37 protein-coding genes and 5 pseudogenes are annotated in these 52918 nt (G+C 58.2%); 26 read left to right on the forward strand and 16 right to left on the reverse strand.

All coding sequences use genetic code 11. From position 1 onward, the window contains the following. Positions 1–188: 188 nt before the first annotated feature. From P9230_RS30755 to P9230_RS30810, 12 genes and pseudogenes are all read right to left on the reverse strand, one after another. Complete coding sequence (locus P9230_RS30755; RefSeq protein ID WP_063169260.1) at positions 189–2060, reverse strand: acyltransferase family protein; 1872 nt, start codon at positions 2058–2060, stop codon at positions 189–191. Between the two features lie 83 nt (positions 2061–2143). After that, the gene (locus tag P9230_RS30760) at positions 2144–2704 is read right to left on the reverse strand and encodes a CpaD family pilus assembly lipoprotein (RefSeq protein ID WP_063169261.1); all 561 of its coding nucleotides are present in this window, start codon (positions 2702–2704) and stop codon (positions 2144–2146) included. 12 nt (positions 2705–2716) lie between these two features. After that, on the reverse strand, positions 2717–4138 hold the full coding sequence (locus tag P9230_RS30765; RefSeq protein WP_063170365.1) for a type II and III secretion system protein family protein: 1422 nt from the start codon (positions 4136–4138) through the stop codon (positions 2717–2719). Between the two features lie 71 nt (positions 4139–4209). Then, a complete protein-coding gene (locus P9230_RS30770; RefSeq protein WP_063169262.1) occupies positions 4210–4896 on the reverse strand; it encodes a response regulator transcription factor in 687 nt (228 codons plus the stop codon). An 805-nt stretch (positions 4897–5701) separates the two neighbouring features. Next, positions 5702–5870, reverse strand: a pseudogene (locus tag P9230_RS30775) (transposase); the annotation flags it as partial. Between the two features lie 714 nt (positions 5871–6584). Beyond that, on the reverse strand, positions 6585–7619 hold the full coding sequence (tdh, locus tag P9230_RS30780) for an L-threonine 3-dehydrogenase (RefSeq protein WP_063169264.1): 1035 nt from the start codon (positions 7617–7619) through the stop codon (positions 6585–6587). 65 nt (positions 7620–7684) lie between these two features. Beyond that, complete coding sequence (locus P9230_RS30785; protein ID WP_063170366.1) at positions 7685–8698, reverse strand: adenosine kinase; 1014 nt, start codon at positions 8696–8698, stop codon at positions 7685–7687. 100 nt (positions 8699–8798) lie between these two features. Further along, a complete protein-coding gene (gene metK / locus P9230_RS30790) occupies positions 8799–9974 on the reverse strand; it encodes a methionine adenosyltransferase (protein ID WP_063169265.1) in 1176 nt (391 codons plus the stop codon). Between the two features lie 57 nt (positions 9975–10031). Further along, the gene (gene glyA / locus P9230_RS30795; protein WP_063169266.1) at positions 10032–11369 is read right to left on the reverse strand and encodes a serine hydroxymethyltransferase; all 1338 of its coding nucleotides are present in this window, start codon (positions 11367–11369) and stop codon (positions 10032–10034) included. A gap of 37 nt (positions 11370–11406) precedes the next feature. Continuing rightward, positions 11407–11751, reverse strand: a complete 345-nt coding sequence (locus tag P9230_RS30800) for a helix-turn-helix domain-containing protein (RefSeq protein WP_082826567.1) — start codon at positions 11749–11751, stop codon at positions 11407–11409. 1056 nt (positions 11752–12807) lie between these two features. Continuing rightward, positions 12808–14742, reverse strand: a complete 1935-nt coding sequence (locus P9230_RS30805; protein ID WP_024505366.1) for an HrpF/NolX family T3SS translocon protein — start codon at positions 14740–14742, stop codon at positions 12808–12810. 301 nt (positions 14743–15043) lie between these two features. Beyond that, entirely contained in the window at positions 15044–15742 is a 699-nt protein-coding gene (locus tag P9230_RS30810; RefSeq protein ID WP_024505367.1) for a secretin N-terminal domain-containing protein, read from the reverse strand. A gap of 187 nt (positions 15743–15929) precedes the next feature. Between P9230_RS30810 and P9230_RS30815 the strand changes: the two genes are divergently transcribed. The 12 genes from P9230_RS30815 to P9230_RS30870 all read left to right on the forward strand — a co-directional run bounded on the left by P9230_RS30815 (position 15930) and on the right by P9230_RS30870 (position 25480). Continuing rightward, positions 15930–16439: a nodulation protein NolB gene (locus P9230_RS30815; RefSeq protein ID WP_024505368.1), complete on the forward strand. Its 510-nt coding sequence runs from the start codon at positions 15930–15932 to the stop codon at positions 16437–16439. A 36-nt stretch (positions 16440–16475) separates the two neighbouring features. After that, entirely contained in the window at positions 16476–17312 is an 837-nt protein-coding gene (sctJ, locus tag P9230_RS30820) for a type III secretion inner membrane ring lipoprotein SctJ (protein WP_272483026.1), read from the forward strand. Continuing rightward, positions 17305–17943 (forward strand): nodulation protein NolU, encoded by a 639-nt coding sequence (locus P9230_RS30825; RefSeq protein ID WP_306462320.1) that lies wholly within the window; start codon positions 17305–17307, stop codon positions 17941–17943. The genes sctJ and P9230_RS30825 overlap by 8 nt, the downstream gene beginning before the upstream one ends. Continuing rightward, positions 17940–18563 carry a type III secretion system stator protein SctL gene (sctL, locus tag P9230_RS30830; protein ID WP_024505371.1) on the forward strand — a complete coding sequence of 208 codons (624 nt, stop codon included), beginning with the start codon at positions 17940–17942 and terminating at the stop codon, positions 18561–18563. Before P9230_RS30825 ends, sctL begins: the two co-directional genes overlap by 4 nt. Then, the gene (gene sctN / locus P9230_RS30835; protein WP_063169268.1) at positions 18560–19918 is read left to right on the forward strand and encodes a type III secretion system ATPase SctN; all 1359 of its coding nucleotides are present in this window, start codon (positions 18560–18562) and stop codon (positions 19916–19918) included. The genes sctL and sctN overlap by 4 nt, the downstream gene beginning before the upstream one ends. Next, a complete protein-coding gene (locus tag P9230_RS30840; protein ID WP_063169269.1) occupies positions 19894–20406 on the forward strand; it encodes a hypothetical protein in 513 nt (170 codons plus the stop codon). Before sctN ends, P9230_RS30840 begins: the two co-directional genes overlap by 25 nt. An 89-nt stretch (positions 20407–20495) precedes the next feature. Next, entirely contained in the window at positions 20496–21524 is a 1029-nt protein-coding gene (gene sctQ, locus P9230_RS30845; RefSeq protein ID WP_095769044.1) for a type III secretion system cytoplasmic ring protein SctQ, read from the forward strand. Next, on the forward strand, positions 21517–22182 hold the full coding sequence (gene sctR, locus P9230_RS30850) for a type III secretion system export apparatus subunit SctR (RefSeq protein ID WP_029354851.1): 666 nt from the start codon (positions 21517–21519) through the stop codon (positions 22180–22182). Before sctQ ends, sctR begins: the two co-directional genes overlap by 8 nt. Positions 22183–22184: 2 nt before the next feature. After that, complete coding sequence (locus P9230_RS30855) at positions 22185–22460, forward strand: EscS/YscS/HrcS family type III secretion system export apparatus protein (RefSeq protein WP_024505375.1); 276 nt, start codon at positions 22185–22187, stop codon at positions 22458–22460. Positions 22461–22468: 8 nt separating this feature from the next. Next, positions 22469–23287: a type III secretion system export apparatus subunit SctT gene (gene sctT / locus P9230_RS30860; RefSeq protein WP_063169270.1), complete on the forward strand. Its 819-nt coding sequence runs from the start codon at positions 22469–22471 to the stop codon at positions 23285–23287. Then, the gene (locus P9230_RS30865) at positions 23284–24321 is read left to right on the forward strand and encodes an EscU/YscU/HrcU family type III secretion system export apparatus switch protein (RefSeq protein WP_024505377.1); all 1038 of its coding nucleotides are present in this window, start codon (positions 23284–23286) and stop codon (positions 24319–24321) included. Before sctT ends, P9230_RS30865 begins: the two co-directional genes overlap by 4 nt. A gap of 355 nt (positions 24322–24676) precedes the next feature. After that, on the forward strand, positions 24677–25480 hold the full coding sequence (locus tag P9230_RS30870) for a hypothetical protein (protein ID WP_024505378.1): 804 nt from the start codon (positions 24677–24679) through the stop codon (positions 25478–25480). 525 nt (positions 25481–26005) lie between these two features. Here P9230_RS30870 and P9230_RS30875 read toward each other — a convergent pair. Further along, a complete protein-coding gene (locus P9230_RS30875; protein ID WP_224570035.1) occupies positions 26006–28120 on the reverse strand; it encodes a hypothetical protein in 2115 nt (704 codons plus the stop codon). A 1348-nt stretch (positions 28121–29468) separates the two neighbouring features. Here P9230_RS30875 and P9230_RS30880 point away from each other — a divergent pair. The 6 genes from P9230_RS30880 (at position 29469) to P9230_RS30905 (ending at position 35377) form a co-directional block, all read left to right on the forward strand. Beyond that, positions 29469–29798 carry a hypothetical protein gene (locus P9230_RS30880; RefSeq protein ID WP_081714433.1) on the forward strand — a complete coding sequence of 110 codons (330 nt, stop codon included), beginning with the start codon at positions 29469–29471 and terminating at the stop codon, positions 29796–29798. A 71-nt stretch (positions 29799–29869) separates the two neighbouring features. After that, entirely contained in the window at positions 29870–30112 is a 243-nt protein-coding gene (locus P9230_RS30885) for a nodulation protein NopA (RefSeq protein ID WP_224570034.1), read from the forward strand. 117 nt (positions 30113–30229) lie between these two features. After that, positions 30230–31120: a hypothetical protein gene (locus P9230_RS30890; RefSeq protein WP_024505382.1), complete on the forward strand. Its 891-nt coding sequence runs from the start codon at positions 30230–30232 to the stop codon at positions 31118–31120. Positions 31121–31352: 232 nt separating this feature from the next. Then, positions 31353–33416 (forward strand): type III secretion system export apparatus subunit SctV, encoded by a 2064-nt coding sequence (sctV, locus tag P9230_RS30895; RefSeq protein ID WP_063169272.1) that lies wholly within the window; start codon positions 31353–31355, stop codon positions 33414–33416. 53 nt (positions 33417–33469) lie between these two features. Beyond that, positions 33470–34012 carry a tetratricopeptide repeat protein gene (locus tag P9230_RS30900; protein ID WP_082826568.1) on the forward strand — a complete coding sequence of 181 codons (543 nt, stop codon included), beginning with the start codon at positions 33470–33472 and terminating at the stop codon, positions 34010–34012. Between the two features lie 894 nt (positions 34013–34906). Then, entirely contained in the window at positions 34907–35377 is a 471-nt protein-coding gene (locus P9230_RS30905) for a MucR family transcriptional regulator (protein WP_024505385.1), read from the forward strand. A gap of 228 nt (positions 35378–35605) precedes the next feature. On the opposite strand, the gene P9230_RS30910 is transcribed toward P9230_RS30905, so the two are convergent. Continuing rightward, positions 35606–35818: a cold-shock protein gene (locus tag P9230_RS30910; RefSeq protein WP_008874821.1), complete on the reverse strand. Its 213-nt coding sequence runs from the start codon at positions 35816–35818 to the stop codon at positions 35606–35608. A 1543-nt stretch (positions 35819–37361) separates the two neighbouring features. Further along, positions 37362–38483, reverse strand: a complete 1122-nt coding sequence (locus P9230_RS30915; RefSeq protein ID WP_063169274.1) for a DUF418 domain-containing protein — start codon at positions 38481–38483, stop codon at positions 37362–37364. A gap of 751 nt (positions 38484–39234) precedes the next feature. Here P9230_RS30915 and P9230_RS30920 point away from each other — a divergent pair. From P9230_RS30920 to P9230_RS30950, 7 genes and pseudogenes are all read left to right on the forward strand, one after another. Beyond that, on the forward strand, positions 39235–39693 hold the full coding sequence (locus P9230_RS30920; RefSeq protein WP_224570033.1) for a response regulator transcription factor: 459 nt from the start codon (positions 39235–39237) through the stop codon (positions 39691–39693). Between the two features lie 244 nt (positions 39694–39937). Then, positions 39938–40370, forward strand: a pseudogene (locus tag P9230_RS30925) (helix-turn-helix domain-containing protein); the annotation flags it as partial. A gap of 619 nt (positions 40371–40989) precedes the next feature. Then, positions 40990–41649, forward strand: coding sequence for a response regulator transcription factor (locus tag P9230_RS30930; RefSeq protein WP_024505389.1), 660 nt, complete (start codon positions 40990–40992; stop codon positions 41647–41649). Next, positions 41646–42974: a HAMP domain-containing sensor histidine kinase gene (locus P9230_RS30935; RefSeq protein WP_063169275.1), complete on the forward strand. Its 1329-nt coding sequence runs from the start codon at positions 41646–41648 to the stop codon at positions 42972–42974. Before P9230_RS30930 ends, P9230_RS30935 begins: the two co-directional genes overlap by 4 nt. A 1950-nt stretch (positions 42975–44924) precedes the next feature. Continuing rightward, positions 44925–46229, forward strand: a pseudogene (locus P9230_RS30940) (pitrilysin family protein); the annotation flags it as partial. 549 nt (positions 46230–46778) lie between these two features. Next, positions 46779–47504, forward strand: a pseudogene (locus P9230_RS32465) (pitrilysin family protein); the annotation flags it as partial. A 415-nt stretch (positions 47505–47919) separates the two neighbouring features. After that, positions 47920–49387 (forward strand): annotated as a pseudogene (locus P9230_RS30950) (NAD-dependent succinate-semialdehyde dehydrogenase). 784 nt (positions 49388–50171) lie between these two features. Here the strand turns inward: P9230_RS30950 and P9230_RS30955 are convergent. Then, entirely contained in the window at positions 50172–50687 is a 516-nt protein-coding gene (locus P9230_RS30955) for a DUF2285 domain-containing protein (RefSeq protein WP_224570032.1), read from the reverse strand. 793 nt (positions 50688–51480) lie between these two features. On the opposite strand from P9230_RS30955, the gene P9230_RS30960 reads away from it, so the two are divergent. Beyond that, positions 51481–51936, forward strand: coding sequence for a transposase (locus tag P9230_RS30960; protein WP_256748481.1), 456 nt, complete (start codon positions 51481–51483; stop codon positions 51934–51936). Positions 51937–52918 lie beyond the last annotated feature (982 nt).

Raw genomic sequence — 52918 nt, forward strand, 5'->3', positions numbered from 1 at the left:
TCCACATGGCAGCCTAAAGTCAAAAACGCCTATCAGTCGCCTCGCCCTGATCGAGGACAACCTGTTGAAGCTCCACACCTAGGTCACTATCGGGGGGCCTTAAACCTGAACAGCTCCATCGTCGCGGCTGCTGCGGAAGCAGGAGCTATCACTGGGACCCGTACTGGTGCTTGTCAGCCGCTGAGCCGCTACTTCGTCTTAGGAAGAGCATTGTCCTTGCCAAAAGCCGGCCAGTATTTCGAGATTGCCAGTGTGGCGCCGGCTGAAGAGAAATGACCATAGTCGAAATATAAAAACTCTCCTCTATCGAAATAGGCGCAGCGTCCTGCGCTGCACAGGAATTTCAGCGGATCGATGAATGTGGCGCCTTTGGTAAATGAGCGCACACGTTCGTTGACGTCGGGGTCCATCGCGATCGGCCAGGACGTATCGTCCAGATTTTGGCGCTTGGCGAAGAACGCAATTTTCCGGACGTCAGTTGGGAACTGCGGAGACTGGCCGATGACAAACACGCGCACGCCCAGGGCACGAAGCGTAGCGATTGTTTGCTGAAGACCGTCGAAACCTCTGACCTCATAGTCACTCCATCTACCGCTGAGGATAACCGTCTTGATGTCCGCTTCCAAGATGACGTCCAAGGCCTTGCGATTGAACCGGACACAATCAAGACGATCGTACGGGTAGTAATAGAGTATCGGCGCGCAGCTGGCGTACGTATATTCAACGATGTTCGCCTGCAATCGATTTATGTTAGCACCCAAGCCGGAAACATAGTGCGCGGCGAAGGAGTCGCCCCACAAAAAAACCGTTGTTGGAAAACCGCTGGTGCGCGTGCAATCCTCCATATTCCAGCTTTCGATCCGGCTGGTGCCCTCGTTGAAACAGATGCCATTCCTCCAGTCCCCGACGGAAATGCGCCGCTGGACATAGTCCGGAAACCGTTGCGGAAAGCCGTTGCCGAGCGCCCCCGCCGCTCCGCCGGCACAAAGGACAACGATCGCGAGCGCTGAAAAGGCGAAGATAGGCCCCGGGGAGGTGAAGGCCCTCTTCTGTCGAAACGGCTGCTCTACAAACTTCCAGGAGAATGCAGCCAATGCGAGGCTTGCCACCAACATCGCACCGGTCATCAACGGATCGAGTTTTTGGAACGAAAGATAGTGCGCGAACGCATTGAGAGGCCAGTGAACAAGATACAACGAATACGAGATGAGCCCAATCCAGACCAGCGGCCTGACTTCGAGCATGCGGGTGGCGACCGTCGAGGGGGTATTTTGGCCAACATAGATCAGAAGGGCCGTTCCGATGCATGGATACAAGGCGTTGTAGCCTGGGAACGGATCACTCGCCGAAATCGCGAAGAACCCGATGGCGAGAAGGCCAAATCCGGCCACCCCCACCGACTCCATCAGGAGTCGGTTGCCCAGCGGCGAGGGGCATTTGAGCATGAGCAGGGCGCCCAACATGAGTTCCCAGATTCGGGTCGGCAGCAGATAGAATCCGGCGGTGGGTGCCAGCGATGTCGCCATCACCGCCACTACGAAGCTGCAGAGAATTATCGGAAGAAGTGTCGTCAGCCAGCGCTTCCCGATGTAGCGATAGATTAGGAACATCAGGATTGGTGCGAAGATGTAGTACTGCTCCGCTACGGAAAGCGGCCAAGTGTGCAACAGTGGTAGAAGCGCGGCATCGATAGAGAAGTAACTTGACGTTTTCCAGAAGAAAACGTTCGACCAGAAGGTCGAGGTAGCTATGATGCTAAGACTGAATCCGCGCAGATCCGGTGGCAGAAGAATGAACAATGCCGCAATGCAGGTGAGAAGCATCACAAAGACGAGCGCCGGCAGAATGCGCCGGGCACGGCGCCAGTAGAAGTTGACGATGGAAAATTGGCCGCGTTCAAGGTCATCCAGGAGGCTTCCGCTGGTTAGGTAGCCGGAGATGACGAAGAAGATATCGACCCCGCTAAAGCCACCCGGGATCGCCGAAATTCCGAAATGAAAGAGTACGACCGGAAGTACAGCAACGGCCCTAAGGCCCTCGATATAGCGCCTATATTGCATCCAGCGGTTCCTTTTATTTTAGATCAGGACGCGATTGGAAGCTTTCAATCTCCGGTAGGAGTGCTGCCGAGATAAGGGCGGTATCAGCCACCTTTATCCGTCCCGAATGTTCTGTAAGTTGCAACTGGTACAGAAGCACGATCGCCATCGCCGGCCTTGACGGCCTGATTGTCGAGCAGATCGCGCGGATCGTTGACCATCACGGCCAGGTTATGTCCTGTCGAACAACCAAGCGGCTGTTTGAAGGATTCTTCATTGGGTAAGGCACCATATGAGGGACAGACCGGCGGACGGGCGTGATAGACAATCGCCTCAATTCGCACTGAGCCGGCGTCGTGTTGATCGCGCAATTGAATGTTGTCTTCTTCGATTGCCAACTGCCTGGCCTGATGGGCTACCCCTGCGCTGAGCTGGGGCGAACCGCTGATGAGGAGGTGGATGGCATCGAACCGGCCGCGACTGGCCTTGTCTAGGAAAACACGCAAACGCTGCCGTTCGGAAGCGCGCAGGCTTTGCAACGTCAGGACGGTGGTCTCCTCTCGGACAAGCATTGGTGCCGATGGTTCGACATCAACTGGCGTAGTGCTTGTGCAGCCACTTACGCTTGGTGCCAGAGCGACAAAGAGGATTATAAAACGCAACATCTTTGGATGACACTATTCGATGATGAAGCCGAGACCGCCCTGGGCGCTTGGCGCGCCCGCACGGATAGCAGCGCGGTCTCGCGGGGGACTTGTCACGGAATTCGTCGGAGCGCCCCCTCCGTTCAAAGCCGGTGCCGCCCGCTCGGTCGGTGCGCTCATCTGGTTTGGGTTGGAGCCTGGTCTTACAATGTAAGGCGTAACTAGAATGACCAGTTCTGACTCCTCTTTTTGAAACGAGGTCGAGCGAAAAAGCGGTCCCAGGATCGCCAGTTCTCCGAGCCAGGGAAAGGCCCTGACATCATTGTTGACGTTCCGCCTGATTAGACCGCCGATTGCGAAGCTCTGGCCGCTGGCGAGTTCGACGACCGTATCGGCTCGGCGCGTGGAAACTGCCGGCACGGAAATTCCGTTGATTTGCACGGCACCTTGCGTCGACAGTTCACTGACTTCGGGCGTTACGTGAATGTTGATTTGATTGTTGCTGAGAACTGTCGGCACAAATTCCAGACTGACGCCGAAGTGACGGAATTCAACCGATACCTGCCTGTTTTCCTGCAGGACAGGAATGGGAAATTCGCCGCCCGCGAGAAAGCTGGCCTTTTCACCCGACATAGCGGTGAGGTTCGGCTCAGCCAGGACGGAAGCTATATGCTCCTTGGCGAGCGCGTCGAGAACCGCGCTGACGTTGACGGCACCGTTGTCGAATCCGATTTCTGCTGTACCGCCACCCTGGGTTGAACCAGACCCAGCGCTTGCAGCGCTTCCGCTTAGAACGCCCACTTTGAAATTGCCGATTTGACCGAAGGCGGACAAGTTGACGCCGAGTGACTTCATGGCGCTGCGTGAGACTTCGGCTACGCGCACGCTGAGGTTAACTTGCAGGGATCCAGCGACCTTGATGTTGTTGACGACTTGCGCTCCGTCGCCCAGATATTGCTCAGTGACTCTTTTTGCGGTGTCGGCGACCTCTGCGTCGGGCGCCGTCCCGCTAAGGATTGCGCCGCGCGGCGTATAGTTGACGCGGATGGGATAGTCGCCGACCTGCTCCCGCAACATGGCGCGTAAATCCCCGATCGGTTGCGTGACAACGATACGCAATTCGGCGAGAGGCTCGCCATTGCCATCCAAGGCGAATAGGCTGGTCCGCCCCGATTTCTTGCCAAAGACGAAGATTGTTTTGCTCGATGGCGCCTGAAAATCCGCGATCGTGGGGTCAGCAACAAAGATGGTCGTGGCTGGCCCGGGCAGATGAACGGTCTCCCCGAGCGAAGAGGAAAGGGTCAGCGTGGCGTTGATGCTATTCGAAGCCGCATGCGGCGGGCCTTTGTCCTGCTTGTTTTGCGCCGCGACACCAAGTGGGAAAGTCACAATAAGCGCGCAGAGGAGATGGCCCAGGTAACGGGGCACTGCAGGTCTTGTAACCTTGTTGGCGATCGCCCGCCAATTGAGCGCAGCGCAAGGATGTTGAAGGATCAGCAAAATAGATCTTCTTTCGATTCGACAAACTATGCGGACGAGGCGTCAGTCAATTCTAGGATGTAACCAATGCCTCGGATGGTCTTGATCCGTGGCGTTGCACCTGATCTGGTCAGATGTCCCCGTAAACGATAAATTCCGACTTCAAGCGCGTTGGCAGACACGTCGTCGTTGAATGAATAGAGGTGATCTTCCAATTGCGCACGGGGCACGATGCGGCCTGCCCGGTTAAGCAGGTGCTCTAGAACACAGAGTTCGCGACGTGCGATCATCATTGGGTGCCCATCAACGAAAACCTGGCGGGCGACCGGATCAAAGTCGAGATTGCCAAATACGAGCCTCAGGTCGGTCATCTGTGTCGCCCGGCGCAGAATGGCTCTCATTCTGGCAATAAGCTCATCGGTAGAGATGGGTTTGAGCAGAAAGTCGTCCGCACCACCGTTGAAGATCGCAATTCGCTTATCGAGATCGTTAAGGCTGCTCATAATGACGGCAGGAACTGAATGCCCGTGGGTCCTCAACTGCCTCAGCCAACCCAAGCCATCGCCATCTGGCAGAGCCAATTCCAGCAGGAGAATTTCATAGCTGGCGCAAGAAAATGCACTCGAAGCCAGTTCCAGAGTACCAACGACATCAACGACGAAGCCGCCATCCCCGAGCGCAAGTCGCATGGCGCGCGCAAGATCCGCATGATGATCCACGAGCAGCGTTCGCATTTCATCTCCTCTCGAAGAGGGACGGCCCATCGAACGCGTCACCGGCGGCCATCTGATCGGAGCACACGGCGCGCAACTCGTCGCAGCTCTCGGAACTGGTCCGAGTCGGAGGGACATGCAAGTCGCTCGGTGGCAATAGGCGCGGGTGAGGACCAACTGACGGGCTCAAATACGCCGGTCGGCGAACCCACGAGGCCAGCAACCCGCGTGCGATTTCTCGTTGCATCATCTCTCCTACGTGCAGCCCCTGCGCTCGCAAGGCAGCGTCGCGGCTCAGAGCCCGATTCCCACAGAGGGTAGGGTTAGCTTTCGAGAAACTGATTGAACAAATCGATTATTTGGATCGAATGCATCCACGGTATGGATGCAGCGCACCATCTTCAACGACTGCGGCGTCCTGATGCACTGTTGTGTCTGTCGTGCTCTGCTTTTTTCGCTGTCCTTCAAGGCTGGCGAGCCTGGTGGAACCTGCGCGTCATTGGCTTGGTAGCTTGAATGCTCAACAACGGAGCGCCCTGCGCAAAGCCGCTCTCATTTCCAAAAAGCCTTGCAATCTGGTTGGAGCACTTCGCGCTCGACACCAAAATAGGCGAGGAAAACTGACGTCTGACAGGGATGTACATGCAACAGCCGATTTGCGGCACCAGCAAACGACCGCGTTCAGGCTGAAGATCGACGACCAACGGCTCCTCGATTTCCGCACTTTTACAAGCTCTTCCTGTGCGGGCGGATGCCGGCAAACAGCAGCACAGGGTCAGCGAAACCGGGAGCGGGCCTGCTTGATCGCCATGATCACATTGCCGCTGTCGCGCGTGCGGAGCGGAATGCAATCGGTCCAGCCGGCGGCAATCCGGTCAGCACCATCGTCTGCACGAAGCTCCCTGACGAAGACGTGCCCGAATGCGCTCAACAAAGCCGGGCGGCGGATCTTTCCAATCGCCGAAGGTGCGGGCTGGCACCGAGCGGCGAACTGCGAACTCATTCCTGCCCGGCGGCGCTGGCCGCCGCGAGCGTCGATGCGGACCCAGCCGCTCCGAATCCTCCCACAACACGATGAGCGCGTCGCGGACATCGCTGCCGTAACAGCGGCTGCGGCTCTTGCCCGCAGACGGCCTCTGCTCACGACGGTTCATAAGACGGATCGCGCGCTTGCGAATAATAGCCGGTTACCGCCTCGAACTCATCCAGAATGCGCCGCTTGTCAACGCCGCAATAAAGCTCCACGATCGCCGCTTCACCGTGTCGCCATGCTGAGCCGCGCCATCCTTCCCCCGAACCGGAATGGCACGACCTGTCCATCCCCTTTGGAACAGGACACTATTGGTAACATTTTGCTTGAGGCAATGCGGCTCGTTGCCTTCCTTTTCGCTGACCGGAAGGGTACCGGAAGTCGTCTATCGCATCTTACCCGCTGAAAGCGGCAACACCTCGACCTCAATCGCAGATCATAGGAAATAGACGATCGCGTCGGGGCCTCAGCATCGGTTCACCGGGTTTCCGTCATCGACTGAAGCGAATTGCCCCATCGACCGTCACCGGGTGGGCCGCGATACGTCGCCGTATATGATTAGCGAGCGCACGTAGCGGAGCCATAGCTCTCCACCCAGCCATGTTCCCCTAGTTGGAAAATGTCCGGCGGACCAGAGGTGCTGTCGTCAGCTTTTCCTGAATAGCGGCCAAGGCAATCCCTACCAGTCCATCACCACCTTGCCGGAACTGCCGCTCTTCATCGCATCGAAACCGATCTGAAAATCGTCGATGCCGATGCGGTGGGTGATCAGGCCGGAGACATCCAGCGGACCCTGCACAAGCGCGATCATCTTGTACCAGGTTTCGAACATCTCGCGGCCGTAGATGCCTTTGAGATGCAGCATCTTGAAGATGACCTTGTTCCAGTCGATCTCGAAGCCGGTCGGCGCGATGCCCAGAATGGCGATCTTGCCGCCATTGTTCATGGTGTCGATCATGTCGCGGAAAGCGGGGGCGGCGCCTGACATTTCGAGGCCGACGTCGAACCCCTCGGTCATGCCGAGCACCGGCATGACGTCGCGCAGCTTCTCCTTCGAGGCGTCGACGACATGCTGGACGCCGAGTTTCTTGGCTAGCGCCAGCCGCACCGGGTTGATGTCAGTGATGACCACTTTGCGCGCGCCGACGCATTGGGCGACGAGCGCGCCCATGATGCCGATCGGCCCGGCGCCAGTCACCAGCACGTCCTCGCCGACCAGATCGAAGGACAATGCGGTGTGGACGGCATTGCCCAAGGGATCGAAGATCGCGGCAATCTCATCGGGCACATCGTCGGGGATCGGCACGACATTGTGCTGCGGGATCGCCAGATACTCGCCGAAGGCGCCTGGACGGTTGACGCCGACGCCGAGCGTGTTGCGGCACAGATGCCCTCGCCCGGCGCGACAGTTGCGGCAATGGCCGCAGACGATGTGGCCTTCGCCCGATACACGCTGGCCGACCTTGTATTCGGTGACCGCTGCGCCGAAATCGGCAACGGTGCCGACGAATTCATGGCCCGTCACCATCGGCACCGGCACCGTCTTCTGCGCCCACTGGTCCCAATTGTAGATGTGCACGTCGGTGCCGCAGATCGCCGTCTTCTTGATCTTGATCAGCACGTCGTTGGGGCCGATTTCCGGCACCGGCACCTCTTCCATCCAGATGCCCGGTTCGGCCTTGGCCTTCACAAGCGCCTTCATCATGTTCGACATCAGGATTTCCCTATTCCGTGATTGCGCTTCTGGCGAGATAGCCTGCACAACGGGAAGGTAGGCCACTAACTCGTTTGAACGTCCGGAATGGTCAGCCCCGCCTGCTCAGCCTCGCGGCGCAAATTCTGACGGGGCCTGGGGCCGATCTGCTGGATCACCAATCCGGCTGCCAGTGAGCCAAGGTCGCCGCAAGTCTGCAGGTCGCGGCCTTGCGTGTAGCCATGCAGGAAGCCGGCGGCATAGAGATCGCCGGCGCCCGTCGTGTCGACCAGTTCCTTGATGGCGGTCGCCTTGATCACCACGGTCTCGTCGCCGCGCACGATCACCGAGCCTTTTTCCGAGCGGGTGACGGCGGCGATCCGGCAATCCTTGCGGATCTGGGCCAGCGCCTCGTCGAACGACGATGTCTGGTAGAGCGACTTGATCTCGTGGCTGTTGGCAAAGACGATGTCGACCGTGCCCGAGCGCACCAGGTCGAGGAATTCGTCGCGGTAGCGGTCGACGCAGAACGAATCCGACAGCGTCATCGACACTTCTCGGCCTGCCGCGTGCGCCAGCTTCGCCGTCTGGCGGATTGCCTCCTTGGCGCGCGGCGGGTCCCACAGATAGCCTTCGAAATAGGTGACCTTGGCGCCGGACGCCTTGTCGGCTTCGACATCCTCAGGGCCAAGCTCGACGCAGGCGCCGAGATAGGTGTTCATCGAGCGCTCGCCGTCGGGCGTGACGAAGATCATCGAGCGCGCCGTCGGCGGCTCACCCTTGAGCGGCGTGGTGCCGAAGGCGACGCCCTGCGCATGGATGTCGTGGGCGTAGATTTCGCCCAGCGCATCGTTGGAGACCTTGCCGAAGAAGGCCGCGCGGCCGCCAAAGCTGGCGACGCCGGCCGCCGTGTTGCCGGCGCTGCCGCCGGACGCTTCGATCGCCGGGCCCATGCGGCTGTAGAGCAGTTCGGCGCGTTGTGTGTCGATGAGGTTCATCGCGCCCTTGATGATGCCGTTGGTCTCGAGGAATTCCTCGTCGCACTGGGCGATGATGTCGACAATGGCATTGCCGATGCAAAGCACGTCATAATCCGGCATCAAAATCTCCGCCAAAACCCGAGCCGGCTTCTTGCCACGCCGGCCGGGCGTGGTCTCGCGAGTTGAAATGGGTTGCCGCATGCGCTTGATCCAGCCGCCCTCACGCAGCTGCCGGTCCGGCTTCACGCAGCAAATCGTCAGCTTTGTCCGTCTTCTCCCAAGTGAACTCAGGCTCTTCACGCCCGAAGTGTCCGTATGTCGCCGTCTTGCGGTATATCGGCCGTAAGAGATCAAGCATCTTGATGATGCCTTTCGGTCGGAGATTGAAAACCTCGAGAACAAGGCGCTCGATCCTTTTTTCCTCGATCCTTGCGGTTCCGAAGGTATTGACCATGACAGAAACCGGACTGGCCACGCCGATCGCGTAGGCAAGCTGAACCTCGCAGACCTCCGCAAGGCCGCTGGCAACGATGTTCTTCGCGACATACCGGGCGGCATAGGCCGCCGAGCGGTCAACCTTGGATGGGTCCTTGCCCGAAAAGGCACCGCCGCCGTGACGCCCGGTCCCACCGTAGGAATCGACGATGATCTTCCGTCCTGTGAGGCCGCAGTCGCCGGCAGGCCCACCGACCACGAACCGCCCTGTTGGGTTGACCAGAAATCTGATCCCCGAAGTATCCAGGTGGGCCGGCAGGACCGGTTTTATGATCTCCTCAATGACGCCTTCGCGGACCGTGGCTTGTGAGACCGCTTCGTCATGCTGCGTTGACAGGACTATGGTATCCAGCGCCACCGGGCGGAGCCCTTCGTAGCGTACCGACACTTGAGATTTCACGTCCGGACGCAGCCAGCCAAGCTGTCCCGCTTTCCGGACCTCGGCCTGTCTTTTCGTCAAATGGTGAGCGAGTTGGATCGGCAGGGGCATCAATGTATCCGTCTCGTTGCATGCGAATCCAAACATGATGCCCTGATCCCCTGCCCCTTGCCCGAGATCCTGCCCTCGTCCTTCATCAACGCCCTGGCTTATGTCGGGCGACTGCTCGGTGAGGGCCAGAACGACGGCGCAACGTCGACCATCAAAGCCAATCGCATCATCGTCGTAGCCAATATCGAGTATCGTATCGCGGGCGACTTGGCTGTAATCGATGTGGGCATGGCTGGTGATCTCGCCAGCCACAACGACCATCCCCGTCTTCACCAACACTTCACAGGCGACGCGCGCCTTCGGATCGGTGCGCAGGACCGCATCGAGAATGGCATCGGAGATGTTGTCTGCCATCTTATCGGGGTGTCCCGCGCCGACGGATTCGGAAGAGAACACGAACTGCCTGGTCATAAAAATGCCCTCGCTTCAAGTGCTGGAGTTAGTGAGGAGTTTCTGGATTGGGGTGGCTTATCGGTCGGGGATGCCGGGAACATCGAACGCAGTGCAGAAGTCGGCAACGTCTCTTCGTACGCTCGCATGAACTTCCTGGTCATCGGGCTGGCGGCAGACCGAGTCGATGAAAGCGGCGATCTGCACCATCTCCGTTTCGCGCATGCCCATGGACGTCACCGCTGGTGTCCCTAAGCGGATGCCGCTTGTCAGCGCCGGATGCCGCCGGTCGCCCGGGACCATATTGAAATTCGCAATGATGCCTGCACGCGATAAGCGCTCCGCATAGGCTTTGCCTGACAGCGACCGGTCCCGAAGATCAAGGATCAGCATGTGATTGTCAGTGCCCCCGGTGACGAGTTCATAACCTCGCTCCAGAAGTGCCTGGGCCAGAGCCTTGGCGTTGTGGACGATCTGCTGACCGTAGACACGAAAGGACGAGTTCGCTGCTTCCTGCAAAGCGACGGCAAGCGCGGCGATAGTATTCATATGCGGTCCGCCTTGCAGAAGAGGGAACACGGCGCGGTCTATACGTTTGGCCAGATTGTGTTTGCTCTTCGGATGATGGAGGGGCTGATAACGGTCTTCATTCCTTGATAAAATGAAGCCACCCCGGGGACCGCGGATCGACTTGTGAGAGGTGCTGGTGACCACATCGCAATGGGACACGGGGTTCGGATGCACTCCTGCGACAACCAGGCCGCAGATGTGGGCGATGTCAGCCACCAGATACGAGTTCACCTCCGAAGCAATTTCGGCCATTGCCGCGTAGTCAAAAATACGCGGATAAGCAGTTCCGCCGACCCAAATTAGCTTCGGGCGTTCCCGCTTGGCGGTCTCGCGCAAGTGGTCATAGTCAATTTGCTGTGTCTTTTCGTGCAGCCTGTACGGGACGCGCTGATAATCGCTGCCGGAAAAATTGACGGACCAACCGTGAGTCAGATGGCCGCCTTCGGGTAAAGGCAAGCCCATGACTTTGTCACGGGGGCTCAAAAGCGCGCGATAGACAGCCTGGTTGGCTGGCGAGCCTGAATAAGGCTGGACGTTGGCATGTTCACTGCCAAATAGCGCTTTCAGGCGCTCGATCGCGAGGGTCTCAAGCTCATCGACGATCTCGTTTCCGGCGTAGTAGCGCGCACCGGGGTATCCCTCGGCATACTTGTTGGTGAAAATCGACCCGGTCGCTTCCAACACCGCCGAGGAGGCAAAGTTCTCGGAGGCGATCAGTTTGAGAGTTGTCCGCTCCTGACGCTCCTGTCTTAGAAGCAGTTCGTGAACGCGGGAGTCGACGGCGGCTAAGTGAGGCCGCCCGTAAGTGTCGGGCTGCGCGATGGCGCCGCCGGCGGAGTTATCCATGGTAGTCGCGCTCCATTTGGACTGATCTATTTCACGATCAAGCAGGCGGTCCCTTCAACCGCGCGTCTTGTATTGCTTCCAGGCGTTGTAGGTCTCTTTTATGATGGCCATCATCGTGGGGCAGGAGATCGACCACCAATTGAGCCAGCTCGCCATCCTTGCCTCCTGCTTGCATATGGTACGAAGACTGCGGACGTTGTTCGTTGCAGCAAAGAAAGTTGGCTCTGACCAGCCGCCGAACGTGGCGTCGAACCTGCTCGCGAGGCAGACCGGTAATATCGGCCAGCTCGCCGACGGTTAGATCCGCATGCGCGCAAAGGCCCAGGATTCGAAGGCGATCAAGATGCGCTGCCGTCCTTAGGCGATTTACCAGTGTCAACATTGGTTAGCATCAACCCGGACGGGATGCAGCAAGCCGCTAGCCCTTCTATCCCCATCAATCCGCATGAGACCTCTCTCGTCATTTGCTGTAAATCCGCTGGTATGGATGCTAATGGAAGATAGATCACAGTCCTTTCTACGACTAAGACGCCAGATATTGGGGCTAATGTACCACCTGACAGGAGACTACACTCACGAACATTATGTGAATTTTTTTTAACGTTGCTGAGAATCAAGGGGGAGGTTTGGCGAATGTCTCGCCGTCGACTGTCGAATCCTGCCCGACGGGATTATAGGGTGCGTAGCCTGCTTGTCCTTTCCACATGACCAGCGACGATGGGGCGAAGGCGGCAGACATAGCTCTGGAGCATGCTGCGGTATCTTTGGCCTGAAGCCGAGGAAGGCGGACCGTGGCTTCCGCGCCGCTGCCGGGAGCCCGCGAACAGGCCAAGTGGATCAGCCGGGTGTTGCCGTCATAGAGCGTGAGACCCAAAGCTGGCCAGCCGCGCCCTGAGGCTGACGCACCGCTCAGCGTCCACCTTGCTCTCGAAGCCCATCGGCATAGCGCCGATAACGACTTGACCGCGTGCGTGTCGACGAGCGATCGGTGAGCGCAAGGATCGAGGGTGCAGTGCAGGATAATGCTGTTTTAAATCAGCGCTGTTTTCAGCCGACTGCCTTGAGCGTGGCACGAGGATATAGGCCCAAGGCAGGAGATCATCGTCTGCTGTTCGGGAGGCCGCCCTGGGCGCGCGACAGCCGTTCCTTCGGCTGCGCCGCTCCGCCACCATCCGCGCCGTGCCTTCCGGAGACCATTCCCGCTACCGGCCGGCGCCCGTGAAAACCTCGACCCGGCGCACCGGCTCGAGATGGCTGGGCTCAGCGTAACTCTGAAGTCGTCATATACCGAAGTCTTCACAGACTTCGGACATCCCCCTCACAGTCCGATCCAGATGGCGTCAGGAACACCGCTTGCGTTGATGCGGATGAACCCCTGCTTGTGCCACAATGACCCTTATGTCAGCGCGCGAGCCAAAGCTTCCGCGCAAGGCGACGGCTAGGATAAGGCAATGCCGACGAAGGGCACATTGCTTGCCACACTCTGGAATGATGGCATGCTCGGAAGGCCTAGGCTTTGCTCAGGGCCGCCTGCAAGGCGCGCTTTGAGGTTATTCACATAGCCTTCTGCGTAGTCCTGCGCCGTCGAGACCGAAAGATCAATGCCTGCCGCCAAGGCCTCTTCCATCAGGTGCTTTACGAGCCCATTTCGAATGGCCAGCTTGACCTCGGGGCCTGCGATAAGGCCGATCGCCTGCGCGGCCATATTGAGGCCAGCTTCCTCCAGCGCTCGCTTCATATCGCCTCCGTTAATGGCCGTACGCAGGAGATTGGCTGCTTGCGACTCAGCCTCGAGAACCATCGAGGCAAGATCGGCTACTTGTCCGAGGCCCGGAATGAAGCTGAGCAGTCCCACCGCCGTTGCCGCCAAGTCGAGCACTTTCGTCTCGATTTTGAGCACGGAGTCGACGACGTGCATGACGGCCCCGCCGTTCTTTTTGGCTGACTTAATGTCAGGCTGGTCCATCAGGCCCATCTTCATGTCCGCGACGGCATTCTGCTCTTCTGCGGTTTGGGCGCCGTGGGTGATTGGCTGCTGAACGTTGCGGTTCGCAGACGACATGTTTGTGCAAAAATGGGCAAAGTCTTTTTTGCTGATATTGCCGGAATCAACCGTATGCCCGCCGCCAAAGTCGAAGAATTTATGATGGGTCTTATAGCCCGTGATCGAATTGTTCAGGAGGCCAAACAAAAGAGGATCTGAAAGGAGCTGAGAGGCTGCTTCCCGCACTTTCGGATCAAGGCTCTTGTCGTCTTTCATTTTCGCCAGTTTGTCGCGAGTCAGAACACCGCTTCCAAAGAACGTGTCCTGATGGTCCTTGATCATCTCGACCGTATTCAGCTCAGTTTGCGTGAGGCTCATCGACGATGAGGCGACTTGCAGGAAATCCTCTTTGTGCATCTTCCCTTTCGAGCCACCGCACAACTGGTTCCAAGCATCGGGGTGATCGAGGAAATATTGCGCCGCCGCAATGACCTGGGGCGGAAATTTGCCGTTTTTCGATTCGCCGCCGACCATTTTCTTGAACTCATCCAGACTCAGGTCCTTGGACAGATTTTCGGAGTACCGGTAAAACTCCCGCAAGGCATCGCTCAAGGTCATGACCGAAGGCTGCAAACCTCCGCTGCCGTCGGATGGTATGTAGTTCTGCTCGTAGCTTCGCGCTTGGGCTTCCTGAAATGCAGCAACTTGTGGGTGGTGGTTTGAAAATCCGGCCAAGTCCTTGGCGTTGATCTTGCCTCCACAGCGGCCGTCGCCCTGCGAGCCAATCGCATAAAAAAGTCCCGAATCCTGCTGCAGTCCCTGGATCGCCGCTTTCAGATCCGGTGGCGTAGAGGGATCATTGGCTTTGTCGGTCAACGACTTCCAAGTAAGCGGGCATTGGTCCTTGTGACGGTTGAGTACCGCAACAATCTGCAACTCAGCCGTGGTCAGCGACCCACCGTTCCACGTGATTCCGGGGCTCGGCCTGGGAGCCGGCTCGATCTTCGGAGTGACGCCGAGCAGATGTTGGGCTTCAGTCGCCTTGGAGCGTTGCGATTGGTCCTCCTTGAGAGCCGCCCTCATATTTGGCGGCAGCAGATCCAGTGGGTGTTGCTCCAAGCCATTCAATGTCAAGACATCCGGTGCCAGATGGCCCAAAGGGTCCTGCCGCAATTTATCCATTGTCGAATCAAGATTCGACGCTGGCAGATCCCCTTGCGCGAAAGAGCCGGGCTTGTCTGCCAGCACACAAGTGGACAGCATCGCTTCGAAGCACGATGCACTTTGCTGATGCTGGGTCGCAAAATGGGAAACTTTCAGGCCCGGCCAACCCCTTGCGGACTGTAGCGAATTTGAGCGGTAGAAAGTTGAAAGATTACTGGCCGACATTATGCATCCTCAGACGTGACGTTGAAATCCCCACAAGAGACCCCGACAGAAGATCCCTTGCGTTTCACAAAATTCGACAATTCCAAGCGTCGGCAGGTCACGAATGCGCCTGCCCTGCCTTCAATTGCTGTGTTCCGGGCCGGCTCCAAGGTTCGGTCCAACACAATGGCCGGAGTCACCGCGAGAGCTGCCGGGACTCATCATGAGCGGATTAGCTTTCGAGAAACTGACGAGTTTGCGAAGAGTTCACAAAGGGGTAGCCGCAGTCATGTTCTTCAGAGCTGCGGGAAATCCTCAATGTTCATTTCTTGCCCAGCTCAGGCTTCCCGCCAACGCTATCCTGTTGTGGGATGTCAGAAGAATAAGAAGCATCCGGTCGTCCGTCGCGAACGACCGTAGTGGAGGAGCCGCGAAACAAGATCAGCACTGATTCCTTTGGCGTTGCCGCTATGTGAGTCTGCGCCTGCGCCTGCGCCACCAAGCCGTTAAAGGTCTGCTCCACGAGTGCGACGAAGCGCGGTGGACCGGAAACGAAGACGAGGCCATTGCCTGGCACGGGTTTGACCACATAGCGCTCGTCGGAGATATCAAGCTTGTCGAGAGCCCCCTTGAACGCATCGAAGCGAATCGACGTCATCAAAAGCATTCGAGTTTGCGATTCTTGTGCAGCAGACACATAGAGCACAAGGCCGTCATAGTACCATTGTAGACCGTAAAGGTTCGTCAAGCGGTCGAGGAACGCGCGCGGTGGCAAATCAGGCATACGTCCGCGAATTCGCCCCTTCACCGCAGGACTGATGTTGACCCTGATATTCAGGTTGTTGCCGAATTCCTGCAACGCTGCAGCGAGCTCCTGATCCAGAACCGTGTATCTATAGGGTGTCGCCGGAAGGGACAGCGGGACTGCATGCGCCGGGTGAATCCCGGTGGACAGAAAAAACCCGGCACAAAGAAGTCTCAAAACATGCAGGGTGACGGGTTGGATAAGCGTTCTCGGCATGTCGCACTGATAAACCAAACGCTGAAATCATCACAAGTGACTAAATTGCCGAAGAGATTTTAGATTGTCGAAATGACGCCGCCGTTAGTCAGCTTGTTGTCAGCTTGCCCCCCTAGGAGTGTTGCGCCGACACCGGGTGATGAATGGGCGGGGCTCGCCCGGTCAGAGAGAGCAACCGAGTCCTTACATGATGATGCCTGTCACGTCGATCTCTGCCACTCTAACGGCTGGCCTCCCCAGGGTCGGATCACCGTCGATTGTCGAGCAGGCCCAGTTTGAGCGCGCCTTAGGGCATGCAGCCGACTCGCTGAAAAACGATGCCGCCGCGGGGCCAGCGAGTGCGGCGCCAGTTGCTGCGGCGATGGATGTTCAGCGCGCGGCTGCGCCGACGAGCGGCATGGGCGATCGCGTGTTGCAGACGATTTCCTCCCTATATCCACACAACACTGTTTCCTTCCCCGCGCTCGACCATGACATAGCCCTTTCGAAGGGCGCTCTACCGGGACCGGCGCAGAAGCTTCCCGTTCCAGGTGAGGCGGGAACCGGAATCTCGGGCATTCCCCAACAAGGGCAAGACTTCGAAACGATGATGGCTGGTCTTCGGGATGTTTACAACGGCGTCACCCAGGTGGCGCTTATCTCCAAAGGCGTCAGCGGCGTCACATCATCCGTGAATAAACTTTTGAAGGAAGGCTGAACCGCGCGCATGATTGGCTTGGCCGAGGGCGAAATCATGCGTGGCCTGTCAGGGTGGCGGTCGGTTAGACTTGTCATGCTGCCAGTTCTCGTCGCCCTCACTGCTTGCAAAGCCGACCTCTACACGCAATTGCAAGAGCGTGAGGCAAATGAAATGCTCGCACTTCTTGAAGACAACGGGGTCGCCGCGATCCGGGTGGTCGCCAAGGATGGAACCAGCACGATCCAGGTTGACGAAAAGCTGCTCGCCTTCTCAATCAACCTTCTGAACGCCAAGGGGCTGCCGCGCCAATCCTTCAAGAACCTCGGTGAGATATTCCAAGGATCAGGCCTGATTGCCTCGCCGACCGAAGAGCGTGCCCGTTACGTGTATGCCCTGAGCGAAGAGTTGTCGCGGACGATCAGCGATATCGATGGCGTTTTTTCTGTACGTGTTCACGTCGTGCTGCCGCATAACGACCTTGTGCGAGCCGGTGCCACGCCATCCTCGGCCTCGGTGTTTATCAGGCACGACGCAAAAACAAATGTCGCGGCTCTGCTGCCAAAGATAAAGATGCTTGTAGCCGACAGCATCGAAGGCCTGTCCTACGATAAGGTGGAAGTGGTTTTGGTGCCGGTAGAACGTTCCGCACACGAGCAACGGCCCGATCCGACTGCTGTTTTGCCACAAGCATCACTACCTCTTCCTGCGCCACTTCTGGCGACCGTAACAGGTTTTGCCGCAGCCGTATTCGCCGTGGCCTGTTATCTCTTGATCGGCGTTGTTACGCGTCGGCGCAAGCAATCAACCGGCGTTTCCAAGGTCGAGGGGCGCCGGGATGCTTCTGCTGTCGAGGCCATTCGCAAAAGAATGCCTGCAATTGGACGTGGGTGACATCTCATTGCCAATGCCTATACAGACCGCCCGACCTGATGGTCCGCACTTTCCGGGCGCGAGCGAGCTTGCGGCTTCGGCCCATCCAACCCGTCTTGCGGCGCGTCTTGATCCAGCGTTATCGGCCGAAACGTTAGTGAAGTTGCAGAAGTGTTCCAGACTGCATCCAAGGCTGGCAGAATTGCTGGGCAACGATGACGTGGATCTGAACCACATCGGCTGCAGGCCGGACCTTCTACGCGGGCATGATCCATATCGAGCGACCCTTCTTGCTGGTAGTATCTGGCATGCCCGTTCGCTGGTCGCGTTTGTCTCTCAGCCTGAGCTTGCCATCCTTGTTAAACGCATCGGCGTGGATGCACACGCATTCGGAATCCGACACCTGCTGCATGCTGTTGACAAAAGACTGATCTCGGACCCAGAAAAACTCGCTCAGCAAATCGAATACGATGGACACGCATGTCTTGGAGCTTGGCTCCAGGACAGTTCAGCGACCGAGCGTAACCGCGTGCTTCTTCGATTGCCCGAGGGGACTGCCGCGGAGACTCCAGCACATGAGCATTGGACCGCCGCCGGCCAATTGCTTTCACTTGTAGTAGCTCATTTTGAGACAGAGACCCCGGTGAAATGACAGTCGAACTTTCCGAGGGGCCAATAGCGCCGCAGATGCGTCCAGTCGGACCACTGATACCCGCGAGCGAGCTCGAAACCTGGCACAGCGCCGCGCAAGCCCTTGCCGCGGCAGAACGGCATCGGCAGCGCGTTCGAAACTGGGCACGCGCGGTTTACCAGCGGGCGTGGGCGCGCGGCCACATGGAGGGCTCGAATGCAGGCACCGAGGAGATGGCAGGGTTGATTGCGGAGACAATCTCCGAAATCGCGCGACGAAAGGCGGCTCTGGAGCAGGAATTGCCGCAGCTCGTGATGGAAATATTGAGCGATCTTATCGGCGCTTTCGATCCGGGCGAGCTATTGGTGAGGGCTGTTCGTCACGCCATAGAGTGTCAATACAGCGGCGCCGACGTTTGCCTTCATGTTTCTCCCATGCAAGTCGACATGCTTGCACGAGAGTTTGCTCGATGCGACGGCCAGGATGGTCGACCAAGGGTGCGGATCGAGCCCGACCCGACATTGTCGCCGCAACGCTGCGTGCTGTGGAGCGAGTACGGCAATGTTGACCTTGGACTTGACGCCCAGATGCGCGCGCTGCGCCTTGGTTTCGGGACGCTCTGTGAGAAAGGCGAGCTATGAGAAAGCCCGTCCCAGAACATAACGCTGACGCCCACACTCGAGCTCTCGTTCCAGCAATCTCGTCTTTGAGGGCTGCGGCCAAGCGAATTGACACGCGTGCGGTGCGCGGTCGGATCACGCGGGCTATCGGCACACTGGTTCATGCCGTCTTGCCAGACACTCGTATTGGGGAACTTTGCCTCCTAGAGGACCCGCGAACCGGGCTGTCGCTCGAGGCCGAGGTGATCGGCCTGTCGGGTGATGGTGTATTGCTGACACCGATCGGGGACTTGGTGGGCCTATCCAGCCGCGCAGAGGTCGTGGCCACTGGCCGAATGCGTGAGGTGCCCGTCGGCGGCGATTTGCTCGGTCGCGTGATCGACAGTCGTTGCCGCCCATTGGACGGCAAAGGCGAAATCAAGACCGTCGAAACTCGGCCCCTGCATGGCAGAGCCCCCAATCCGATGACGAGGCGCATGATTGAGCGGCCATTCCCGCTTGGGGTCCGTGTCCTCGATGGTCTGCTGACGTGCGGCGAGGGCCAGCGGATCGGGATTTATGGCGAGCCAGGTGGTGGCAAGTCGACGCTGTTGTCACAGATCGTAAAGGGTGCCGCCGCTGACGTCGTCATAGTGGCGCTCATAGGCGAACGTGGACGGGAAGTTCGTGAATTCATCGAAAGGAATCTTGGTGAAGAGGGCCTTCTCCGTACGGTCGTCGTGGTTGAAACATCCGACCGCTCGGCGGTAGAGCGTGCGCAATGCGCTCCAATGGCGACTGCGCTCGCGGAATATTTCCGCGATCAAGGCCTACGCGTTGCTCTCATGCTGGATTCGCTGACGCGCTTCTGCCGCGCTATGCGCGAAATAGGCCTTGCTGCGGGTGAGCCGCCGACGCGACGGGGCTTTCCTCCTTCCGTTTTTGGCATGCTGCCAGGCCTGCTCGAGCGCGCCGGCATGGGTGAGCGGGGCTCAATCACGGCCTTCTATACGGTGCTTGTAGAGGGTGATGGCACGGGTGATCCAATCGCCGAGGAATCGCGTGGTATTCTCGATGGCCATGTCATCCTCTCACGCGCTATTGCGGCGCGATCGCATTTCCCCGCTATTGATGTGCTGCAGAGTCGCAGCCGCGTCATGGATGCAGTCGTTTCGGGGACACATCGCAAGGCAGCATCCATTTTCCGCGAGCTCCTGTCGCGCTATGCCGAGACCGAGTTCTTGATCAATGTTGGCGAATACAAGCCAGGTGGAGATCCCCTGACTGACCGGGCTGTCGCGTCAATCGACGAACTGAGGGAGTTTCTGCGCCAGAGCGAAGATGACGCGTCAGATTTCGAGGAGACGGTCGCATGGATGTCGCGTCTGACCGCGTAAACTGGATTCAGTCTTCGAGTATACGGCTTCTGAAGGAAATGCAAGAGCGTCGTGCCCTTGGCGAGCTGTCCAAGAAGGAAGCCCAGCGCGATGTGGCCGCCTCAGCCGTACAAAATGCCTCTAGGGAGCTTGCAATGATACAGCAACATTGTTCAAGAAAAGAAGCAGCGCTCTATCAGCATCTGATGTCACTCGACAACTTGTCTAGCGCAGCGCTCGACCGTCACCGCCTTCACACTGAACAACTTGCCGCTGAGATCAATTCCAGACGGCAGATGCTTGATGATACCCAAATCGCTCAAGAGGAGGCTGAGATGGCGGCGTCCAGGACGAGGGAGCTATGGGTCATATGTTCGGCGGCAAGGGACAAATGGCAACAAATCGAGGACGACGTGCGGCGCGCCGTCGAGACTCATTCGGAGGCCGCAGCCGAGATCGAGGCCGACGATGAGATACTGCTGAAATATGCGAGGGGGTCGCTTGCCTAAATGCCGCGCAACCGGATCCGACGGTCGCAAGAGGTCGTCCGAATGACACGACCGTGCAGTCTTTGATAGGCGCTGCGGTCACACCCGCCATGTTCGAACCAGTTCTGAAACTGTCCCACACGGTTGTCTCGTGGCTCAATGATACAGCAGCGCCGCGCACGCCGTTTCAAAGCCGGATCAACGAGGTGCCGCTATCGGTGCGAACGGCAGGGCTTGTCTGGCAGCAGGAACCTGCTGCCATTCCGATGCTTGACTGCGTCTGGAGAGTGGGAGCCGAAACGGTCATCTTGTCACTGTCGCGCCCGCTCGTAGAGGAGTTCATCACGACAGTGCAGAACGGCTTGGCCTTCCCTTCCGAGCCAACTGCTTCGCTAATTCTCGAACTCGCTCTGGAGCCGCTTGTCACTCGACTGGAGGAGACGACGCGTCTGAACGTGCAACTCGTGCGGGTATGCGAAGCCACGATGCTGGCTCCTCATCTTGAACTCGACATCATTTTCGGCGCGGTCAAGGGCAAGGGCCGTCTATTCCTGTTCACGCCACTTGACGGCTTAGTACCGCCTGCGTTTCGCGCGCTAGGCGAACTGCTTGCCCAGTTGCCGCGGCAGCTGGGCGGGCTGCCTCCAGAGCTCCCGCTCATTGTTGCAGGAGAGGTCGGCACGCTTCGCCTTCCTGCGGCGCTTCTTCGAAGCGCATGTGTCGGTGATGCATTGTTGCCCGATATTGCGCCGTTCGGCCGCGGCCAGATCACCCTAGCTGTCGGCCAGTTGTGCGCCGAGGCGGATCTTGACGGCGATGAATTAATCTTGCGGGGGCCTTTCCGCCCGCGACCGTGTCCTTTGGAGAGTGCGCATATGACACAACCCGGATCGCAACTGGAGCTTACTAAGGATCTCGACGATGTCGAGATCGTGCTTGTCTTTGAATGCGGCCGCTGGCCTATTTCTCTTGGGGAATTAAGAAGTGCCGGCGAAGGGCATATTTTTGAACTTGGATGGCCGATCGACGGCCCGGTCGACATAGTGGCCAATGGTCAGCGTATCGGGCGTGGCGACATTGTCCGCATCGGAGAAGAGCTGGGCATCAGGCTCCGTGGCGGGTTTGCATGCAATGAGTGAAGCTCAGCCGACAATCCTGGCGCTTCTTGCGGTTACCGCCGGACTCGGTCTGCTGGTTTTAGCAGTTGCCACGACAACGGCCTTTGTAAAGGTATCAATTGTTCTTTTCCTCGTCCGCAATGCGCTCGGGACCCAGACCATACCACCCAATGTGGTGCTGTACGCCGCGGCGATGATCCTCACTATGTTCGTTAGTGCGCCCGTTGCTGAGCAGACCTATGACCGCATGTCGGATCCCAAGCTCCACTATCAGACATTCGACGACTGGGTAAGCGCCGCTAAAGCCGGAAGTGAGCCCTTGCGCGAGCATCTCAAGAAATTCACAAATGAAGAGCAGCGGCGATTTTTCCTATCTTCGACAGAAAAGGTCTGGCCAGAGGAAATGCACGCTGCAGCCACGCCTGATGACTTTGCAATACTTGTACCATCTTTCTTGCTATCAGAATTGAAGCGCGGATTTGAGATAGGATTTCTACTTTATCTGCCTTTTATTGTTATAGATCTGATAGTGACAACTATCTTGATGGCAATGGGTATGTCGATGGTCTCACCAACTGTTATATCTGTTCCGTTCAAGATCTTCTTGTTTGTTGCCATTGATGGTTGGTCAAAATTGATGCATGGGCTTGTGCTGAGTTATACGTTACCGGGAGGCTGATCATCACTGAATCCAGCATCATTACTCTTATGAGCCAATCACTGGTGGTTTTCATGATCTGGATTCTACCGCCGCTCATTGCATCAGTGGTTGTCGGCCTCGTCATCGGCATCCTCCAGGCGGCGACGCAGATCCAGGATGAAAGCTTGCCGCTCACCGTGAAGCTTCTGGTCGTTGTCGCGGTGATTGGGCTGTTTGCTCCTGTGCTAAGCGCCCCGCTCATAGAGCTAGCCGATCAGATCTTCACCGAGTTTCCCGCAATGACACTTAGCTACTAGTCCGCCCCATGGACGCGCCATCGGCCGATATTCAAATTCTGATCCAGACGGCTTTCGAACTCGTCGTTGCGGCAGGTCTTGGGGCAGCCCGCGCGATGGGCATCATGCTGATCTTTCCCGTATTCACACGCTCGCAGATCAGTGGGCTGATCCGGGGCTGTTTGGCTGTTGGCTTCGCACTACCATGCCTGGCACACGTCAGCGGCGGATTGCCGGCGCTGGATCCTGATACGCGCCTGATCCAGCTAACCCTGCTCGGATTCAAGGAAGTTTTTGTCGGTGTACTCCTTGGCACTTTTCTTGGCATTCCGCTTTGGGGCCTTCAGGCTGCCGGGGAGCTTATCGACAACCAACGCGGCATCAGCAGCCCGACCGCTTCGGCCGATCCCGCGACGAACAGTCAGGCTTCCGCGATGGGCGTTTTTCTGGGGATCACTGCGATTGCCATATTCGTCGGATCAGGAGGCCTGGAAACTTTGATCAGTGTCCTGTACCGCAGCTACTTGATCTGGCCGGTGTATCAGTTTCACCCGACACTGAGCGGGCCAGGAGCAATGGAGTTGTTGGGGCTTCTCGACAGCATAATGCGCACGGCATTATTGGTTTCGGGGCCTGTCGTGTTCTTCCTGATACTGATTGATATATCGATGATGCTGCTGCGTCGCTTTGCCCCGCAATTTAAGGCGAGCCAACTGTCTCCGGCAATCAAGAACATTGTCTTTCCAGTTCTCATGGTCACCTACGCTGCCTATCTGGTGGAGAGCATGAAACTGGAGGTCACACGTGCCAACGGCGTGCTGGAGTGGTTCGACAAATTGCTGCCATGAGCGACACAAGTGAAGAGAAGACACACGCCGCCAGCCCGAAGAAGTTAAGTGAAGCGCGCAAAAAAGGACAGCTGCCACGTAGCTCCGATTTCGTCCGCGCGGTCGGGACTTGCGCTGGGCTCGGCTACCTTTGGCTAAGAGGCAGCGTGATCGAGGACAAATGCCGGGAAGCGCTCCTATTAGCCACCAAGTTGCAGAGCCTACCTTTCGATACCGCGGTGCCGCAGGCATTGGTTGTGCTCGTCCAACTCACAGTCGCGGCTGTTGGCCCGCTGCTTGGAACCCTTGTCGCCGCGGTGATTTTGGCCAGCCTGCTAGCCAATGGTGGATTTGTCTTCTCTCTGGAGCCGATGAAGCTCAGCTTTAAGAAAATTGACCCCTTTGAAGGGCTGAAGCGCTTGGGGTCTGCTCGTTCCATGGTCGAAGTCTGCAAGACCATGTTCAAGGTATTGGTTCTCAGCGCAACCTTTTCCATTGTCCTTCTCGGGATGTGGAAGACAATGGTCCCTCTGCCGATCTGCGGCATGGGCTGTGTTGGCCTCATCTTTATGGAGACAAAATTGCTGATGGGAATTGGCGCCGGCGCACTGCTGGTCGGCGGACTGATCGATCTTCTGCTCCAGCGCGCGTTGTATCTGCGCGAAATGCGCATGACCAATACCGAAGTGACGCGCGAGTCGAAGGATCAGCAAGGAGCGCCAGAGTTGAAAGGTGAACAGCGTCGCATCCGCGAGGAGGCGGCCGACGAGCCTGCGCTTGGCGTGCATCGCGCCACGCTGGTCTTAACAGGAAGGGCGGTCCTGATCGGTCTGCGTTACGTTCGCGGTGAAACCGGGGTGCCGTTCTTAGTTTGCCGTGCCGAAGGTGAGCGCGTTTCACATGTGTTGAGCGAGGCGCGGGCACTACGCCTGACGATCGTCCATGACCATGTCTTAGCGCGTCAGCTGATAGGCACTACAAAACTCGGCCACGCGGTTCCTATGCAATATTTCCAGCCTGTCGCGAAAGCATTCTTTGCCGCAGGCTTGGCCTAGTCATGGAAGTCCACGACTGCCCAGTTCAAAACTGACCTGGCTCCATGCTAGTGGCAAATGTCGGCTGGCCATCCGTGCCCCAGTGTCTCTGTCAGGCCAACCGCGCAACCGCGGGCCTGGGGCAATCACTCCCCTCGGATCTGCCACCCAGCAACTACGGCAAGTCCTCCGGGCATGACCTTGCAGCCTCTGCTGGCCGGTGCGTGGCGCAGTCCGAGGTTTTGAGGCCGGCAGTGCGGATTTGATTGGTGCAGCCGTTGGAATGCCCTCGTCAGCTAGTCGTCAACTAAGCGCCCTATGTTGAACAGCCGTGCTAACTTGAGCTCGGTTGCGAAACATAGGAGTACGAATCGTCATGTATGGTCGAATTGGTGGCTCATCCGATAGTTACCGCGCGCATAATGCCGGCGAGCAATCGGATGCAGGAAGCGAAGGGTTCGCGGACACATTTGCCCGAATGCACTTATCCGGATCGGAAGGTAGCGGCGCCTCATCATCGGCGGCTCCCCAAGCATACTCCCTCAATTCCCGACCTCCTGTGGTGGAGATCAACAGGACTTCCTTCAGGAGACAGGTGAGGCAATTTCATGGTGATGAAATCACGCACATCGCCGACAATCCTCAAGAGTATTCGGAGTTCGTATCGTCACGAGCCAGGCGCACCGCGGACGTTGCTCAGCAATATGGCATCCGTCGAGATACGGAGCACGCGCGATATTTCAGTTACCAATTGGGAGACCGGAGTGCCGGACTGCTGAGAATGGAAGGCGGATTCAGCATGAACGAGTTCGAATCGGAAAGTTGGCGGGAACAATTTCCTGGTCGAACTGAGGTCACTTCCATAGTGGATCTTCAAGTCGCCCATCCGCTCGTCGAAAATGCGGGCGATATTCTGCTGGAGCATCAACTTCGGATAGACGGCGACCGACCGTTGCTGAATTGGCGTGCGGCTAATCCGGAAGCACAAGCGCGCGCGCAGACGATGGGGTTTGTTGAAGTGGATCATGGCGACCTGGTGCTTGACCCTACGCAGCATCCCGACAAATGGACGAAGAACAGTGCCGGTGAGTGGCAGCGTGCAGGCAAACCTCCACTCTATCTCCACAAAACCGAGGATAGCGACAGCAGCGATAGCGGGTCCGACGACGATTTCATGTGATTTGTCGACCCGCCGCCGAGCCTTGCAACTGGTGACGGTTGCAAGGCTGTTGGCAGTGAATGCTAATTGTCCGGCGACAGCCCCGCCTTAGCGCCAGCGCCGCCGAGCAATCCAGCCCATCTCCCAGACAATAAACTGCGGATGCGCATCGTGGGTGCTTGCGAGCGGATTGTATTCGGGCCGGAACTCCGCCTCTTGGAACCGAGCTCTCCCGAATCCAATTTTCTCCACCACACCGTTGGGTCGTTGCGATGCGCCGATCCCGATCGGATCGGCTATGCCTGCTCCGCGCTCGCAGGAAGACCTTCCGCCTCGATCTTGGCGGCGCGATCTCGGCGATAAGTTGGATGGGAGGCAAGATACGCCGCCACGTCAACAGCCGGTAACGCGACATCGCAAATCGGCCCTGACGGTAGCCGATCGACTCCAATCGCCGGACCGCAACTCGCGCAGCGGCATTCGCGGTTTGGCCAGGAGAAATGCTCGCTGACTCACAGCGTGGCCGGCCGCATTCTGAGTGCCCTGTCATGCAGCCTGCGCCGACGGGAGCTCGGCACGCGAATGGCGTGGTTGGCGGCCAAGCCCTGAGGTCAACAAGGACTTACAGAAAGCGGGGGTGAGTTTGCCGCGATGAATTATGACCTTCTCGCGACCGGACCTAGCATCGGCTTCCTCTCGCTCTCGATTGTAGCCGCGCTGTTCGTTGGATTTAACGTGGCAAGCGGTGAATTCGGAATCAGCCAGCCCTTCCAAGTTTCTGGCCATGACGGGGCGACTCGTGTGGATGTGCACCCACATCGGGCTCGGCATCGCACCATTGACCAGCATCTTGGGCTGCAGCTTCATCTCAAACAGCTTTCCTGGCTCGCCACGCAGCGCGACCGGTGCCTCCGGCGGCATCAATTCGTCGGCATTGCACAAATGTTCCAGGTATTTTTGCGCCGGAAATGCGTAGGTCTTCATGCAATCAGTCGTAATGCCGGCTTTTCCTTCATTCAATGCGTTGGCCTGTCCCAGCACCATGTTCAGCAACCCTTTGAGCTGGTCTGTGCGTTCGTGCACTTTGGGTAGCTGGGTGGAGGTGAGTAGCAGGCGTACATTACGCCCCTGCAACCCGGCGAGACAGGTTTGCATCTCAATGGCCTGGGCTCGCAGGTACTGGGCCACATCGTCCACGACCTTACCGGCCTCCTCAGGCTTCATCTGGCGCACTTGGGAGACGACGCTTTGCTGACCGGCCAGATCGAACTGCAAAAGTTCGTCCAATCGTTTGAGCCGCTCCGTCAATACCTCCATTGACAACGCGGCGCCCCCGATTGTCGAGCCTGCCCCCGACGAACTCGCAGCCACCTCTTGCGCTCTCACCTGTGTACTCGCAACTTGATCCGAGCGCGCGAGAACCTTGGCTGCTGGCACTGTGCCGGCGTTCGCAGCGACTGGTGTTGATGGCTGCCCGGCGGCAGAAGTCCCGGCGCGAGCTGCCGACTTATGCTTTGACTTCCCTTTCCTTCGCGCTGTAGTGCCTTCTGACACTGCAGCCGTACCAGCAGTGTCAGCCGGTATCGCAGCGCCTGCCCTGGCCGGCATCGCAGCGCCCGCCTGGGCCTGTGGCGCCATGATGGCTGACGGCGGAGACTGCAGGTTCAACAAGTGCATGGCATCGTGCGCAGTGATCCATGCATCGTCCACGATCCGTTCGAACAGTTTCAATGGGAGGCCGGCATCTGGGTAGGTATGGCTTAGCTTGGTATGCACCTCGTGCAACGCCAATCCAAAATCCGAAAGCCGCTCCATGATTTTTTCTACAACCGCGCAATCATGAGCGTTGAGTGTTTTGCCATCATCCATTATGCCCTTCGCCAAAGAGAGGGCGCGAAGAGCTTCTTGAGCGGCGCTTGCCATCAGCTGCACCACTCCATTTCGACCGACGAGGAGTTCCTTCAAATCTGGCTCGAACCTGCTCGCCCGCAGTTCAATCTTGGCCCGCGCAAGACCGATCCGCTCACGGACCAGCCAGATCCTGACACTCAGTACCGAGCCGGCACGCAGCCGCAGTGCGCACCGCTCGGCTTCCCGCATCACGGGCGTTCCACTGGATAGGCTAGCGGTGGCAGCGCAGGCGGATCGCTGCCGTTCGGAGCGCCATGCCTTTTTTTCCCACCACTTAATTGCCGCCGTATGGTGGTTCTCCACATTTAAAATCAACAGCTCCTGCCGGTCCGCCTGGGAGTAGGAGTAGAGTTTATCGACCATACCTGCCGCTTTCTTGGTCTTTTTGTCCAATTTCGTGATCGTCGACAGGCCAAGTTTGTCTACTTCATTCGCGGCGTCGCACACGATCTGGCAACATCTACGCACCTTGTCGTCTGGCATAATTGTCTGCGCCTCAGCCGCAGGCAGGCTAGCGCGGTACTCCAGAATTGCTGAGGCTGCATCGACGACCCCACTGATCAGCTCCACCGCCTCCTCGGGGACGTCGGTTTTCCTGGCCGCAGCCTCGCAATCAGTCAGTTGTTGAACAAGACTGTTCATTCTGAGCTGTGTCGGACTGATATCTTTATTTGACGATGAGCTGGTGCCTTCCACCTGCGCGGTTGATAGTTGGCTACCGACCGGCGCCATGGCTTCGCCCTCAGACATGGAGGGAGAACCGCGCCGCCTTGCGGCTGCGCCACGTGGCGCTACGGTTCCGCGTGGTGGCGCAGCGGCTCCACGTGGCGGTGTGTTCAGGATTTGATCTTCGCCAATCGAGGCGCCTGGCAGACTTTCGCGGGCATCGCCTGGACCGCGCGCAACTGGAAGGGAGGAGGGCCTCCTATCGGCGTCCCCAGAGCGCATCTGCTCCACAACGGAATCGAATGACTGTCCACCTTCTCCCGCAGCAAGACTTGATTGCGAAAGGGAACTGCTCGCCCGCCCCGCGCGGCTGGCTCCAGTTTCAGCCTGCGATTTCCGTGGTCGGCCAATGCCCTTCATATTGCGTCTCCGTAGTAGGCGAGAATGTGCTGCTATTGTGCTGGCGGCTGACGAGACCAGCGGCATCTTTCGGTTAACGTCACGGTCAGCCAGACCCGCGACGGCGTAATGTTCCCGCCAAAGTGCTTCTCAGTAGCAGGCCAAGATTGGCCCGAGCTCACAGGACTTTCGCAACGTTGCCATCGATGTCCTGAGATTATCAGCGCTTCAGTCCGCCGATTTCCAGGAACAGCGAATGAAATCAGACCAACTCGGCTAGCTCCCCTTCCTAGACACGTGCCTGACGATTTTATTGATGCGTCACTCCTCTCGTTCGCCACCGACAAAGTCACACATTTGCTTCAGAGAAGCGTGTGCGTTGCGTATCACGCGGACCATTTCGATCTATAGTTACAAAAAGTGTCGAGACGGGACCTTTGGATCCGAAGGTCAGGCACGGCCGGCCTAGATAGACCGCTTGGCTGACGATTAGCTGACGATGGGAGTTCTCACGAACAGGGCAAGAAAATCCGACCGCTTCAAGCTTTCGATATGGTGAGAAGAGGATCCGCACCGGCCTCCCAAAGCCGGCAGACCATCCCATGTTCGTACGGTCGCCGACCTTCTCGAAGCCAATGAGCTCACCGCGCCGGGCCGTGATGTGCAGGCGAGAGAATGGTGATGCAAAGACCGAGTTCCTGCTCGTTGCGTGCGCCCGTGGAGCCAGCAAGAATACGGTCATTGCGGTCATGCAGCACGTGGACCGTGTCTCCTGTTCGACACCACAGCATCGAGGATGCAAACGAGCTGCTGCGGCTGCCATTCGGTCGCGGCATGCGTGGACGGCGGGATTGGCCGAACAGCCGAGATCGTGGTCGACTGTTCGATGCGAGAGCAACATCCTGCAGAGCATACGTTTTTGCGCTGGCCGGTTTTTGTCAAAAGCCGTCAGGTTCTCGAAAGCTCCCGCCCTTAGCTTGATCGAGGCTAACCTTTAACACGTCGCCGCCAATGGCAAATGCCGGAGTACCTGATGATAGCAGCAATTGGGAGTGGAGTTGGCAACCTCGGGACTTCCTTGATCCGAAAGGGCCATGGGGATTCGAAATCCGAGCATTCTGGTGATGGCAAGCCGGCTGATGGCAATGATGGCAAGCCAGCTGGTGGGAATGATGGCAAGGCAGCTGGCGGGAACGATCGGGCGGATAACCGGACCGTTTCAAATGATCAACTTCAAGACAACTCACAGTCTGCAGCACAAAGTGAAGCCTTCCAAAGTATCCTGCGATCGTTCGCGTTCCAATTCGCGAACGATGCGATGGCTGAGGCCGATGAAGCTTTGGATGACACAGAAGATGCCTGACGCGGGAAATCCGGCGTGAGGTCATACAGGCCGTTATTGACGGCACAACTCCAACAGAAAAAGGAATGATCATGGCTGCAGTTGATAATAATAAAAAATCAGGCAATACCAATACCAGTAGCGCCGGCAATACCGATAAAACTAACAGTGGCACTCCCGGCAATACAAGCGGAGCTGATGCTACTGCTTTTCAGGCGCAAGTGCAGGAACTAACCAATGTTAGCTTGGAGGCGACGAAAAGGAGTGTCCAGTTGCGCACTCTAACGACCAATCTCCAGACCATCAAGAAGGCCGCCGACGAACGCGTTTCGTAATGTCGGAAGCGGGTTTTAGACTGCCCCCTAGCGCGTCTCCTTATTGACGCGACGTAGTCCCGAAATGAGCCGCATGGCAATTGCCATGCGGCTTCTATCCTGTTTGAGAGATGCTCTGTGGATGACGCCGTTTCCCTCCGTTTCGAAGTGCGTTCGGGGCACTATTGCGGTCTGACCGGCAAGACGGATCTTCAAAAGTGTTTAATCGGCAGCGGCTTCGATGCCGATTTGGTCTTTGTCGAGCAGGGACTGGCACCGCATCACCTTCGTGTAACTCTTCTTGGCAAGTCGATCGAACTGGAGGCGCTTGCACCCGGACTCAGTATCGAGGGCAACCGGAATATCGCCGCAGGCCAGTCCGTTGTTGTGCCCCTTCCTGTCGTCCTGCTCGTAGGCGAGATGTCCATTGCTTTGTCCGTGCAGGATGCAGAGCCGCCTGGTTCGACCGGCATACCGCGCCTACCGATCGGTGTGCTCGCCATGGTCATAATCAGCTCACTCGGGATCGGCGCGCTTTCAGGCACGATCTCCTATCTTGGCAATGCAAGTGGATCGAGCCCCAATTCACTTCGGGCTGAAGTCGCGTCCAGAACGATCAGTCACCGCGCTGACAATGAACTTACGGAGGCAGCGGCCCAAGAGCTGCAGGAGGAAGTCGATCGAGCGGGTCTTCTCGACGTCAAGATTGGGTCGGCAAAGGGTGTTGTGACCGCCGAAGGCACCGTCACGTCTGAATCGGTCATCAGTTGGCAGAAGCTTCAGCAATCGTTCGATCGTCGCACCAAGGGTACTCTAACACTGGTGAACGGAGTGCTCATCAAAGAGGAGAAGGCGCCATCCGCAATCGCGGTCGAAGCTGTGTGGCATGGGGTCCAACCATATATTGTCATCGACAGCGAGAAGTATTTTGTCGGCGCCATTTTGGCTGATGGATGGGTGGTCGAACGTATTGAGGACAGCCGTGTGCTGCTGAGCAGGAATGGCCGCATTGCTGCTCTCCAATATTGAAAGCTCGCAGGCCCCATCAAGCAGCACTCTATGGCCAGCCAAACATCCTGTCGCGCTCGGTGCTGACAAGCTGGCTGCGTTGGAAACATTTGCTGCCCAGCCATTTCGCGCCTGCTTGTGGCTCTCATGCAGGGTCACGCGCTGGCCAAGGCTGAGGCGCCTTCGGAGTTCGAAAGCCACGTTTCATGGCGTAACAGCAGAGTAAGTCTCAACCGATTGCAAAGGTGTCTCGATGGCCAACGTCCTGCGTGACTTCATCAAGCGTGCGCCGGCCAGCCCGGATTTAATGGTTGCGTTGATGCTGCTTCTGGCTGTCGCGATGATGGTCATGCCTATCCCGGTCGTGGTGGTCGACGCCCTGATAGGATTCAATATGGGGTTGGCCATACTGCTGATGATGGTTGCCCTGTATGTCAGTACTCCACTTGATTTTTCCTCTTTGCCCGGCGTTATTTTGATTTCCACTGTATTCCGTCTCGCGCTCACGGTCGCAACGACGCGACTGATCCTGGCCGAGGGGGAGGCCGGCAGCATTATTCATACTTTTGGCGATTTCGTCATTTCAGGCAATATCGTGGTGGGTTTCGTCATATTTCTGGTCGTCACCATGGTGCAATTCATGGTCCTCGCGAAGGGTGCCGAACGGGTGGCAGAAGTGGCGGCGCGTTTCACGCTGGATGCTCTGCCGGGCAAGCAAATGGCGGTCGACGCAGAGCTACGCAACGGCCACATCGATGCCAACGAATCCCGCCGGCGGCGCGCCGAATTGGAGAAGGAAAGCCAACTCTATGGCGCGATGGACGGCGCGATGAAATTTGTGAAGGGCGATTCCATCGCCGGGCTGGTGGTTATCTGCATCAACATGCTGGGTGGAATTTCGATCGGCCTGCTCTCCAAGGGCATGTCCTTCGGCGAGGTACTGCATCACTACACTCTGCTGACGATAGGCGATGCATTGATATCGCAGATTCCGGCCCTTCTGCTCTCCATTACTGCGGCGACCATCGTCACCCGTGTGACTGGGACGGCGAGGATCAACCTCGGTACAGAAATGGTCAGTCAGCTCACGGCCAGCACTCGAGCCTTGCGACTGGCGGCCGGCGTCCTGGTTGTAATGGGGTTCGTTCCTGGGTTTCCCCTCCCCGTCTTTCTGATGCTGGCCGCAGTGTTCGCTGCGGTAAGCATTGTCAAGGCTGATGTGCTGGGCGCCGGCACTGCCGATGCGAAAGGTGGAACTGCAGCGGAGCCTAAGCAAGCCGCGCCTGCGAAGGAATTCCCGATCGCATTTTTTCTAGCGCCAGATCTTATGCAGGCGGTCGATCAAGCCGAATTGCAAAAACATATTGGGCGCGTTTCGCTCCTGGTCACAGCCGATCTGGGCATTATCGTTCCTCGCATCCCTGTCTTGGTTGACGAGCAGCTGCCTGAATCGCAATTCCGAATTGATGTCGAGGGCGTGCCAGTCGAACAGGACGCCTTAGATCCAAACCAGATGGCGCTCCGAGCCGATGTAGCGCACGTCGACTCGAGCGGTGTCCCCCTTAGACGTGAGCCGAAAACGGACAGACTCCCGGTTGAACATACCCCTGCAAAGGCCCTTACGGGCGCCGGCACGGAGCATAGGGCTCCCGGCGAACTCCTCGCCTTGCGCGTCCATGCAGCGTTGACCCGCTACGCACCGCGATTGGTGGGCATCCAAGAGACCCGACATTTCCTGGGCCGAATGGAGCAGGAATATTCTGAGCTTGTGAAAGAGGTGCTACGCACGACGCCGATTCCTCGGATTGCCGATGTTCTGCGCCGCCTCCTGGAGGAAGGTATCCCAATCCGCCACACCCGTCTCGTGTTGGAGGCATTGGCCGAATGGAGCGAGCGTGAGCAGAACGTTGCCCTGCTGACGGAATATGTCCGTTCTGGTTTGAAGCGACAGATCTGCCACCGCCATGCCAACACGGAGGGCATCGTGTCCGCCCTGGTCGTCGAGCGCGAGAGCGAGGATGTGATGCGTGGCGCGGTTCGAGATTCGGATGCAGGCCCCTATCTCGCACTGGAGGATCGGCAAAGCGAAGCGATGCTATCACAGATACGTCAGGTCCTTTCGAACGCAGAACCGGGTCAAACCCGCCCTATTCTGTTGACGTCGATGGATGTCCGACGTTTCGTCCGCGGCTTTCTGACGCGAAACGGGGTTGATCTCGCCGTGCTGTCTTATCAAGACCTCGCCTCCGACTTTACAATTCGCCCCGCAGGATCCGTCACACTCCCGCACGGATCGAACAGCGGATTGTTAGAGTAGTCCCACCTTTCCTAACTGAACGCCACGCGCCTCCCCGATAACTGAGAGATAACATGAATAGTAATACAGTTTCTCCATCGCCTATGTTTCTGCGCCGGAACTCACTTCTTTTTGCCGTACTCGCCATTCTGCCTTTGGGCGGTTGCGCCAGCTGGCAAAAGCCGGCTCTTTCCGTGCAGGAGACATCTTCCCCCGAGTTGCTCAGCGCCGATCAAATCGATCCGGCTATGCGCGAACGCATTTTGCGCGAAGTTGGTCAGGATGTTCAAGAGCGGGCTTTGCGGGATGAGGTGAAGCAGCACCCGGACAATGTTGATGCGGCGATACGACTTACAAATGCCTTGGTGGGCCAGAAGCGCCCGCACGAAGCGGTTGAGGTGCTCGACAGCGTCTTGGTTGCAGCCCCAGGAAACGTACGTGCATTGAATGCGAAGGGCGTGATTTTGGACATTGAGGGGCGGCATGACGCGGCACAGGCCCTGTATCGGCGAGCTCTCGAAAACGAGCCAGGCAATCAGATGGTGCAGCATAACTTCAATCTGTCGCTTGCCTTTAACGGCAAGTCCGAACAACCAAGGTTAGCACGATCGCAATAGGTGGGCACAGTGCATGCGCAGCCTGTTCCCCGGCTCGAACACGCGCTCGGCTCCCATCATAGATGGCCCCCTGAAGAGAGCCATATCTATGCAAAACAGTTGCTCCAGATCTGGCCGGCAGAGATCGGCAGGAGAGCCGGATGACATCACGCGGCCACCCGCAAGGCCACCCGCCTCGCTTCGTTGCCAGAGCGCCCTCTCCCTCGCCGGTCACCGTCTCGCAATGCGGCGACCTGGCTTAAGGCGGTCGACCGAGCGCCCGATGCAGTAGCCATGAATACGTAACGCAGCGATGGACCCGCCGGATCGTGTCGCGCTTGTGCTGGCCGTCCCTGCCATTACAGCACGGTGATTGTAGCTGGATCATATTCTAGAGGCATCGATGGTGTGGATGCCTTCGATCCAAACAATCGATTTGTTGAATTCGTCCGCCTGAGGAAATTAGCTGCGGCGATCCGACTTCCGACGCCTGCAGGCGCAAAACCAACAGCGTGAGCGCTGCGGGTCCGGAGGCAGGCTGCAAAGTGCAATCACCAGCGCTGATAAGCGGCAAGTGAAGAATGTATCGCTCGGGCAACTCCTGTGTTGTGCACGGTTGCCCCGCGAGGTGAACTGTAGCAGCTTGGCAGCTCAGCGTTCACGAAAGGAGAAAAGATTTGGGGCCAAGCAAAGACCGGCTTTTTTGATTGTCTTGCTGTATCGCTATGGTGGGGCGGGCGCGACCGCTCCCATAATTCAATACGCTGCCTTTAGCGATGGACGATGACGGGATGCGTCGCCGAGACTTCAATGGTGGAGGAGCAGCGCACCCGTCGATCCATTTGCTTTCAGCGGCAACCGCCACTATGAAGCGACACTTCGCCCAACTGTGTTTCAAGCTGCCCGGAGAAGTTTATGACAGAAGAACCCCACAAGACCGACATCCTCATCGAGCTCACTGCCGATGTTGTATCAGCCTACGTCTCCAACAACCCCGTCCCGGCGGGGGAGCTTCCTGCCCTGATCGCCCAAGTGCACGGGGCTCTAAACGGCACGGCTGGACTCATACCGGCAGAAGAGCCTGTGCCTGTAAAAAAACCTGCTGTCCCGATCAAAAAGTCGATCGAACCGGACTACATCATTAGCCTTGAAGACGGCAAGAAATTCAAATCGCTAAAGCGCCATCTGGCGACGCACTATGGTCTGACCCCAGACGAATATCGCGCCAAATGGGGTCTGCCGTCGGATTATCCCATGGTGGCGCCGAATTACGCCGCTGCGCGCTCCGCCTTGGCCAAGACCATGGGACTCGGCCGCAAACCGAAAGAGCCGGAAGCCCCAGCCACGGCGCCGGCGAAACGGACCCGCAAGAAGGTCGCAGCCTAAATCCGTATCAACAGTCGTTCGGACGCGCAGCAGCCGTTGGCCCAATCTGCGCGGAATCAAAGGGCGGGGATGAGCCCCGCCTTTCCCGTCCAAGAGCCTCATTTCCAGAGTAATTCATGATGGCTCCAGCAATCCCTGCCGCGGCATTAACTTGCATGCTCCGGCCCGGGTTTCGAGCCGTCAATGCGTTCCGGCGATGACGAACCTTGCCAAGGCTTTCCCGGACCGTTAGCCAGCCTTGCTGAGGCTGCCTGCAGAGGACTTTCCCGTGCGGCGATCCTGTTCCACCTCGTAGTTGATCTTCTGGCCCTCATTAAGGGTCGACAGGCCCGCTCGTTCAACAGCGGAAATGTGGACAAAGACATCCTGACCGCCGTTGTCAGGCTGAATAAAACCAAAACCCTTCGTGCTGTTGAACCACTTCACCGTTCCAGTCGCCATATCCATTCCTTTGTAATAAGTCGCAACTTAGGCAGGCCATTCACGCCAGCCTGATTTGTACACGAGACTTTAGGCGCATCAAAATCGGAAAATTGCAAGGCCCACTCGATCGCCTGATCTCCAGCAGCAACTGCAACATATGCGAGGCGCGTGCCAGACGAGGCGTATGCCAGACGTTTCGTCGTGCGCTGTCGCTCGAACGTTGACAGAAACAATGACACACCTTGCAAACTCGGCACATCTTGTGGACGTGCTCGGGTCGCTTCTCGACTGCGATACCCGCTCCTGACCGGGTATCGTCGGCCAAAATGAGAGTTTTTGTCATGTGCCGCCAGACCGAAAGATCAGGCGCGCAGCGACCTGCACATTCAAACCGGAACCCGCGAACCTCGATTAGCTTCTGCCTGCTCCGAAGGGCGGTAGCCTGCTCTGAGGCGGGCCACTGTCGGGTTGAAAACCAACTGTCGGGTTCGGAACCCCAGATTGTCGGCAAGGTACGCGCCGCCCACTGGTTGGCCAAAGGGGCACTGGCTCCTGATCCTGCCGCCATGCTCGCCCGATCTCAACCCGATCAAGACAGGTCTGCTCAAAACTCAAGGCGCGGCTGCGGAAGAAGGCGGCCAAAACTTTCGACGCTCTCTGCGGAACTCTCGGCGATATCTGCCAGCTGTAGGAGCCAAATCAAAAACCATTAATTGCGACAGGTGATTTTATGACATTCATTGCGAAGAGGCCAGAATGAACAGCGGAAGAGAGTAGCAGCTCTCTGGTCGCGGCGAGGTGGATCGTCGACACGATCGGCACCTGGCCCGTGCGGGGATCGCACCGCAGCCAGCACCAGAGCCAGACCTTGACCGCTTGCCTTGCTCAGGCGCCACAACAACGAGTGGCTGGAAGCAGATCCACGTGAACTCAGCGATATCGATCAGACGATGCTTACCCTCATGAAAGCCGATCCCGACGCTGTCCAGCGCCGCGAAATCCTGACCAGCATATGGCGCATCGGATGCCACCGCCTGCACACTCACCATCGACATGCCGGAACTCGGAACCAAAGGCCGCAAGCCTCGCCGGCCTCGGCAAAATGGAGCGGCCGCGCCTTCATCCGGGGCGGCCGGGCCAATGTTCGCCAGGCCCTCTACATGCCCGGCCCTTCGCCCTGCGCTTCAACCCCGACCTCAAGGCAAAATACCAGGCGCTAAAGGCGGCAGGCAAACCCGCAAAGGTCATCATCTTGTTGCGAAAGCTCCTCATCCTAGCAAACGCTCTCCTCAAGGCGCAGCGAAAATGGCCCCTAAAACCCTTGACCGAAACGGATACCTTAGCCTTTCAGGTGAGGCGGGCCGAGATAGACCAACCGCGGGTTTAACTTCGCGAGTTTAAGCTGATTATGCCGATGCAACTCTAGCGCCTGCGCGACCGTTTTAGCTTCCATCAACAAGGCGGCAGGCTGGGAGGAAGTACCCTCCCCTGCCGCGAACAAGCTTTGGACAAAGCCCCACCTTGTCCGTAATGTGATCGGGAGGCCGGGGCGCGGCGGTGCTCAGCGGATGTGACGCGCGAGATCTGCGACCCTACCCATCAGCACTTCCATCGGTCCTCGCTGGAAGATGCGCAGCCAAAGCACCGCAAAAGTGCTGATAACCACAACGAAGCCAAAGAGCGTGGACAGGCTCTCGTCTTTGAAAATGTTTATCTTCATAAGATAGGCTATTCCCGCAATGTGCAGCACATAGGCCGTCAAAGACATCGAGCCGACTGCGATTATTGGCCAGACCAGCTTTCGCAGACGCGGGAGCGCATCCACAGCGAGCATGCAAGCCGCCAAGATGATCATTGCGCAACCGGTGCTGCCCACGATCGAAAGCGTCGTTTCGCTATGAGGTGCGGCTATCCATGACGACTTGACTATAAATGACGACTTGGAAGGCTCAAAAGCGCCGTCAACGTCAGACCACCACAAGGAGGTTTCAGTCAAAGCGCGGGAACTCAGCGCGAGCAAGGATCCCCCATGGCCCAACACGGCCAGCGCGACCCCCGCCAGACCAAGGCGCCAATGCGCTGCTAGCGTATTAAGATTAAGGCGCGCGATGGCCATGCCAGCGATGAGGAAAGGAACCCAGGTCACCGCGGGATAGTAGCCGTTGACCATGAGGTTGAAGACCGGGTCGAGGAGGTTGGGGGCAACCGACAGAAGGGAGGAACGGACTTGCGGGAGAACTAATGCCGTAGCGGCAGCGATCAAGCCCAGCTGATATGCGCTGAGCCGATGGAGCGGCAATACCAACAAGAAGCAAATTCCGTAGTATTCTAGGATGACTTCGACCTGGGTACCGAGGCAGCCCAGGATTGAGCCAAGCGCGAGCAAAACAAGGGCACGAATTGCGACTCTGGCGATGGCCTGTCTACCGGCTATCCCCGACTTCGGCGCCTTGCGACCTGTAATCAGGAGGATTGAAAAACCGGCCAATACGGCAAACAGGGCCGACGGCCGCCCATGGGTTAGTTCCATCAGAAACCCGACTAGTCCTCCTTCGCCGGGGTCGGGACCGAGATGGGCGGCATACATCCCGAAGACAGCCAGGCCCCGAGCGAGGTCGATGCCGACCAGCCGATCTACTACCGACCCATTCCTAGCGTCGGCAACCGGTGCCTTCATTACCATGGTAGATTCCCTTGTTGGGTGTGTGGATCGCGGGAGCCGCGATAGGAGAGCCGGTCGGCTGCTGCCGTCGCCTCGTGAAAGGGTTCAAAACATCGCGCCATCTGGCGCATCGAGCCGGCGACAGAGCTGTTCAGCCATTAGCCTGGGGTAAGAACAACAGATCGGCTCACAAAGCCTGTGTCACGGACCTGAAAAGTGGTGTCGCGGAACCGTCGTTTTTTGCATGATGGCTAAGCCGAGAGATCCACTGCACCGACGAGAGACTCAGCGACGTTAGATATCCGATCAGTACGCCGCGGCTCCGCCGGTGACGATCACCCCGGGTGTCAAGGCCAGGGCGTAAACCTGCCATAATCTGTGGTAGTGCGCCCGCGACCAATCCGTTCGACAAAGCTCGGCGCATGGTCGAGCCAATCATATTCTTCCATGTGGCTGTTGCCTGAAAAACCGAAGACGCCGTTCGCTGGTCCAGCTCCAGACCTCGGCCTGCGTCGGTCATTAGAACCGGCGCGCCTGTTTCCCAAATCAATTTGCTGATGCAGCCGCCGGGGGTCACATTGAGCAAAAGTGCCGAGTTCAGGACGGGTTTCATAGGGGCTCTTCGTTTGGCTTTGTTAACGACCCCTTTCTTGCAAGTTGTAGCTGACAGCAGCCTGAAAGCTCCCCAAATAATTCGCTGCCGCCGGTTCAGCCTATTGTCAGCTTCGACCAATAAGATGGGAGCCTTGCCCTCATACCGGAGCTCGGCAGCATGATGCGAATACTGCTCACTGAAGACGATAAGGACCTTGGAAGTGCTATGCACGATCATTTGGTGGCTGGTGGCCACGCGGTCGACTGGGCCAAGAACCTGTCCGAAGCGCGCGATTATGCAGCTGTGGTCGGCTACGACCTTATTTTGCTCGACGTTCACCTGCCGGACGGCAATGGGATCGACTATCTGCGGGAGCTGATCAAGGAACTTGAATCGGCACCGGTCATCATTCTGACAGCCTGCGATCGGATTTCGCATCGCATCGAGGGCTTCAACGCTGGAGCCGACGACTATTTGGTCAAGCCGTTCGATCTGGGGGAACTCTCAGCGCGTATCCATGCAGTGGCACGTCGCCATGGGCATTTTCCGGAGCCGCAATTTTCGGTTGGGACGCTTTCCATACAGGCAGCCGAGCGACGCCTCTTCCGCGACGGGCAGGAGGTCTACCTGACTTGACGCGGATGGGCGGTGCTCGACTACCGTCTGCCCCAGCCCTGCACGGTCGTTTCAAAAGGGAAGATCGTGGACGCGCTTTTCGGCAGACGGCGCTGATTCATACTCTAAAAGAAAATTCGGCTTCCAGTTGCCTTGGCCATGACTTTCCTTCCCGAGAGATGGGTGACAGTTCATTCCGGATAGATGGGTTACACTTTCGGCCCTTTGCAAGGAGAGCAAGGTGCCTTGGAAGGAGTGTAACGTCATGGAAGAGCGGCTGAAGTTCGTCGCCCGGCTGCTGGACGCGAGAAGATGGCGGTGCTTTGCCGGGAGTTCGATATCTCGCGCAAGACCGGCTACAAGATCCTCACGCGCTACAACGACAGCGGCCTGGAGGGCTGACGGACCGATCGCGGCGGCCCTATCGCCACGCCAATCAGCTTCCGTTTCAAATCGAGAAGCTGATTGTGCGCCTCAAGCAAGACAAGCCGACATGGGGTGCGCCGAAGATACGCGAGCGGCTGGCCCGGCTGTATCCGGATGTGCACCGGCCCGCGATCTCGGCCGTGCATGCCGTGCTCGACCGCCACGGCATGGTCGAGCGCCGCAAGCGCAGGCGCAACAGGGCGACGGGGACACCACTTTCAAACGGCTGTCGCCCTAACGATCTTTGGTGTGCCGACTACAAGGGCGAGTTCGGCAGAGAACACGGCCGGGACAGGGGATCACAAACACTTGACCGTTCCAGACCCTGGCAGTGGCGCATCGATTGACCGTTGGCTCTGTTCGTGGGCACCGAAAATAGGGCCTTCTTGGTCCTCGGCAGAGAATATGGCCCGGACGGGGGATAACAAACACTTGACCGTTCCAGACTCTGGCAGTGGCGCATCGATTGACCGTCGACTCTGTTCGCGAGCGCCGAAAATACGGACGACCCCTATGGTCAAAGTGCACTTCTGACCTGCTAGGCACTGTTCGATAACTGGAGGCACCCGCTACGGTGCCCTCGTATTTAAGACACCTGTCAGTTTCAAGCCTGGACATTGACGCGTGGCGCGGCTGCCATTCGTTGACCGCCACGTCGAATTGCCCGCCAACCAGTGTACAGCCGCCGGTGGTCACATTGAGCAAAAGTGCCGAGATCAGGAGGGGTTTCATAAGGCCTCTTCGTTTGGCTTTGTTAACGACCCCTTTCTTGCAATTGTAGCTGACAGCAGCCTGAAAGCCCCCAGATATTCGCTGGCGCCGGTTCAGCCTACTGTCAGCTTCGATCAATAAGGCAGGAGCCTTGCCCTCATACCGGAGCTCGGCAGCCTGATGCGAATACTGCTCATTGAAGACGACGACGACCTTAGAAGTGCTGTGCACGATCATTTGGTGGCTGGTGGCCACGCGGTCGACTGGGCCGAGGGCCTGTCCGGAGCGCGCGGTCATGCAGCTGTGGCCGGCTACGACGTTATTTTGCTCGACGTTCACCTGCCGGACGGCAATGGCATCGACTATCTGCGGGAGCTGATCAAGGGGCTTGATACAACGCCGGTCATCATTCTGACAGCCCGCGATCGGATTTCGCATCGCATCGAGGGGCTCAACGCTGGCGCCGACGACTATTTGGTCAAGCCGTTCGATCTGGGGGAACTCTCGGCACGCATCCGTGCAGTGGCACGTCGCCAAGGGCATTTTCCGGAGCCGCAATTTTCGGTTGGGACGCTTTCCATACAGGCAGCCGAGCGACGCCTCTTCCGCGACGGGCAGGAGGTCCACCTGTCTGGACGCGAATGGGCGGTGCTCGACTGCCTTCTACGCCGGCCCGGTTCGGTCGTTTCAAAGGGGAGGATCGAGCACGCGCTTTATTCATTCAATTCGGAGTTCGAGAGCAACACAGTGGAGGTTTATGTCAGCCGGCTCCGCAAGAAGATCGGCGGGGATAGAATAGCAACCGTGCGTGGCTCCGGATACAGGCTCGTGGTCACATGACGAACTCGAACAGCATGACGAGAAAGCTGATATCGTGGTTAGGCGGGGCAACGCTCCTGGTTTGGATCGCCGCCCCAACCATTGCTGCGTTCATTTTTTGCAATAATGTAAACGAAAGTTCGGATGACTTGCTCCAGGGGAGCGCAGAGTACAGAGAACCAGAGCTGATCAAGGTCTTGAATGGAAAACACGTTGATCAATACAATAACCACTTGCCAACTTATGAAAAGTACTGGACCTATCGTGAGCAGGTTATTAATAAGTACGGGGTAGTGCTTATTTCTGAACCGGAAGAGGGTCAGCAGCCCTTCCCTGATGCTCCCCTGAGTAACGGCTTTTGGCGAAACGCTGATTACCGCGTCTACACAGAGGAGATCCAAGACGGCGTGTATCATCAGTTGGCCGAACCGCTTGATGGCCGCCGTACCACAATCGCGAAGGGCGCACTTTTTGTCTTCCTTCCGACACTCGTGCTCCTGCCCTTTAGCTTAGCTGTTTGGTGGATCGTGATCCGGCGCTCGCTGCGGCCAATCGAGGTACTGCGACAGCAGATCGGATCGCGCGACGGCGGCAATCTGTCACCAATGGACTTGGGCGATTTCCCGGCAGAGTTGGCTCCAATCGCGGCATCCGTCAATCGGCTTCTCGATCGTCTGCGGGCGGCTCTCGAGGCCGAACGCGAGTTCGCCGCAAACAGTGCGCATGAACTGCGCACGCCGATCGCAGGTTCAATCGCTCAGATGCAGAGATTAGTGGCCGAGCTTCCCAATGGGTCGGCCAAAATGCGTGCGCGCGGCATCGAGCAAGCGCTGTCGAGCCTTGGCCGCCTTGTCGAAAAAGTGCTTCAGCTCGCTCAAGCCGAATCGGGGGTTGGCATGGCGGATCACGCGATCGATCTTGTCCGATCGGTTCGGCTGGAAATCGATGACCTGAGGAAAAAGCCGCAATATGCCGGACGCCTGCATCTTAACGTCGACGGCTGCCCCACTTTGATGCGCAAAGTGGATGTCGATGCGTTTGGGATCCTCCTTCGTAACCTGATCGAGAATGCGCTGATACATGGACTGCCCACTGTTCCGACAACAGTTTCCGTCCAAACTGATGGAACCATCGCTATTGCAAACGCCGGACCGGTGGTGCCCCTCCCCGACCTCGAAGGGCTTACAAAGCGATTTAGTCGTGGTGCTACTCCTGCTGCGGGCTCAGGCCTTGGTCTACATATCGCTAACATGGTTATCCAGCGGATCGGTGGCAGTCTAGAGCTTGCGTCGCCCGCCCGCGGTCGCAATGATGGTTTCGAGGCGATCATACGAATTCCTCAATGACACCGGTGAATTCGACGACAGTTGGACACAGGGCGGATTGCTGGCAAGGCTGCTGACAGGGCGAACTGTACGGCAGTATGTATACGGCGTAGAAATCGTACTTCACACAACGCATTTCGGCCGCGGCAATCAATGCCGCTATCATCGTCTGAGCAGTTCGATCGAAGCGACACGACATGATCGGCAAAATCGAAGGCTCCGCCTCACCGCTCGCTCGATTTCGCCCGGGGAGAAAAAAGGCCATCCGAGAAAGTGCAAGCCGCCGCGCAAAGGCGACGTGTCCAATTGTCTGGGTGCCCCTGTGCGCCGGCCCGATCGGGTTGGCGCAGGTCCAGTAAGGACCCGGACCAACCATTCCATTTAGACGACCGGCAGGTTTTAATCGGCGTCCGGATCGCCGTCCCAAAATGCCCCAAGTATACGGCTAGAAAGGCTGCCAACGATCGAGCTTTGGTCGGAGGCGTGCTTGTCAGCGTCTTGGGTGCTTGACCGGCCTTTGCAATGGCCATCGCCATCGCAAGTATCGTGCGTGGCCAGTGAGACCGCAATTTCATCAGCCTGGAGCCGACCGTATCGGTGCTTTTTTATGATTTAGGGATTTTTCGTTTTCCTCTTGGATCATCACGGGTTTGGAGAGGATCTGGTGTTAAGTGCCATTCGGAGCGCCGGCGAACGGCCCGAAATTAATGTGGTCGAGTGATGAAGCCTCCCGAATGCGTTAAACGAGACCCTTTATGGCGGCCCTGGCTGACAACAGTCTGAAAGCTGCAAGCGGCATGCGAAAATGGGGCGATCCTGAATGACGACAGATGCTATCAACATGAAAGAGGCTCGCCCTGAAAGCTGAGCACGCTTTATGCTCAGGCTGCTGACAAGGCCAAAGCAGCGTAAGTGCGTAGTGAAATCCAAGGTCCACATGGGTCGTCGCGCGTCCCATGCGCCTGGGAAGGCGCCGGCCCGGCCAAGCTTTCCCAGCTCGTCCGCATGATGCTTCGCTGAGCGTCAATGGACGTTGGCGCGAGACCAAGGCGTCGTGCGTTGCAATCCGGACGGTCCAGGGTATCAGGAGTTTCACGGCCTCGGCCCGCTTGGCTGGCCACAGTTGAAGCTCCAACGTACCGGCTGGCACCGGGAAATTGGGCTCTGCGCTGCCTCAACGCTGATGGCACGGTCAATGCTTGCCTACCGATGGGGCCGCCCATGCCGTGATGCTGTCGGTCGACGTTCGCAAACCAGACCCTCGCGAGACCCAGCGAAGGGGCTCGCCGGTACGACGAGGGACCTTACCTCTTTATGCGCGGCATCATTATCGAGGATGACATGTTGCCTTACACGTCGTCCCTCGCGCTCGGGTCTTTGTGGGGCGGATGAAGTCCTGATCGCGGTGGCACTGCTGCATGTTTGCGTAAGACCCATCCAGTCACGATCGCGCTGTCCTTCGATGTCGCGGTGCTGATAGGCGGGCAGATCGGTGTGCGCGGCGCCCGCCAAAGGATCGTCGTCACGCCGGAGGAGGCGAGCGTCATAGCCGGCGCGCCGGCGAAAGGCGCTTTCTGTCGGATGCCCGACAATGTCGGATATCGCAAGTATCAAGGTTGGATCAAACCTTGCGAATCGGGGCTTTCTTACTTGGCACGGGGCATGCTCAGGTATCCGCAAACACCCAATGGATAACGAGCAGACTTCCCATGGCCTCACCATGCCGAAAGTTTCCCGGACGCATCCAAAGATGAGGCTCGCGTCAGGCCCAGCAACACGCTGACGGCTCATGTGGCTCGGCGTCGCGTGCCGATCCACTTTCTCCCAATAGGCGTTCGGGAGACATAGATCCTTCAAAATGAGGAACAGATCACTTTGCCAGGAACGCAGCCCATAACCCCACTCTCCCTACCAGAACTACCAAGCAAGCCCCGCACTCATGGGCTTCGCAGGACGTCCGTTGCGTCCGAGTTGGTCGGCGCGGGGCCGGCTCCGATCCCCGTCGCATGGGAGGACGGCAAGGCGAGGGATTTCGTGCTCGACAACGGCATGGAGGTGGTCGTCATTCCCAACCACCGGGCGCCGATCGTCACCCACATGGTGTGGTACAAGATCGGCAGCGCCGACGAGCCGCCGGGCAAATCCGGCATCGCCCATTTCTTCGAGCATCTGATGTTCAAGGCGACGACCAACCATGCGGGCGGCGAATTCGACCGCGCAGTGTTCGAGATCGGCGGCTCCAACAACGCCTTCACCTCCTCCGACTACACCGCCTTCTATCAGACAGTGGCGCCGTCGGCGCTCGAGCTGATGATGAGCTTCGAGGCCGACCGAATGCGAAACCTCATCCTGACCGACGATGTCGTCAAGACCGAGCGCGATGTGGTCATCGAGGAGCGCCGCTCAAGCACCGACACCAACCCGCAGGACGTTCTCCATGAGGAGATCGACGCGACGCTGTGGCAGAACCACCCCTATCGCATCCCGATCATCGGCTGGATGCAGGAGATCGAGCAGCTGAACCGCGTCGACGCCACCGTCTTCTATGAAAAGTACTACTGGCCCAACAACTCCGTGCTGATCGTGGCCGGCGATGTCGAACCGGACACGGTGCGGGCGCTGGCCGAAAAGACCTATGGCAAGGTGGCGCGCGGACCTGACCTGCCGCCGCGCATCCGGCCGGTTGAGCCCGAGCAGAACACCAGGCGCACCGTCACGCTCTCAGACGCCCGCGTCAGCGTGCCCAGTTTTTCGACGCAGTGGGTGGTGCCGTCCTACCACACCGCCAAGCCGGGCGAGGCCGAAGCGCTCGACCTGCTGGCCGAAATTCTCGGCGGCGGTAACCGCGGCCGGCTCTACCAGGCGCTCGCTGTCCAGCAAGGTATCGCTTCCAGCGCCCGCGTCTATTTCCAGGGCACTATGCTCGACGACACCAAGTTCGCCATCTATGGCGCACCGCGCGGCGATGCCAAGCTGGCTGATCTCGAAGCGGCGGCCGCTGCCGAAGTTGCCCGCATTGCCGAGGATGGTGTCAGCAACGAGGAACTAGGCAAGGCCAAGGACCACTATTTGCTCAATATGATCTTTGCGGAAGACAACCTGGACTGGCTCGCCAGCATCTACGGCTCGACGCTGGCCACCGGCGGTACCGTGAAGGATGTCGAGGAACGGCCGAATCGCATCCGCAAGGTTACCCCCGAGCAAATCAAAGCAGTTGCCGCCCGCTATCTCGCGTTCGACCGTTCGACCACGGGCTATCTCTTGCCCAAGACGGAGAATCAAGAGATGACGCTCGGCGCTCGGCCCCATGCTGCGATGAACATCCAGGAGGTGAAGTCCGAAAAGGGCATCATCGCCTGGCTGGTGGAGGACCACACAGTGGAAATCGTCAACATCGGCTTTGCCTTCAAGGGCGGCACCAAGCAGGACCCGGTCGGGAAGGAGGGGATGGCCAAACTGATGGCCGGCCTGTTCATCGAAGGCGCTGGCCATTACGACAGCGGTGCCTTCCAGGTGAAGCTCGACCATGCCGGCGCCGAAATGAGTTTGGACGCGCAAAGCGACGACATCTACGGATCGATGTGCATGCTTTCCAAAAAGCAGGACGCGGCGTTCGGCCTGCTTCGGCTCGCGCTGAACGCGCCGCGCTTCGAGCAGGGGCCGATCGATCGCGTCCGCGCCGAGATTGTCTCCCGCATCGTCGGCAGCGAGCGAGACCCTAACGCCATCGCTCAGCGCAAATGGCTGCGCGCGATCTATGGCGCGCATCCTTGTTCAAGGCTGGGAGAAGGCACAAAAGAGAGCCTGCCCGGCATCACGCCGTCCGACCTCCGCGCCTTCCACCAGGCCATTTTCGCTCGCGACGGGCTCCATATTGCCGTGGTGGGTGACATTGACGCGAACACGTTGAGGGAAAGGCTTGACCAGCTGTTTGGTGATTTGCCTGAGCAACAAACCCTCGTCCCCGTCTACGATGTCGCGCCGAAACTCGGTCAACTGGTGGAGGAGAACTACGACCTGCCGCAGACTTCGCTGACGTTGGCCTGGCCTGGCGTGAAGCCTAGCGCGCCGGATTTCTACGCGGCCGTGCTGCTGAACGACATCCTTGGCGGCTCATACTTGACTTCCCGCCTTTACGAGGAGGTACGTCAAAAACGCGGCCTTGCCTATCACGTCAGCTCTGAACTAACCCTTGACTCGCTTCTGGTTACGACAGAGACACGCTCGGACTGCGCTGCCCAAACACTGAGCATCGTGCGAGATGTGGTAAAGCAGATGGCGCAGCAAGGACCGACCGGGGCCGAGCTCAAGGCGTCGAAGAAGCACCTGATCGGCGCCTATGCCATCGACCAACTGGGCTCGACCCGCTCGATTGCAGACCGGCTCCTGGATTTGCAGATTCACAAGGCCGACGTCGACTACAACCAGCGTCGCGCCCGCAGCATCGGTCGGGTGACGCTCAAACAGGTCAAGGCGGCGGCCAAAAAGCTGCTTTCGGCCGAGCCCGCCATTTTGGTGGTCGGCCCGCCGCTGGGCGGCAAGGATGAGTAAAGAAACTCATCTCACCTTCCTTCTTCATCGGGGCTTCTCGTGGGAAGAGCGAATGTGGAGGCCCGTGGGCCAAGCAGATCATGCAGACGCGCGGAGTCGTTTTCGCCGACCTTGCGCGGCATTGGCGGTCCGGCGGCCTCTCGCCGAAATGGCGCTCCTCAGCATGTATGCCGCCTTTTTGCAGAATTCAGTCGCATGCCACCAGCAGGCATGGTGGATGAAGCAAACATCCGACTGCTTAATCCATCAATTGATGAACCGCGGGCACTCAAACTAACGAAACTGCTGTCTTTTCATCGGGCTAGCGTGGTCTACCAGCTGCTTTGCCGAGGCCCTACGACGAACCCACTGGTGCAGAATACACACTGACGGCCTGTCGACCTGGATGTTCGCTGCGTTGAGGAGGAATCCGGTATTGCCCCTGTGCCTGCCGATGATCCGCCGTCTGAAATCCCCGCACCTGTTTGGAGCCATCGACCGCCTGCCGGCACTCGGCAGACCAGTTGGCAATAAGACGTTCGAGGTCGTCAATCCGTCGACCGGCGAAGTTTTGGCAGAGCTTCCCGATATGGGCGTGGAGGAGACACGTGCTGCGGTAGACAAGGCCTATGTTGCGCAGTCGGGATGGGCCGCGTTGACGGCCCGAGAACGTAGCGACGTTCTTTGGCGATGGCATCAGCTGATCATCGACCATGCAGGCGATCTCGCCGCGATTCTGACTGCGGAAATGGGCAAGCCGCTTGCCGAAGCCATTTCAGAGGTATCGCATGCGGCGGCGTATCTGCAATGGTATGCCGAGGAGGCCAATCGCGTCTATGGCGAGACGATCTCGGCACCCTCGACAGACCGCCGAATGCTAGTGATCAAGCAGCCCATCGGCGTTGTTGGCACGATCACGCCATGGAATTTCCCGGCCTCCATGGTGGCGCGCAAAATCTCGCCGGCCTTGGCTGCGGGCTGCACAATCGTGCTCAAGCCCGCTGAACAGACGCCGCTCGTGGCTGGCGCAATGTTCGCCCTCGCCCATCAGGCCGGCTTTCCCGATGGCGTGGTCAACCTGATCTATGCGTCCGAAGGTGATCGCGTGGGCCGTGAACTCTGCACCAATTCCAAAGATCAGCTTTACCGGTTCGAACGAGGTCGGACGGCTGCTGATGCGTCAGTGCTCTGACCAGATCAAGAAGGTCAGCCTTGAAACCGGCGGCAATGCACCTTTCATCATCTTCGATGATGCCGACATTGACGGTGCTGTTGACGGTGCGGTCCAGGCGAAGTTCCGCAATGCCGGCCAGACCTGCGTTTCCGCGAACCGCATTTACGTCCAATCGAGCGTTCACGATGAGTTCGTCAAGAAATTCGTGGAAAGAATCCGGCACTTGTCGGTTGGCGACGGATTCGATGCCGGAGTGGACATCGGACCGCTCATCGACAAGCATGCTCTGGCCAAGATCGAGTCTCACGTCGCAGATGCCATTGCGAAAGGCGGCACAATACGATGCGGGGGCCAGCGTATCGGCAAGAATGGCACGTTTTTCGAACCCACGGTCCTCACCGAGATTTCCAGCGTCATGGCAGTCGCGCAAGAGGAGACATTCGGGCCGCTCGCGCCGATCATTCGCTTCAACGATGCGGATCAGGTCGTGCGCGAGGCCAATGACACGATATACGGCCTCGCCGCATACTTCTATGCCTCAAACCTGAAGCGGGTCTGGCGTGTGGCAGAGGCTCTGGAATATGGCATGGTTGGCATCAACACGGGACGCATGTCCTCGGAGGCGGCACCGTTTGGCGGGATCAAACAATCCGGCATCGGGCGGGAGGGTTCCCGTCATGGCCTCGAGGACTATCTGGAAATGAAATATCTTTGCATGGGCGGGATTTGAAACCTGCTGCACTGTCTCTCCGCCCCACCGGGGGGCGGCCTGCGGTCAATGCCGCCACCTAATTGGAAGTTCCAAACGCCGTTGACCTGAAACACGGATGCCCGGCAGGAGACTGAGCTCGCTGTCGGGCCGGACATGCCTTGGGAGGGCATAAGTCAGCGCTCCTAGGGCCGATGGGCCACTCAGTTCGTGCGCCTTTTGCCGATTGCGTTGCATGTGCCGTGCCAAGCCAAAAAGCATTGATAAACCGCCGATGGATCAGCTTTTGCCCTGTTGCGCATTCTACATTGTGGGATATGCGACAATGCCCAAGCGGTTGAATCGTCGTGTTGCAGAACCCCAGACGGGTCATGACTGCTATTCTTAGGACAGTGCGCAGCAAGCCGCTACTCGCTGCACTCCAGGCACACCATTTCCATAATCAAGCGGTGGGTGCTATGTTGACCGAGCTGTCGACCAGGGAACGGTGTGAGGCCTCAGATCCCTCCATATTGTTGCACCCGCCGGTCCAACAGGACTGCAGGTCCGGCCTCAAAGGATCTTGGCTGCTATGGCGACATTGCGGTGCACGCCGCTTTCCGACCAATGATGTGCGTCCAGGTCGAGGCCGGCCCTAATGAACCACCGCCTTGGCACCCTCGCCCATCTCATTTCGGCATCGACAAGCTAGACCAGAGCGCACTTGCAAGGCGCCATGCAGTCCTGTCGGCGGGCGAACTGTTGGTGACGGGTACAGCTGCGAGCGAACGTTCATCCACCGACGCACAGCGCGGACTGTCGCTTTTCAAATTAGGAAATCTCTGTAGCCACCATTCATGAGCGCGCGGCCACGCGAGACGGCCCGACGGATGCGGTCGCGCAGATGATCGCGAGGATCCGCCCAGTCGGCATGGACGCGCCGTTGACCGATGAGAACTTCGGCGAGCTCGCGATGAGGTGCTCCGGCGAGCGAACCGTCGAGCGCACGAAGAACGAAGGACAAACGAACGCCGCGCTTTTCCGGCGCAAACAAGCGGGGGGGCAACTGTTGCCCTAGACTGAGAGCATTGAGGCACTCCAGTCCCCTCAGTCGATGCTTTAAAAGCACCGCGGGCCAGATGGCTTGCGTATGCAGGCAAACAGGGTGGAGGATATTCGCGCCCGAGACGGCGAGCTGCAGCGCGTGGTCCGCATTGCGAAGAAGAACATGCTGGCTCTTGTCGGGCGCCAGCAGGACGATTGCACGACAGGGCAATGCCGAGAGTTCGAACGGCGGTGTCGGCGACGAGGCAGGCAACCGTTCCGCAATGACCGGCAGCACATGGACGCACCAGAGCGGACACCAGAATACGACCGAAGCGCGGCCACAAGACTCCGCGAAACAGAACACCCCAGCGTGACAGGTCGCCGGCCGACGCGACCATATCGAGAAAGGATTGGAGAGACCAAGTCTTGCAATGCTGGCGCGCAGCGGTCAGATCGCGCTGGAACGCTGGATTGCGGCGTAAGAACTCCCAAGCCCACTCCCGCAGCGTCAGGCCAGCGGTGTAGTCGTATGATCTTTCATCCCGCCAATCGGCCTGATCCGCGCCAGTCAGGAGATTCATGACTGACATCCCCTGCCCGCGCCTGCGTGCGTCGAAACATTATGCCACTTCGCAAAGCATCGGCGAAGGCAGCAGACGTCGAAGACCCCGTTTCGTTGAAGCGTCAGCCATCGCCACTGTCGGCGACAGAAGATGTGCCCAAATTGCCACCAGACCGTCGAACTGGCACAGCGACGGCCAGCGCGACCTGGAATTGATCCCGTAACGGTCATCGGCTCCTGCGTCGCGATCCAGACGTCCCTTGAAGGCGCAGTAGCGCGGCAGTGGATCGCACGCTGCTTGTCGGCAAGTTGTCGTAGCGGCGGCGCCATAGGCACGGTCATCGGAGGGTCTCCTGCGGCAAGCTTTCGCCATTGGAGGCCAATCTCCCCGCTAGGGCAGCCTGTGCAGTTGCACAGGTGAAGCGGATCAATCAGGGGGAGCCATGGCGGAAACTGGATGATGGCGGCTTGAGGAGAGCGGCGTATCGAGGCGGGTGATGAAGCCTGCCAGTACCTCTCAAGGAGAGTGATACGCCATGAACGAGACTATCAACACATTGTTCGCCTTCGTCAGCCCGACGAAATCGATGATACCCTGACGGATGTACTTCGCAGCGGCGCGCGCAAATTGCTTGCGCATGCGATCGAGATGGAGGCCGAGGCGTATGCCAAGGCGGTCGACTGCCTGACGAAAGATCATATTGCGTCGCTGGCGCTCTACGATTTCCCCGCCCAACACTGGGATCATCTGCGAACGTCCAATCCCATCGAAAGCGTCTTTGCAACCGTTCGCTATCGCACGGTGCGTACCAAGGGCTCGCTATCCTCGAAAACCGCCCAGCTGATGGTCTTCAAGCTGTTGGCCGCGGCCAGGAAGTGGCGACGATTGAAAGGACAAAATCAGTTGCCGAAACTCATCGCAGGTGCCAGGTTCCTGGACGGAATCCAGGTCATCGAAACGAAGCCGCAGAGCGCCGCTTGATCAGCCTCGTCACCCAAATTCCAGCATAGCTCCATCGGAACTGCCAGCCTTCCTTGCCGATCAGGCGCATATCAGCGCTGACGATACCGAGGACGGCGATGGCGGTCACCTCCAGGCCGCCGAGTAACGACCCTCAAAACACCGCACTGGTCGAGGCCAGCCTGAACCGGTATCTTGTGCCTGCCCTCGGGAGTCGCTCTATCCACCATGTGATCGACACCGACATTGCTAACATCACCAAGAAGATCGTCGCCGGGGGTCACCCGCAAGCGGCTAACACGGCCTTCTGGTGTATGCGGGCATTTTTCAACTGGTGTCGCAAACCGCCGCAACGGCTCATCCGCGGTTTCCCCGCGAGGGATTGGAAAATCCGGATCCGGCCCCGATCGTCAAGCGCAAGCGAGTGGTGAACGATGCCGAACTGGCGGCTATATGAACGGGCTGTGAGCCCGAACCGGGCGATATCGGCTATTCGTTCGGCTCCATCGTCAAGCTGCTCATTCTGACCGGACAGAGGCGTACGGAAGTTGCCGCGATGCGTTGGTCCTCAACCTTGAAGCCGGAACATGGAACTATCGGGTGACCGCACGAAGAACGAAGAGCCTACGCTTATTCCGCTGTCCACACTGGCGGTGTCGGTCCCCCAGACGGTACCGAAGACCAATGACACGTTTTTTTCCCTGCGAGGGGCAACGAAAGAAGCCACTTCTCAGGCTACGCGAAGGGCAAGAAGGCTCTAGACGGCAAGGTCAATACTGACGGGGTGGCTTTGGAGAACTGGACCCTTCACGATCTGCGCAGGACGCTCGCGACAAATCTCGGCAGGCGGCAGGTATTGCCACACGTCATCGAGCACATACTGAATCACAAGGCGGCGTCCTTGACAGACATTGGCGAAATCTACAATCTCTATAGCAACGTCAAGGAGAAGCGCGAGGTGTTGCAGATGTGGTCAAATCACATCGAATGGCTGATCAAGCAG

The organism is Mesorhizobium sp. WSM4887, assembly GCF_029625865.1.
Classification (GTDB): domain Bacteria; phylum Pseudomonadota; class Alphaproteobacteria; order Rhizobiales; family Rhizobiaceae; genus Mesorhizobium.

Excerpts from the sequence above, each read along its gene's own strand:
- P9230_RS30755 (WP_063169260.1), bottom strand. The coding sequence starts at position 2,060 with ATGCAATATAGGCGCTATATCGAGGGCCTTAGGGCCGTTGCTGTACTT.
- P9230_RS30760 (WP_063169261.1), bottom strand. The coding sequence starts at position 2,704 with ATGTTGCGTTTTATAATCCTCTTTGTCGCTCTGGCACCAAGCGTAAGT.
- P9230_RS30770 (WP_063169262.1), bottom strand. The coding sequence starts at position 4,896 with ATGCGAACGCTGCTCGTGGATCATCATGCGGATCTTGCGCGCGCCATG.
- tdh (WP_063169264.1), bottom strand. The coding sequence starts at position 7,619 with ATGTCGAACATGATGAAGGCGCTTGTGAAGGCCAAGGCCGAACCGGGC.
- P9230_RS30785 (WP_063170366.1), bottom strand. The coding sequence starts at position 8,698 with ATGCCGGATTATGACGTGCTTTGCATCGGCAATGCCATTGTCGACATC.
- metK (WP_063169265.1), bottom strand. The coding sequence starts at position 9,974 with ATGACCAGGCAGTTCGTGTTCTCTTCCGAATCCGTCGGCGCGGGACAC.
- glyA (WP_063169266.1), bottom strand. The coding sequence starts at position 11,369 with ATGGATAACTCCGCCGGCGGCGCCATCGCGCAGCCCGACACTTACGGG.
- P9230_RS30800 (WP_082826567.1), bottom strand. The coding sequence starts at position 11,751 with ATGTTGACACTGGTAAATCGCCTAAGGACGGCAGCGCATCTTGATCGC.
- P9230_RS30805 (WP_024505366.1), bottom strand. The coding sequence starts at position 14,742 with ATGTCGGCCAGTAATCTTTCAACTTTCTACCGCTCAAATTCGCTACAG.
- P9230_RS30810 (WP_024505367.1), bottom strand. The coding sequence starts at position 15,742 with ATGCCGAGAACGCTTATCCAACCCGTCACCCTGCATGTTTTGAGACTT.
- P9230_RS30815 (WP_024505368.1), top strand. The coding sequence starts at position 15,930 with ATGATGATGCCTGTCACGTCGATCTCTGCCACTCTAACGGCTGGCCTC.
- sctJ (WP_272483026.1), top strand. The coding sequence starts at position 16,476 with ATGCGTGGCCTGTCAGGGTGGCGGTCGGTTAGACTTGTCATGCTGCCA.
- sctL (WP_024505371.1), top strand. The coding sequence starts at position 17,940 with ATGACAGTCGAACTTTCCGAGGGGCCAATAGCGCCGCAGATGCGTCCA.
- sctN (WP_063169268.1), top strand. The coding sequence starts at position 18,560 with ATGAGAAAGCCCGTCCCAGAACATAACGCTGACGCCCACACTCGAGCT.
- P9230_RS30840 (WP_063169269.1), top strand. The coding sequence starts at position 19,894 with ATGGATGTCGCGTCTGACCGCGTAAACTGGATTCAGTCTTCGAGTATA.
- sctQ (WP_095769044.1), top strand. The coding sequence starts at position 20,496 with ATGTTCGAACCAGTTCTGAAACTGTCCCACACGGTTGTCTCGTGGCTC.
- sctR (WP_029354851.1), top strand. The coding sequence starts at position 21,517 with ATGAGTGAAGCTCAGCCGACAATCCTGGCGCTTCTTGCGGTTACCGCC.
- sctT (WP_063169270.1), top strand. The coding sequence starts at position 22,469 with ATGGACGCGCCATCGGCCGATATTCAAATTCTGATCCAGACGGCTTTC.
- P9230_RS30865 (WP_024505377.1), top strand. The coding sequence starts at position 23,284 with ATGAGCGACACAAGTGAAGAGAAGACACACGCCGCCAGCCCGAAGAAG.
- P9230_RS30870 (WP_024505378.1), top strand. The coding sequence starts at position 24,677 with ATGTATGGTCGAATTGGTGGCTCATCCGATAGTTACCGCGCGCATAAT.
- P9230_RS30875 (WP_224570035.1), bottom strand. The coding sequence starts at position 28,120 with ATGTCTGAGGGCGAAGCCATGGCGCCGGTCGGTAGCCAACTATCAACC.
- P9230_RS30880 (WP_081714433.1), top strand. The coding sequence starts at position 29,469 with ATGATAGCAGCAATTGGGAGTGGAGTTGGCAACCTCGGGACTTCCTTG.
- P9230_RS30885 (WP_224570034.1), top strand. The coding sequence starts at position 29,870 with ATGGCTGCAGTTGATAATAATAAAAAATCAGGCAATACCAATACCAGT.
- sctV (WP_063169272.1), top strand. The coding sequence starts at position 31,353 with ATGGCCAACGTCCTGCGTGACTTCATCAAGCGTGCGCCGGCCAGCCCG.
- P9230_RS30900 (WP_082826568.1), top strand. The coding sequence starts at position 33,470 with ATGAATAGTAATACAGTTTCTCCATCGCCTATGTTTCTGCGCCGGAAC.
- P9230_RS30905 (WP_024505385.1), top strand. The coding sequence starts at position 34,907 with ATGACAGAAGAACCCCACAAGACCGACATCCTCATCGAGCTCACTGCC.
- P9230_RS30910 (WP_008874821.1), bottom strand. The coding sequence starts at position 35,818 with ATGGCGACTGGAACGGTGAAGTGGTTCAACAGCACGAAGGGTTTTGGT.
- P9230_RS30915 (WP_063169274.1), bottom strand. The coding sequence starts at position 38,483 with ATGGTAATGAAGGCACCGGTTGCCGACGCTAGGAATGGGTCGGTAGTA.
- P9230_RS30920 (WP_224570033.1), top strand. The coding sequence starts at position 39,235 with ATGATGCGAATACTGCTCACTGAAGACGATAAGGACCTTGGAAGTGCT.
- P9230_RS30930 (WP_024505389.1), top strand. The coding sequence starts at position 40,990 with ATGCGAATACTGCTCATTGAAGACGACGACGACCTTAGAAGTGCTGTG.
- P9230_RS30935 (WP_063169275.1), top strand. The coding sequence starts at position 41,646 with ATGACGAACTCGAACAGCATGACGAGAAAGCTGATATCGTGGTTAGGC.